Annotated in this window: 57 protein-coding genes, 1 other RNA gene and 1 pseudogene (2 of these 59 cut by a window edge); 15 read left to right on the forward strand and 44 right to left on the reverse strand. The window is 64.4% G+C overall.

From position 1 onward, the window contains the following. The 15 genes from hisI to EV669_RS08015 all read right to left on the reverse strand — a co-directional run. A protein-coding gene (gene hisI / locus EV669_RS14135) for a phosphoribosyl-AMP cyclohydrolase (protein ID WP_318271386.1) crosses the window boundary here: on the reverse strand, window positions 1-338 show its 5' portion. 55 nt of this gene lie to the left of the window's left edge; only the first 338 of its 393 coding nucleotides appear in the window; its start codon is at window positions 336-338; its stop codon lies beyond the left edge, outside the window. Between the two features lie 87 nt (window positions 339-425). Then, entirely contained in the window at window positions 426-1,193 is a 768-nt protein-coding gene (gene hisF, locus EV669_RS07950) for an imidazole glycerol phosphate synthase subunit HisF (RefSeq protein WP_054286254.1), read from the reverse strand. 56 nt (window positions 1,194-1,249) lie between these two features. Continuing rightward, window positions 1,250-1,993 (reverse strand): 1-(5-phosphoribosyl)-5-[(5-phosphoribosylamino)methylideneamino]imidazole-4-carboxamide isomerase, encoded by a 744-nt coding sequence (hisA, locus tag EV669_RS07955; protein WP_054286255.1) that lies wholly within the window; start codon window positions 1,991-1,993, stop codon window positions 1,250-1,252. Between the two features lie 22 nt (window positions 1,994-2,015). Then, a complete protein-coding gene (hisH, locus tag EV669_RS07960; protein ID WP_132098349.1) occupies window positions 2,016-2,657 on the reverse strand; it encodes an imidazole glycerol phosphate synthase subunit HisH in 642 nt (213 codons plus the stop codon). 7 nt (window positions 2,658-2,664) lie between these two features. Beyond that, the gene (locus EV669_RS07965) at window positions 2,665-2,937 is read right to left on the reverse strand and encodes a VOC family protein (RefSeq protein WP_132098350.1); all 273 of its coding nucleotides are present in this window, start codon (window positions 2,935-2,937) and stop codon (window positions 2,665-2,667) included. A gap of 120 nt (window positions 2,938-3,057) precedes the next feature. Next, window positions 3,058-3,732, reverse strand: coding sequence for an imidazoleglycerol-phosphate dehydratase HisB (hisB, locus tag EV669_RS07970; protein ID WP_404810859.1), 675 nt, complete (start codon window positions 3,730-3,732; stop codon window positions 3,058-3,060). Further along, window positions 3,657-4,727, reverse strand: coding sequence for a histidinol-phosphate transaminase (gene hisC / locus EV669_RS07975; protein WP_132098351.1), 1,071 nt, complete (start codon window positions 4,725-4,727; stop codon window positions 3,657-3,659). The genes hisB and hisC overlap by 76 nt, the downstream gene beginning before the upstream one ends. Before the next feature lie 125 nt (window positions 4,728-4,852). Then, window positions 4,853-6,154 (reverse strand): histidinol dehydrogenase, encoded by a 1,302-nt coding sequence (gene hisD, locus EV669_RS07980; protein WP_055433351.1) that lies wholly within the window; start codon window positions 6,152-6,154, stop codon window positions 4,853-4,855. A gap of 12 nt (window positions 6,155-6,166) precedes the next feature. After that, a complete protein-coding gene (gene hisG / locus EV669_RS07985) occupies window positions 6,167-6,808 on the reverse strand; it encodes an ATP phosphoribosyltransferase (protein WP_054286261.1) in 642 nt (213 codons plus the stop codon). 32 nt (window positions 6,809-6,840) lie between these two features. Then, on the reverse strand, window positions 6,841-7,593 hold the full coding sequence (locus tag EV669_RS07990; protein ID WP_132098352.1) for a flagellar brake protein: 753 nt from the start codon (window positions 7,591-7,593) through the stop codon (window positions 6,841-6,843). Between the two features lie 38 nt (window positions 7,594-7,631). Continuing rightward, window positions 7,632-8,225, reverse strand: coding sequence for an SCO family protein (locus EV669_RS07995; protein ID WP_235445561.1), 594 nt, complete (start codon window positions 8,223-8,225; stop codon window positions 7,632-7,634). Then, window positions 8,222-9,121, reverse strand: a complete 900-nt coding sequence (locus EV669_RS08000; protein WP_054286263.1) for a heme o synthase — start codon at window positions 9,119-9,121, stop codon at window positions 8,222-8,224. Before EV669_RS08000 ends, EV669_RS07995 begins: the two co-directional genes overlap by 4 nt. 25 nt (window positions 9,122-9,146) lie before the next feature. After that, on the reverse strand, window positions 9,147-10,148 hold the full coding sequence (locus tag EV669_RS08005) for a COX15/CtaA family protein (protein ID WP_132098353.1): 1,002 nt from the start codon (window positions 10,146-10,148) through the stop codon (window positions 9,147-9,149). A 20-nt stretch (window positions 10,149-10,168) separates the two neighbouring features. Further along, complete coding sequence (locus EV669_RS08010; protein WP_132098354.1) at window positions 10,169-10,723, reverse strand: hypothetical protein; 555 nt, start codon at window positions 10,721-10,723, stop codon at window positions 10,169-10,171. Further along, window positions 10,713-11,402, reverse strand: coding sequence for an SURF1 family protein (locus tag EV669_RS08015; protein WP_318271387.1), 690 nt, complete (start codon window positions 11,400-11,402; stop codon window positions 10,713-10,715). The genes EV669_RS08010 and EV669_RS08015 overlap by 11 nt, the downstream gene beginning before the upstream one ends. A 22-nt stretch (window positions 11,403-11,424) precedes the next feature. On the opposite strand from EV669_RS08015, the gene EV669_RS08020 reads away from it, so the two are divergent. Further along, complete coding sequence (locus EV669_RS08020; protein WP_054286266.1) at window positions 11,425-11,622, forward strand: twin transmembrane helix small protein; 198 nt, start codon at window positions 11,425-11,427, stop codon at window positions 11,620-11,622. Between the two features lie 4 nt (window positions 11,623-11,626). Here EV669_RS08020 and EV669_RS08025 read toward each other — a convergent pair whose 3' ends face one another. From EV669_RS08025 to bioD, 6 genes are all read right to left on the reverse strand, one after another. Next, a complete protein-coding gene (locus EV669_RS08025) occupies window positions 11,627-12,484 on the reverse strand; it encodes a cytochrome c oxidase subunit 3 (protein WP_132098355.1) in 858 nt (285 codons plus the stop codon). 31 nt (window positions 12,485-12,515) lie between these two features. Then, a complete protein-coding gene (locus tag EV669_RS08030) occupies window positions 12,516-12,719 on the reverse strand; it encodes a DUF2970 domain-containing protein (protein ID WP_054286268.1) in 204 nt (67 codons plus the stop codon). Further along, window positions 12,716-13,276, reverse strand: coding sequence for a cytochrome c oxidase assembly protein (locus EV669_RS08035; protein WP_318271372.1), 561 nt, complete (start codon window positions 13,274-13,276; stop codon window positions 12,716-12,718). The genes EV669_RS08030 and EV669_RS08035 overlap by 4 nt, the downstream gene beginning before the upstream one ends. 10 nt (window positions 13,277-13,286) lie before the next feature. Further along, a complete protein-coding gene (gene ctaD / locus EV669_RS08040; protein WP_132098356.1) occupies window positions 13,287-14,912 on the reverse strand; it encodes a cytochrome c oxidase subunit I in 1,626 nt (541 codons plus the stop codon). 10 nt (window positions 14,913-14,922) lie between these two features. Beyond that, on the reverse strand, window positions 14,923-16,041 hold the full coding sequence (coxB, locus tag EV669_RS08045) for a cytochrome c oxidase subunit II (protein ID WP_054286271.1): 1,119 nt from the start codon (window positions 16,039-16,041) through the stop codon (window positions 14,923-14,925). Window positions 16,042-16,323: 282 nt separating this feature from the next. Continuing rightward, window positions 16,324-16,950, reverse strand: coding sequence for a dethiobiotin synthase (gene bioD, locus EV669_RS08050; RefSeq protein WP_055433357.1), 627 nt, complete (start codon window positions 16,948-16,950; stop codon window positions 16,324-16,326). 137 nt (window positions 16,951-17,087) lie between these two features. Between bioD and EV669_RS08055 the strand changes: the two genes are divergently transcribed. Further along, window positions 17,088-17,474, forward strand: a complete 387-nt coding sequence (locus tag EV669_RS08055) for a hypothetical protein (RefSeq protein WP_054286273.1) — start codon at window positions 17,088-17,090, stop codon at window positions 17,472-17,474. A gap of 244 nt (window positions 17,475-17,718) precedes the next feature. Here EV669_RS08055 and EV669_RS08060 read toward each other — a convergent pair whose 3' ends face one another. Further along, a complete protein-coding gene (locus EV669_RS08060; protein ID WP_132098357.1) occupies window positions 17,719-19,515 on the reverse strand; it encodes a 2-isopropylmalate synthase in 1,797 nt (598 codons plus the stop codon). Window positions 19,516-20,600: 1,085 nt separating this feature from the next. Further along, the gene (gene pssA / locus EV669_RS08065; RefSeq protein ID WP_054286275.1) at window positions 20,601-21,359 is read right to left on the reverse strand and encodes a CDP-diacylglycerol--serine O-phosphatidyltransferase; all 759 of its coding nucleotides are present in this window, start codon (window positions 21,357-21,359) and stop codon (window positions 20,601-20,603) included. Between the two features lie 181 nt (window positions 21,360-21,540). On the opposite strand from pssA, the gene asd reads away from it, so the two are divergent. Next, window positions 21,541-22,380 (forward strand): archaetidylserine decarboxylase, encoded by an 840-nt coding sequence (gene asd / locus EV669_RS08070; protein ID WP_055433359.1) that lies wholly within the window; start codon window positions 21,541-21,543, stop codon window positions 22,378-22,380. 64 nt (window positions 22,381-22,444) lie between these two features. Here asd and ilvC read toward each other — a convergent pair whose 3' ends face one another. Genes ilvC through ilvB form a run of 3 tightly spaced genes read right to left on the reverse strand, consistent with a single transcriptional unit; the run spans window position 22,445 to window position 25,781 of the window. After that, window positions 22,445-23,461 carry a ketol-acid reductoisomerase gene (ilvC, locus tag EV669_RS08075; RefSeq protein ID WP_054286277.1) on the reverse strand — a complete coding sequence of 339 codons (1,017 nt, stop codon included), beginning with the start codon at window positions 23,459-23,461 and terminating at the stop codon, window positions 22,445-22,447. Between the two features lie 50 nt (window positions 23,462-23,511). Continuing rightward, window positions 23,512-24,003 (reverse strand): acetolactate synthase small subunit, encoded by a 492-nt coding sequence (gene ilvN, locus EV669_RS08080; RefSeq protein ID WP_132098358.1) that lies wholly within the window; start codon window positions 24,001-24,003, stop codon window positions 23,512-23,514. An 11-nt stretch (window positions 24,004-24,014) separates the two neighbouring features. Beyond that, window positions 24,015-25,781 carry a biosynthetic-type acetolactate synthase large subunit gene (ilvB, locus tag EV669_RS08085; RefSeq protein WP_132098359.1) on the reverse strand — a complete coding sequence of 589 codons (1,767 nt, stop codon included), beginning with the start codon at window positions 25,779-25,781 and terminating at the stop codon, window positions 24,015-24,017. 194 nt (window positions 25,782-25,975) lie between these two features. Between ilvB and EV669_RS08090 the strand changes: the two genes are divergently transcribed. From EV669_RS08090 to EV669_RS08110, 5 genes are all read left to right on the forward strand, one after another. Beyond that, a complete protein-coding gene (locus EV669_RS08090) occupies window positions 25,976-26,542 on the forward strand; it encodes an RNA polymerase sigma factor (RefSeq protein ID WP_054286280.1) in 567 nt (188 codons plus the stop codon). Further along, the gene (locus EV669_RS08095) at window positions 26,539-26,907 is read left to right on the forward strand and encodes a DUF3619 family protein (RefSeq protein ID WP_055433361.1); all 369 of its coding nucleotides are present in this window, start codon (window positions 26,539-26,541) and stop codon (window positions 26,905-26,907) included. The genes EV669_RS08090 and EV669_RS08095 overlap by 4 nt, the downstream gene beginning before the upstream one ends. Then, window positions 26,904-27,284 (forward strand): DUF3106 domain-containing protein, encoded by a 381-nt coding sequence (locus EV669_RS08100; protein ID WP_054286282.1) that lies wholly within the window; start codon window positions 26,904-26,906, stop codon window positions 27,282-27,284. The genes EV669_RS08095 and EV669_RS08100 overlap by 4 nt, the downstream gene beginning before the upstream one ends. Before the next feature lie 19 nt (window positions 27,285-27,303). After that, window positions 27,304-27,822, forward strand: a complete 519-nt coding sequence (locus tag EV669_RS08105; RefSeq protein WP_132098360.1) for an RDD family protein — start codon at window positions 27,304-27,306, stop codon at window positions 27,820-27,822. Window positions 27,823-27,899: 77 nt separating this feature from the next. Further along, complete coding sequence (locus tag EV669_RS08110) at window positions 27,900-28,397, forward strand: MarR family winged helix-turn-helix transcriptional regulator (RefSeq protein WP_054286284.1); 498 nt, start codon at window positions 27,900-27,902, stop codon at window positions 28,395-28,397. Between the two features lie 486 nt (window positions 28,398-28,883). On the opposite strand, the gene EV669_RS08115 is transcribed toward EV669_RS08110, so the two are convergent. Beyond that, window positions 28,884-29,519, reverse strand: coding sequence for a transglycosylase SLT domain-containing protein (locus tag EV669_RS08115; protein ID WP_132098361.1), 636 nt, complete (start codon window positions 29,517-29,519; stop codon window positions 28,884-28,886). Between the two features lie 2 nt (window positions 29,520-29,521). Then, window positions 29,522-31,228 carry a proline--tRNA ligase gene (locus EV669_RS08120; protein WP_132098362.1) on the reverse strand — a complete coding sequence of 569 codons (1,707 nt, stop codon included), beginning with the start codon at window positions 31,226-31,228 and terminating at the stop codon, window positions 29,522-29,524. 198 nt (window positions 31,229-31,426) lie between these two features. Here EV669_RS08120 and EV669_RS08125 point away from each other — a divergent pair, with 198 nt between their 5' ends. The 3 genes from EV669_RS08125 (at window position 31,427) to kup (ending at window position 36,014) form a co-directional block, all read left to right on the forward strand. Next, on the forward strand, window positions 31,427-33,322 hold the full coding sequence (locus tag EV669_RS08125) for an LTA synthase family protein (protein ID WP_318271376.1): 1,896 nt from the start codon (window positions 31,427-31,429) through the stop codon (window positions 33,320-33,322). Continuing rightward, window positions 33,319-34,023 carry a phosphatase PAP2 family protein gene (locus EV669_RS08130; protein ID WP_132098364.1) on the forward strand — a complete coding sequence of 235 codons (705 nt, stop codon included), beginning with the start codon at window positions 33,319-33,321 and terminating at the stop codon, window positions 34,021-34,023. Before EV669_RS08125 ends, EV669_RS08130 begins: the two co-directional genes overlap by 4 nt. A 119-nt stretch (window positions 34,024-34,142) precedes the next feature. Further along, complete coding sequence (gene kup, locus EV669_RS08135; RefSeq protein WP_054286288.1) at window positions 34,143-36,014, forward strand: low affinity potassium transporter Kup; 1,872 nt, start codon at window positions 34,143-34,145, stop codon at window positions 36,012-36,014. A 54-nt stretch (window positions 36,015-36,068) separates the two neighbouring features. Here kup and ampD read toward each other — a convergent pair whose 3' ends face one another. Both ampD and EV669_RS14235 read right to left on the reverse strand, forming a co-directional pair. Next, on the reverse strand, window positions 36,069-36,632 hold the full coding sequence (gene ampD / locus EV669_RS14230) for a 1,6-anhydro-N-acetylmuramyl-L-alanine amidase AmpD (RefSeq protein ID WP_318271388.1): 564 nt from the start codon (window positions 36,630-36,632) through the stop codon (window positions 36,069-36,071). A 45-nt stretch (window positions 36,633-36,677) separates the two neighbouring features. Next, a pseudogene (locus EV669_RS14235) lies at window positions 36,678-37,271 on the reverse strand (GNAT family N-acetyltransferase); the annotation flags it as partial. Between EV669_RS14235 and EV669_RS08145 the strand changes: the two are divergent. Both EV669_RS08145 and EV669_RS08150 read left to right on the forward strand, forming a co-directional pair. Then, complete coding sequence (locus tag EV669_RS08145; RefSeq protein ID WP_054286290.1) at window positions 37,270-37,800, forward strand: hemerythrin domain-containing protein; 531 nt, start codon at window positions 37,270-37,272, stop codon at window positions 37,798-37,800. The pseudogene EV669_RS14235 and the gene EV669_RS08145 overlap by 2 nt on opposite strands. A 70-nt stretch (window positions 37,801-37,870) precedes the next feature. Further along, complete coding sequence (locus EV669_RS08150; RefSeq protein WP_132098366.1) at window positions 37,871-38,890, forward strand: sodium:calcium antiporter; 1,020 nt, start codon at window positions 37,871-37,873, stop codon at window positions 38,888-38,890. A 73-nt stretch (window positions 38,891-38,963) separates the two neighbouring features. Here EV669_RS08150 and tal read toward each other — a convergent pair whose 3' ends face one another. The 3 genes from tal to phoB form a co-directional block, all read right to left on the reverse strand. Beyond that, on the reverse strand, window positions 38,964-40,022 hold the full coding sequence (gene tal / locus EV669_RS08155) for a transaldolase (protein WP_055433438.1): 1,059 nt from the start codon (window positions 40,020-40,022) through the stop codon (window positions 38,964-38,966). Between the two features lie 72 nt (window positions 40,023-40,094). After that, complete coding sequence (phoR, locus tag EV669_RS08160; protein ID WP_132098367.1) at window positions 40,095-41,399, reverse strand: phosphate regulon sensor histidine kinase PhoR; 1,305 nt, start codon at window positions 41,397-41,399, stop codon at window positions 40,095-40,097. Window positions 41,400-41,409: 10 nt separating this feature from the next. Then, window positions 41,410-42,099, reverse strand: coding sequence for a phosphate regulon transcriptional regulator PhoB (gene phoB, locus EV669_RS08165; RefSeq protein ID WP_054286293.1), 690 nt, complete (start codon window positions 42,097-42,099; stop codon window positions 41,410-41,412). A gap of 399 nt (window positions 42,100-42,498) precedes the next feature. Between phoB and EV669_RS08170 the strand changes: the two genes are divergently transcribed. Further along, the gene (locus EV669_RS08170; RefSeq protein ID WP_054286294.1) at window positions 42,499-42,963 is read left to right on the forward strand and encodes an Lrp/AsnC family transcriptional regulator; all 465 of its coding nucleotides are present in this window, start codon (window positions 42,499-42,501) and stop codon (window positions 42,961-42,963) included. Between the two features lie 6 nt (window positions 42,964-42,969). On the opposite strand, the gene yedA is transcribed toward EV669_RS08170, so the two are convergent. From yedA to rnpB, 11 genes are all read right to left on the reverse strand, one after another. Next, complete coding sequence (yedA, locus tag EV669_RS08175; protein ID WP_054286295.1) at window positions 42,970-43,833, reverse strand: drug/metabolite exporter YedA; 864 nt, start codon at window positions 43,831-43,833, stop codon at window positions 42,970-42,972. Window positions 43,834-43,961: 128 nt separating this feature from the next. Then, a complete protein-coding gene (gene tolQ, locus EV669_RS08180) occupies window positions 43,962-44,630 on the reverse strand; it encodes a protein TolQ (RefSeq protein ID WP_054286296.1) in 669 nt (222 codons plus the stop codon). 46 nt (window positions 44,631-44,676) lie between these two features. Beyond that, on the reverse strand, window positions 44,677-45,249 hold the full coding sequence (locus EV669_RS08185; protein ID WP_318271389.1) for an L-threonylcarbamoyladenylate synthase: 573 nt from the start codon (window positions 45,247-45,249) through the stop codon (window positions 44,677-44,679). Window positions 45,250-45,365: 116 nt separating this feature from the next. Continuing rightward, window positions 45,366-45,905: a FlgO family outer membrane protein gene (locus tag EV669_RS08190; RefSeq protein ID WP_054286297.1), complete on the reverse strand. Its 540-nt coding sequence runs from the start codon at window positions 45,903-45,905 to the stop codon at window positions 45,366-45,368. After that, window positions 45,902-46,417 (reverse strand): hypothetical protein, encoded by a 516-nt coding sequence (locus EV669_RS08195; protein ID WP_132098369.1) that lies wholly within the window; start codon window positions 46,415-46,417, stop codon window positions 45,902-45,904. Before EV669_RS08195 ends, EV669_RS08190 begins: the two co-directional genes overlap by 4 nt. A gap of 239 nt (window positions 46,418-46,656) precedes the next feature. Further along, window positions 46,657-47,934 (reverse strand): phosphoribosylamine--glycine ligase, encoded by a 1,278-nt coding sequence (gene purD, locus EV669_RS08200; RefSeq protein WP_132098370.1) that lies wholly within the window; start codon window positions 47,932-47,934, stop codon window positions 46,657-46,659. A 48-nt stretch (window positions 47,935-47,982) separates the two neighbouring features. Further along, window positions 47,983-48,840, reverse strand: a complete 858-nt coding sequence (locus EV669_RS08205) for a hypothetical protein (protein ID WP_132098371.1) — start codon at window positions 48,838-48,840, stop codon at window positions 47,983-47,985. A gap of 7 nt (window positions 48,841-48,847) precedes the next feature. After that, complete coding sequence (gene purH / locus EV669_RS08210) at window positions 48,848-50,425, reverse strand: bifunctional phosphoribosylaminoimidazolecarboxamide formyltransferase/IMP cyclohydrolase (protein ID WP_054286300.1); 1,578 nt, start codon at window positions 50,423-50,425, stop codon at window positions 48,848-48,850. A gap of 81 nt (window positions 50,426-50,506) precedes the next feature. Further along, window positions 50,507-50,743 (reverse strand): helix-turn-helix domain-containing protein, encoded by a 237-nt coding sequence (locus EV669_RS08215; RefSeq protein WP_054286301.1) that lies wholly within the window; start codon window positions 50,741-50,743, stop codon window positions 50,507-50,509. Window positions 50,744-50,790: 47 nt separating this feature from the next. Further along, on the reverse strand, window positions 50,791-51,801 hold the full coding sequence (dusB, locus tag EV669_RS08220; RefSeq protein ID WP_054286311.1) for a tRNA dihydrouridine synthase DusB: 1,011 nt from the start codon (window positions 51,799-51,801) through the stop codon (window positions 50,791-50,793). A 132-nt stretch (window positions 51,802-51,933) separates the two neighbouring features. Beyond that, an RNA gene (rnpB, locus tag EV669_RS08225) (RNase P RNA component class A) lies at window positions 51,934-52,340 on the reverse strand. A 101-nt stretch (window positions 52,341-52,441) separates the two neighbouring features. Between rnpB and EV669_RS08230 the strand changes: the two genes are divergently transcribed. After that, window positions 52,442-55,027, forward strand: partial view of a bifunctional diguanylate cyclase/phosphodiesterase gene (locus tag EV669_RS08230; protein WP_132098372.1) — the 5' portion only. It continues 576 nt past the right edge of the window; the window shows 2,586 of its 3,162 coding nt (coding positions 1-2,586); its start codon is at window positions 52,442-52,444; its stop codon lies off the right edge, out of view.

The raw sequence follows: 55,027 nt of genomic DNA on the forward strand, positions 1-55,027 counted from the left end.
CACACACCGCCGTTCAGCACACGGTAGAAGCAGCTTTCCCGACCGGTATGGCAGGCGATGCCGCCGGCCTGCTCGATCTGCATCACGATCACATCACCATCGCAATCGAGCCTGAGTTCTTTGACCGTCTGCAGATGGCCGGATTCCTCCCCCTTTTTCCACAGGCGATTGCGCGAGCGGCTCCAATAGTGGGCGATGCCGGTTTGGGCGGTCAGCAGCAGCGATTCACGGTTCATCCAGGCCACCATCAGCACGCGGCCGGAGGTGGCATCCTGGGCAATGGCCGTGACCAGGCCCTGCCCGTCCCATTTCACTTCATCAAGCCAGGAGGTGCTCATCATCTAGAAAGTTGAAGGTCCGGCCGGGCCGGACACGGGTTAACGTTCGGATAACGCATGGTGGGGGCAAAAGGCTGACGTCCCCTGCTACAGCCGTACCTCGATGCCGGCCGCACGCATCGCTTCCTTGGCCTGGCGCACGGTGTACTCGCCGAAGTGGAAAATGCTGGCGGCCAGCACCGCGTCGGCCTTACCCACCTGCACGCCCTCCACCAGGTGCTGCAGCGTACCCACGCCGCCGGAAGCAATCACCGGCACCGGCACCGCCTCGGAAACGGCGCGCGTCAGCGGCAGGTTGAAGCCGATCTTGGTACCGTCCCGGTCCATGCTGGTCAGCAGGATCTCTCCCGCGCCGTACTCGGCCATGCGTGCTGCCCACTCCACGGCATCAATGCCGGTGCGGTTGCGTCCGCCGTGGGTAAATACCTCCCAGCGGTCGTTGCTGTCGGTGACGGCCTTGGCGTCCACCGCCACCACGATGCATTGGTTGCCGAAGCGGTCGGCCGCTTCCTTGACGAGGTCCGGGTTGGTGACGGCCGCGGTGTTGATGCTGACCTTGTCCGCGCCAGCGTTGAGCAGCCGGCGCACATCGGCCACCTGGCGCACACCACCGCCCACGGTCAGCGGGATGAACACCTGATTGGCGACCGATTCGATCACGTGCAGGATCAGGTCGCGGTCGTCGGAGCTGGCGGTGATGTCGAGAAAGGTCAGTTCGTCGGCACCCTGCTCGTTGTAGCGGCGGGCGATCTCCACCGGGTCGCCGGCATCGCGCAGGCCGACAAAGTTGACGCCCTTGACCACGCGTCCAGCGGTAACGTCAAGACAGGGGATAATGCGTTTGGCCAGTGTCATGTTCAAAGCCGCAAGGGTTGGCCGAAGTGGTTCGGCCAACCTTGGAGTTGGGTTCATCAGGCGTCGGAGAGCTCGTCGGCCAAGGTCTGGGCGGCAGCAAAATCCAGGCTGCCCTCGTAGATGGCGCGACCGGTGATCGCCCCTTCTACGCCTTCACTCTCCACTTCGCACAGCTTCTTCACGTCGTCCAGATCGGTCAGTCCGCCCGAAGCAATCACCGGCACGGTGAGCGCCTGTGCCAGCTTGACGGTGGCTTCGATGTTGACACCGGTCATCATCCCGTCGCGGCCGATGTCGGTATAGATCACCGAATTGACGCCATAGTCCTCGAAGCGCTTGGCCAGGTCGATCACGTTATGGCCGGTGACCTTGGCCCAGCCGTCGATCGCCACCATGCCGTCCTTGGCGTCCAGTCCCACGATCACCTGCCCGGGGAAGGCATCGCAGGCATCGTGAAGGAAGCCCGGGTTCTTCACCGCGGCGGTGCCGATGATGACGTACTTGAGGCCCATGTCGAGGTACTGCTCGATGGTGTCCAGGTCGCGGATGCCGCCACCCAGCTGCACCGGCAGGTCATCGCCCACCTCAGCCAGGATGTCGCGGATGACGCCGAGGTTCTTCGGCTTGCCGGCAAAGGCACCGTTCAGGTCCACCAGATGCAGGCGGCGGGCGCCTTGGTCGCGCCAGTGGACGGCCACCTTGACCGGGTCTTCGGAAAAGACAGTGGCGTCTTCCATCACGCCCTGTTTCAGGCGTACGCATTGACCGTCCTTGAGGTCGATAGCGGGTATGAGCAGCATGGTGCGAAGCGTTCAGCAAAGGTTAGACACTGCCGTCCCAGGCCAGGAAGTTCTTCATCATCTGAAGTCCGGCCCGGTGGCTCTTCTCGGTGTGGAACTGGGTGGCGAAAATGTTGCCACGCCCGACGATACAGGAAAACCGTCCGGGGTACTCGCTTTCGGCCAACGTCAGCACCGGGTCGCCGGGCGCGAAGTGGTAGCTGTGCACGAAGTAGAAGCGCTCGCCGTCGTCGATGCCCGCGAACAAGGGGTGCGGACGGGTCTGAAACACACGGTTCCAGCCCATGTGGGGCACCTTCAGCCGTTCGCCGTCCGCATCGGTCAGACCGTCGCGAAAGCGCACCACCTCGCCCGGAAAGATACCCAGGCCCGGCGTGTCCCCTTCCTCGCTGTGGTCGAACAGCAACTGCGCGCCAACGCAGATGCCGAAGAAAGGCTTGGTGCGCGTGGTTTCACGCACCGCCTCTGCCAGACCGCAGGCGTGCAGCTCGCGCATGCAGTCGGGCATGGCGCCCTGCCCCGGAAACACCACCTTGTCCGCACGGACGATGGCTTCGGGGTCGCGCGACAGGAAGATCTCGGCGCCGTGCTCGTTGACGGCCTCCACCGACTTGAGCACCGAATGCAGGTTGCCCATGCCGTAATCGATGACAGCGACTTTCATGCTCTGCCTAGAGGGTCATGTTGGGAGGGTGGCAGAACTCGAGGGCAATGCCGCTCGAGTCCCGTAAAAAGACGGCGTAATAGCCCGCACTGTACGCCGGATACTCGGCGGGCGGGTCGGTCACGTCGGCCGAAAGCGGCAGGAGACGGGCACGTAGCGCATCCAGGGCGGCACGATCCGGCGCATTGAAGGCCCGATACTGCAAGCCCGGGACGCAGCGCTCCCCCGGACAGTCCGGCTGCGGGCTGGCCTTCAGGTACAGCTCGTAACGACCGGCCACATAGGCTCGGAAGTCGGCGCTGCGGCGGCATCACAGCGTCGCAGAAAGCCAGTCTGGCCGGCAGGTCACGTCCTGCCAGGCACAGGGGATTGAGACCGGGCTGCGCCGGGTCGACCCTGCTCATGCGGTCAGCGTGCCCTTGGTCGACGGCATCTGGTCGGCCATGCGCGGGTCCGTTTCCACCGCCATGCGCAGGGCGCGACCAAAGGCCTTGAACACTGTTTCGGCCTGGTGGTGGCTGTTGATACCGCGCAGGTTGTCGATGTGCAGCGTCACCATGGCGTGGTTGACGAAGCCATGGAAGAACTCGGAAAAGAGGTCGACATCAAACTGGCCGATGCTGGCCCGGGTGAAGTCGATGTTGTACACCAGCCCCGGCCGACCGGAGAGGTCGATCACCACGCGCGACAGCGCCTCATCCAGAGGCACGTAGGCATGGCCATAGCGGCGAATGCCCTTCTTGTCGCCGATGGCCCGGGCGAAGGCCTGCCCCAAGGTAATACCGATGTCTTCCACCGTGTGGTGGGCATCGATGTGCAGATCGCCCACCGCCTTCACGTCCAGGTCCACCAGCCCATGGCGGGCGATCTGGTCCATCATGTGGTCGAGGAAGGGCACTCCGGTTTCAAAGCGACCTACCCCGGAGCCGTCCAGGTTGATCGATACGGTGATCTGGGTCTCGAGCGTATTACGGGTAACGGTAGCGTGGCGCATGGTGGTCAGCAGAAATAGGTGGCAAGCGCCGCCAGGACGGCGTCGTTTTCGTGCGGCGCGCCCACAGTGAAGCGCAGGCAGTGGGTAAGGAGCGGGTGGGCGCCGTGCAGAGACTTGATCAGGATGCCCGACGCCTTCAGGTGCGCGAACAGGGCCGGGGCGTCCGGCACGCGACAAGTAACGAAGTTGGCCTCGGACGGAAATACGGTCACACCCGCAAATGCGGCGAGCGCTTCGGCCAACCGTGTCCGTTCCGCACACAGCGTGTGTGCCTGTGCGTCGAACACTTCACGGTGCGCCAGCGCGAAGCGGGCAGCCGCCAGCGTCAGGACGTTCACGTTGTAGGGCGGGCGCACCTTGTCGATCTCGCCGATCCAGGCCGGGGTGCCAGCCGCATACCCCAGCCGCAGTCCGGCAAGACCGATCTTGGACAGCGTGCGCATCACGATCAGATTCTCGTGCTGGCCGGCCAGGTTCATCAGGCTATCGGATGCAAAGGCCTGATAGGCCTCATCGACCACTACCAGACCGGGCGCCGCCTCCAGGATGCGCAATACTTCGTCACGCCCGAAACGGGGACCGGTGGGGTTGTTCGGGTAGGCGACGAATACCACCGCCGGCTGGTGCACAGCGATTGCCTCGAGGGTGGCCGGCAGGTCCAGCGTGAAGTCGGGCCGCAGCGGAACACCGACATACGTCAGCCCCGAGAAGAGCGCATTCATCCGGTACATCACGAACGAAGGCTCCAAGGCCAGGAGCGTGGCGCCAGGCTGGGCGAGTGCCTGGGTGATGAGGGTGATGATTTCGTCCGAGCCGTTGCCCAGCAGCAGCGCGGCCTCGGGGGGGATGTTGAAGGCTTCGCGCAGCGCTTCCTTCACGCCGCCACCAGCCGGATCCGGATAGCGGTTAATCGCCACTTCGGCCAACAGGTTGCCCAGTTCCGCACGCAACGGTTCGGGCAGGGAATAGGGATTTTCCATGGCGTCGAGCTTGATGAAGCCCGAGGCATCCGGAACATGGTAGGCATGAAGGGCCGCGATTTCGGGGCGGACCAGCGCGTTTGCGGAGCGTTTCATTGTCTTGGGGCCGGCAGGCCGTAAAACCGCCCGGGCACGAGCACCGGGCGGAGAAAAGGATCAGGCTTCATCGTACCCTGTCCGGCGCGCCGGGGCTAGCCGGGCACCGGCGGGCATTTGCGGGCTCAGCGCTCGGGCGCGTCCAGACGCAGCTCGGCGGCACGGGCATGCGCGGTCAGACCCTCACCATGGGCCAGCAGGCTGGCGATGCGGCCCAGCTTCTGCGCCCCGGCCTGCGACACACGGATCAGGCTGCTGCGCTTCTGGAAGTCGTACACGCCCAGCGGGCTGGCAAAGCGCGCGGTACGGCTGGTGGGCAGCACATGGTTGGGCCCGGCACAGTAGTCGCCCAGGCTCTCCGAGGTGAAGCGCCCCATGAAGATGGCGCCAGCGTGACGCAACTTGCCAAGCCATGCCTCGGGCTGTGCCACCGACAGCTCCAGGTGCTCGGGGGCGATGAAGTTGGCAATCTCGCACGCTTCGTCAAGGTCGCGCACTTCTATCAGTGCGCCACGGTTGCCAAGGCTCTGCTCGATGATCGCGCGGCGCGGCATGGTTGGCAGCAGCTTCTGGATGCTGGCCTCGACACGGGCAATGTAGTCGGCAGACGGACACAGCAGGATGGCCTGGGCGATCTCGTCGTGCTCGGCCTGGCTAAAGAGGTCCATCGCGATCCAGTCCGGATCGGTCTCGCCGTCGCAGATCACCAGAATCTCGGACGGGCCGGCCACCATGTCGATACCCACCACACCGAACACGCGGCGCTTGGCAGCGGCCACGTAGGCGTTGCCCGGTCCGGTGATCTTGTCCACCTGCGGCACGCTCTCGGTGCCGTAGGCCAGCGCGGCCACCGCCTGGGCACCGCCACAGGTGAATACCTTGTCCACGCCGGCGATGTAGGCCGCTGCCAGCACCAGGTCGTTCTGCTCGCCCCCCGGCGTGGGCACCACCATGATGATCTCGCCCACGCCCGCCACTTTGGCCGGCAGGGCATTCATCAGCACCGAACTCGGATAGGCGGCCTTGCCGCCGGGCACGTAGATGCCCACACGGTCCAGCGGGGTGACCTGCTGCCCCAGCAGGGTGCCGTCCTCGTCTTCATAATGCCAAGAGTGCGCAAGCTGCCTTTCGTGGTAATGCCGCACGCGCGCCGCTGCGGCCGCGAGCGCATCGCGCACCGCCCCCGGCAGACGGTCGTGCGCAGCCTGCAGGGCCTCGCGGCCCAGGGTGAGCTCGGCCATGGTCTGCACATTCATGCGGTCAAAACGGTTGGTGTATTCGATAACCGCCACATCGCCGCGTGCTTTCACAGCGTCACAGATGGCGGCCACCGCCGCGTCAACGGCCGGGTCCTGAGCGGTTTCGAAGGCCAGCAGCGCCTCGAGGCGTGCGGCAAATCCGGCTTCGGAGGAAACGAGTCTGAGCATTGCGATCCTGCCTTATGCCGGCACGGCCGAGGCGAAAGCCTCCAGCACCGGCTGGATGGTGGCGTACTTGAGTTTGAGGGCGGCCTGGTTGACCACGAGGCGCGAGCTGATATCCAGAATATGCTCGACCGCCACCAGATTGTTGGCGCGCAGGGTGCCTCCGGTGGAAACAAGGTCGACGATGGCATCGGCCAACCCCACCAGCGGCGCCAGCTCCATCGAGCCGTACAGCTTGATGATGTCCACGTGTACGCCCTTGGCGGCAAAGTGCTCACGGGCGATGCGAGGATACTTGGTGGCTACCTTGAGCCGGGCACCCTGCTTGACGGCAGCCTCATAGTCGAAGCCGTTCTCCACCGCCACCATCATCCTGCACTTGGCGATGTTGAGGTCCAAGGGCTGATAGAGGCCGGCACCCCCGTGTTCGATGAGCACGTCGCGCCCGGCGATGCCCAGGTCGGCTGCGCCGTACTGCACGTAGGTGGGCACGTCGGAAGCGCGCACAATCACCAACCGGACATCGGGCAGATTGGTGTCGATGATCAGCTTGCGCGAGGATTCGGGGTTTTCTGCCGGGGTGATGCCGGCGGCCGCCAGAAGCGGCAGCGTCTCTTCAAAAATGCGGCCCTTGGAGAGGGCAATCGTCAACGTCATGGTGTGGGTGTCGTGCGGATGGGGCAAAGACCTCAGCGTACCAGAGCTCGGCGTTCCCGTTCCAGATTTGCCACGAAACGCTGCAGCCGGTTCTCCATGGCGGTGGGCAGGGCCACGAAGGCGCAGCCGACGCGCAGGCGCTCCTGGCCGGAACGCAGGGTGTCGCGCAGGTGGTGCCGCACCTCGAGGGTGACATCCAGCGTGCCGAAGCTGCCCAGGTCGATGCGGCAGGCCTGATAGCAGGTACCCTTCTCGAAGCCGGCGCCGGTATGAGGCACCGTCAGGGCCACGCCGCCCAGGCTGATGTCGAACAGGGGGAAGGCTTGGCGGCCACCGGGAAAATCGCCGATCACGCACACTACCGGCGGGGCAGCGACGGTCTGGATGCGGAAGAATTCGCGCCGCTGCAGCTTGATCGCTTCGTCGGGCAGCGCGGTGGCGAAGGCCGGACGGCCTTCGAACTGGATGCGTCGGGCCGCCGGAGTACTGAATTGAGTCTTGACGCCGTCCGGAGCCGCCACGAACACATTGCGCTCGCTCAGCAGCAATTTCTGGTTGGCCGATTCGTCGGCACTGCAGTCAAAGACGAGCTGGTCGTCCTCCACCGACAAGAGTCGGCTGAGCAGAAAATCCTGTCCGCGGTTAGCAAAGACGGTGATCGCGTCGCCATGCTGCACGAGCGTGCGCAGGTGGTAAGCCACTTCCAGCCGGTTCTTCAGGGTGTACCGGGACAGGTCGAGATCGGGCCCGTTTTCTTCGGGCGGGGGCAGGGGCAGCTCAGTCACGGCAAGGCGCTCTTGGACGACGTCTCAAAGCACCGAGTTTAGCGCAACAGCTGATCAAGATCATGTGCCAGGTTGGCCGAACCCGCGCCGTAAGCTTCGTAGACGCGCAGCTGGCCTTCACGGTCGAAGAGGTAGGAGCCGGCGCTGTGGTCCATGGTGTAGCCGCCGCCTTCGGCGGGGACCTTCTGCGCCACCACCTTGAACTGCTCGGCGACACGGCGCACCTCGGCCTCGCTGCCGGTCAGCCCGATGAAGCGGGCATCGAAGCCGGGCACATATCCGGCCAGCACCGCGGGCGTATCGCGGGCCGGATCCACCGACACGAACAGTACCTGCACGTCCCGGGCGCGCTCGCCCAGCTTCTTCATGGCGCCGGCGTACTCCAGCATGGTGGTGGGGCAGACATCAGGACAATGGGTGTAGCCGAAGAAGAGGGCCACGACCTTGCCCTTGAAATCGGACAGGGCCACCTTCTTGCCGGTGTGGGCCGTCAGCGCAAAGCTGCCGCCGAAGTCGGCACCGCTGATGTCGGTGCCCTTCAGGTCGAGCGGAGCGGTATCCCGGGAGGTGCAGGCCACCGCCAGCGCCAGCAGCAGGCCGGCAAGGCAAAGACGCATCAGATGTTGGATCACGACAGGGGTATCCGCCAGTAATGGTCGACCAGAAGCGCCGCAAACAGCCAGGTGAGATACCAGATGGACCAGCCGAAGGTGCGGCGCGCGAGGGCGTCAGCATACGTTCGATGCAGAGAAGCGGCAAGCCAGACGAAGCGCGCGTTCAGCACCAAGGCGGCAGCGAAGTAGACCCAGCCGGTGGCGCCCAGCGCGAGCGGCAGCAGTGTGATGCCCGATAGCAGCAGAGTGTAGAGCAGGATGGACAGCGTGGTGAACCGCTCGCCGTGCGTAACCGGCAGCATCGGCAGGCCGGCGCGGGCATAGTCGTCGCGTCGATACAGCGCCAGCGCCCAGAAGTGCGGAGGGGTCCAAGTATAGATGATGAGGAAAAGCAGCATGGCCATGGCACTGACCTCGCCGGTGATCGCCGCCCAGCCCAAGAGCGGCGGCATGGCTCCGGAGGCCCCGCCGATCACGATGTTCTGGGGCGTGGAAGGTTTGAGCAGCAGGGTGTAGACGATGGCATAGCCCACGAAAGTGAAGAAGGTCAGCCAGGCCGTCAGTGCATTGACGAAGGCGAACAGCAGCCCCATGCCGGCTGAAAGCGCCACCAGCGCCACGATCAGGGTTTCGGCGGTACCGACCTCCCCGCGTGCGGTGGCCCGCCAGGCCGTCCGTCGCATGCGCGCATCGATAGTGCGCTCCACCAGGCAGTTGATCATGGCAGCAGCCCCGGCGGTCAGACCGATACCGGCCGTGGCAGCAACCAGCAGACCGGGGGCGGGCAACTCGGGCGTGGCCAGCGCCATGCCGATCACGGCGCAGAAGACGATCAGGGCCACCACCCGGGGCTTGGCCAGCTGAAACAGGGCCTTGAGGTGGGTGGCCGGCAGGCGGCGAACGAGTGTGGTCATGGTGGGCTCCGGAATGGGTGGGACATCAGGCCGCCTTTCGGCCAACCTTCCACAGCGCCAGCGGCTGGCGTACGCGCACGGGTACCAGCCGGCCGGCAAACAATACCGCGACCGACAGCAGCAGCAGCGCCCCGGCGTTGTGAGCCACGGCCACCGGCAAGGGTAGCTGCAGGACTACGTTGGCGATGCCCAAGCCCACCTGCAGGAGCCATGCCAGCCCCAACAGCACCAGCCTGCCTCGCAGACAGCGATCTCCCCATCCGGTCCAGAGGAGCCCCAGCACGGCGAGCGAAACCACGAGGGCGCCCACACGGTGCAGCCAGTGGATCGCCACAAGGTTGGCCGAAGCGAGCGGTGTGCCGTCGGGCCCTTCACCGAGGTCCCGCACCAGATGAAAGGCGTGATCGAACCGCATGTCCGGCGGCAGCCAGCTGCCGTTGCAGGTCGGAAAACCCTGACAGGCCAGCGCGGCATAATTGCTCGATACCCAGCCACCCAGCAGGATCTGTAGCGCCACCATGACCACCAGCGCCCAGGCGGCGCGGCGATAGGTGGCCGGCACCGGTTGCAGCGGCAACGTGCGGGACAGTGCTCCCCAAGCCAGAAGTGCGGCAACCGTCATCCCGCCCACCAGATGGGCGGAGACGACTGCAGGCTTGAGCAGCAGGGTCACCGTCCACATCCCGAGCAGCCCCTGCACCGCCACTACCAGCAGCAGCCCGGTGGCGGCTGCGCGGCCCCTACGCTGCCACCACGCCCGTACTGCAGCAATCAGGATCACCAGCCCGAGCGTGGCAGCCAGATAGCGGTGCACCATCTCCTTCCATGCCTTGTCCAAACTGACCGGACCGTCCGGATTCACCGCCTGCGCGGCACGGATGGCATCGGCCGCATGATGCGGGCTCAACCGACCGTAGCAGCCGGGCCAATCGGGACAGCCCAGTCCCGCATCGGAAAGCCGCACGTACGCCCCGAGCGGGACCACGATGCAGGCCAGAACCAGTGCCAGCAGCCACAGTCTTTTCATGCGCACTCCCGAGCCTGGCCCTAGCCAAGGCCGTTGTTGGTCTTGAGGATCTTGCCCACCTCCCGGATCACCCGCCCCGGTTCGGCCGCGTCCGGATAGAACATTACCGTGTTGCCCAAGGGGTCGATCAGGTAGAGGCCGGCCCCTACCCGGCTGGCCAGATGTGGCGCGGCGCGGACGGGCACTTCAGCGCGGGAGGGGGCTTCGCCCTGCGCAACTGCGCCGGCGACGAGGCGCAGCCGGACGAGCCGCTCCGCCGCCTCCCCTTGGGCCACCTGGATCTGGCGCTGGGTGAACAACCGTCGCTCACAGCGTGCATCGCAGGGCCCCGGTGCCTCGACGGTAGCCAGCACCCATTTGCCGCGCGGCCAGTCGGGCGCCTCGCTCCCCGGAAGGGGCCGCACCTCCAGAAGCTGGCCGTAACTTTTGCCACCTTCGGGAGGAAAGAACCGGTAACTGGCCCAGGCTGCCACCGCCGGCAGGGCACAGGCCAGCACGATCAGCCCCAGCTTGATCCGGCCGGCCCGGCGCGAAGACCGGGGCGCAACCGTGGTGGCGTAGAGTTCAGCATTCATCGGCAGAGCGTCTCCAGAAAATAAAGGCGGCCACCGTCAGCGCCAGCCCCATCAGCAGCCACTGCACCGCGTAGCCATAGTGCCGCGCAGGATCGAAGGGTGGGCGGACCGGAGAGGGCACCAGTGGGCGAACGGCGGTCGTCAGCACCACCAGACCCGGACGCAGTGGCCGCCCCAGCCTCTCGGCCAAGGCCTGCGCATCCAAGGCATCGATTTGTCCTTCGGCCGCACGGCGGGCGCCGTCCAGTAAAAAGCGCTGCGGCAACGGTACCCACTGGCCTTCCAGCGGGCCGGTCAGCGGGGGGAGGCGCCGGGCGGCGTCCTGAGCGGGCAGCCAGCCCCGGTCCACCACTACAGCCGTCCCGTCCGGCAGCAACCAAGGCTGCCACAGCCTCACCCCCGGGCGCCCGGCTTGCAGGGAGTTGTCCAGCCATAGGGGTGCCCCGGCCGGTCGCCCCATCAGTGCTACCGACCGGCCATCGGGCACAGCATGGGGGCCAAGACTGACCAGCGGCACGGCAGGCAGGGTGGCGGCGGCTTCGTAGGCCGACAGCAGCGCGCTGCGGCTTTCCCCGCGCTGCCATTGCCACACCGCCAAGGCGAAGGGCAGCAGGGCCAAGAGGAACAGTGCTGCTCCGGCGCGGCTGCGACGGGGTATTGGGCTACCATCAAGTGACATCACTGCAGAAAGGGCTCCCCGCATGAAACCGTTGATCCTCATCGTGTTGTGCGCCATCGTCGTGGCGCTCTTCTGGGCCCTGACCGGCCTGATGCGGCCACAGCGCCAGCCGGAACGCATGGTGCGTTCACTCACCGTGCGCATCGGCCTGTCGCTGGCGCTGTTCGCACTCTTGTGGCTGGGCGTCTGGGCAGGCTGGTGGCACCCGCACGCAGCCTAACCACTTACAGCCAGTAGACGAAGACGAACAGCATCAGCCATACCACGTCCACGAAGTGCCAGTACCAGGCCGCAGCCTCGAAGGCGAAGTGATGGCGTTCATCAAAATGCCCGCGGCGTACGCGCAGCCACACCACGGCGAGAATGAGGGTGCCCAAGAGCACGTGCAGGCCGTGAAAGCCGGTTAGCATGTAGAAGGTCATACCGTACGCCCCCGACGCCAGGGTCAGGTTGAGTTCGTGCAGCGCATGGCTGTACTCCCACATCTGCAGCGTGAGAAAAACCACGCCGAGTATCACGGTCAGCAGCAGGCCGTTGGACAGCACCCGCCGGTGGCCGCGCAGCATGCCCCAGTGCGCCCAAGTGACCGTGGCGCCCGAAGTCAGAAGGATGAGGGTGTTGATCGCCGGCAGGCCCCAGGCCTGCATCGCCTCGTACGTGGCCTGAATGCCGGGGCCGCTCACCAGAGGCCAGGAAGGCACGAACTCCGGGTACAGCAGCTTGTGCTGCATGTTGCCCAGTTCGGGTAGTGAGATCACCCTTACGTAGAACAGCGCCCCGAACAGTGCACCGAAGAACATCACCTCCGAAAAGATGAACCAGCCCATCCCCCAGCGGAACGACATGTCCTCCTGGGCGTGGTACAGCCCGCGCAGGCCTTCGCGGATCACATCCCCGAACCAACCGAACAGCATCCATACCAGCAGGGCTACTCCGGCGGCCAACACGAAGCTGCCGACAGGCATCTCGTTGATGGCGAAGGCGGCCCCCAAGCCCATGCAGAACAGGGCCAACGAGCCGATGATCGGCCAGTGCGACGGCTCTGGAACAAAGTAGTGTCGGCTTTCAACCGTGGTTTGCATCGTGCAGCTCCTTGCGTAAGGGGCCGGTGCTTCAGCTTCCGGCCACGTAGCGGACCAGAAGCACCAGCCCGGCAATCAGGAAGGCCACCACGCACAGCGCGGTCACGATGACCTGCGCCAGCGACAGGCGAACGTCGCGCTCGGCATCGCGCCCCCGGCGCACACCGAAGAAGGCAGCGAGAATGGTGCCCAGCGCGGAGAAGGGACGACGACGCGGGCGCTCCTGCACGCTCATCCCCCACTACCCGGCACGTCGAAGACGCTGTAGGCCAGCGTAATCGACTCCACTTCCTCCGGCAGCTTGCGGTCCACCACGAACACCACCGGGAAGCGCCGTGTCTCGCCAGGCGCGAACACCTGCTGGCGAAAGCAGAAGCAGTCGAGCTTCTTCACGTGCTCCCCGGCCGCGGCCGGCAGGTAGCGCGGCACCGCCTGACCCACCACGCGCCGGTTGCTGGCGTTGGTGATTTCGTACTCCACCCGGACGAACTCGCCCGGCCGGGCACTGAGCTGCCGCACCAGCGGCCGCACCTGCCAGGGGAGTCCGGCCTGCACGTTGGCATCGAACACCAGCGTCACCGGCCGGGCGGACGAAACCGGGCGCGCGGTATCTTCGGCCAAGGTGTCGGCCTGCACCACCTGGTTGATGCCGGTGACTTCGCAGATCACGCGGTAAAGCGGGATCAGCGCCCAAGCAAAGCCGAACATCATCACCACGATCACGCACAGTTTGAGCAGTAGTGCACGACGTGCGTCGGGCGGCATGGAAGGCGGCTGTGGTTGCAGAGCCATGCCTCCGTCCTCAGTGGTGTGTGCCGCCACGCACCGCGTGGATGACGCCGTTGTCGTCGGCATCAACCTCGGGGGCTTCGACAAAGCTGTGATAGGGGGCGGGCGTGGGGATGCGCCACTCCAGCGTCTGCGCGCCTTCCCAAGGATGCTCCACCGCGGGGGGTCCGCGTCGCAGGCTGATCAGCAGGTTGTAGAGCACGATCAGTTGGCCCAGTCCAAAGCAGAAGGCGCCGATGGTGGCCAGGCTGTTGAAGTCGGTGAACTGCAGGGCGTAATCGGGAATGCGGCGCGGCATACCGGCCAGCCCCAGGAAATGCATCGGGAAGAAGGTCACGTTGAACCACACCATCGACCACCAGAAGTGCAGCTTGCCCAGCCGTTCCGAATACATCCGACCGGTCATCTTGGGGAACCAGTAGTACACCGCCGAGAACAGCGAGAACAGTGCACCGGCCACCAGCACGTAGTGGAAATGCGCTACCACGTAGTACGTGTCCTGCAGCTGGGTGTCCACGGCCGCCACCGACAGGATGACGCCGGAGAGACCACCGATGGTGAAAAGACAGATGAAGCCGATGGCGAACAGCATCGGCGTCTCGAAGGTCAGGCTGCCCTGCCACATCGTGGCCACCCAGTTGAACACCTTCACACCCGTGGGTACGGCGATCAGCATGGTGGCGTACATGAAGAACAGCTGGGCGGTAGCCGGCATGCCGGTGGTGAACATGTGGTGTGCCCACACCATGAACGACAGAATGGCGATGCTGGCCGTGGCGTACACCATCGAGGTGTAACCGAACAGACGCTTGCGGCTGAAGGTGGGGATTACCTGGCTGATGATGCCGAAGGCCGGCAGCGCCATGATGTATACCTCGGGGTGGCCGAAAAACCAGAACACATGCTGGTACATCACGGGGTCCCCGCCGCCGGCGGCGTTGAAGAAGTGGGTGCCGAAATGGCGGTCTGTGAGCACCATCGTCACCGCGCCCGCCAGCACCGGCATCACCGCGATGATGAGATAGGCGGTGATCAGGCTGGCCCAGGCGAACATCGGCATCTTCATCAGTGTCAGGCCCGGTGCCCGCAGGTTGAGAACGGTAACGATGATGTTGATGGCGCCCATGATCGAGCTGACGCCCAGGATGTGGATGGCGAAAATGGTCATGTCCATCCCCATGCCCATCTGGGTGGAGAGCGGCGCATACATCGTCCAGCCGGAAGCTGCGGCACCGCCGGGCACGAAGAACGACAGCAGCAGCAGAAGGGCAGCCGGAGGCAGCAGCCAGAAGCTCCAGTTGTTCATGCGCGCGAAGGCCATGTCGGGCGCCCCGATCATCAGCGGCAACATCCAGTTGGCCAGGCCATTGAAGGCCGGCATGATGGCGCCGAAGATCATGATGAGGCCGTGCAGCGTCACCAGCTGGTTGAAGAGTTCAGGTTGCCAGAACTGCAGGCCGGGGCTGAAGAGCTCGAGGCGAATCGCCAGGGCCATCACCCCGCCGGTGAGGAACATGATGAAGCTGAACCACAGGTAGAGGCTGCCGATGTCCTTGTGGTTGGTGGCAAACAGCCAGCGGCCCAGCCCGGTAGGCTTGCCGGTGTGGGGCGCGTGCCCCGCGGTATCCGCAATCGCCATGTCGTCCTCCTCAGGCCTTGCCGCCGCGGGCGGCCTTGATGTCTTTGGGTTGCACCACGTCGCCGGTGTTGTTGCCGAACGCATTGCGCTCGTAGGTGATCACGGCCGCGATTTCGGTATCGTTCAGCACCTTGCCCCAGGCGGCCATGGCAGGATTGCGGCGGCTGCCGTTGATGACAATGTCCAGGTGGGCTGCGCGGTTCTTGGTAGCAATCGGCGAACCGGCCAAAGGCGGGAAGGTGCCGGGAATACCCTGGCCGTTCGGCTGATGACAGGCGGCACAGTTTTGCTGGTAAACCGTCTCGCCGCGCGCTACCAGATCCTTCAGCGTCCAAGTCTTGTTGGGGTCGTCAGCGCTGGCCGCCAGCGTCTTCTGCTTCTGCGCTACCCACTTCTCGTAGTCGGCCGGGCTGCGCGCATCCACAACGATCGGCATGAAAGCATGGTCGCGACCGCAGAGTTCCGCACACTGACCGCGATAGATGCCGGGCTTGTCCACTTTGAACCAGGCATCCCGGACGAAACCCGGAATGGCATCCTGCTTGACGCCGAGGGCGGGCACCCACCAAGCGTGGATCACGTCGTTCGCCGTCAGCAGCAGGCGGATGCGCTTGCCGGTGGGCACCACCAGGGGCTGATCTACCTCCAGCAAGTAGTGCTCGCCCTTGGTGCCGGTCTTGTAGATGGCATCGCGTGGCGTGCCCAGATTGCTCATGAAGCCCATGCCTGCATCAAGATAGTCATAGCGCCATTTCCACTGATAGCCGGTGATCTTGATGGTCATGTCCTCGCCGCGGGTCTGCTTCTGGTGCAGCACGGCACGCGTGGCCGGCCAAGCCATGCCGACGAGAATGAGCAAAGGGATAACCGTCCAGATCACTTCGACAGTGGTGTTCTCGTGAAAATGCTTGGCTTCGTGACCTGCAGATTTGCGATGCTTGACGATTGCGTAAAACATCGCCACCAGCACGCCGACAAAAATCGTGGTAGCAATGATGACCAGCAGGTTATGCAGGTCATAAATTTCATGGGCCACGCTGGTTACCGGTGTCTGTAGGCCAATACCGGGCGCCGCATGGGCAGCACCGGTCAACAGCCCTCCACCGATCATCGTTCGCCAGAAGGTCATGCCGTTCCCCTTTTGCTGTCTCAGTCTCGACGTGTGCGCCTTCGGTAGGCCCAGCGTTGCACATGAACCGGCCTTGGTCGCTGTATCGCGGTTGGCGCCGCCCCCTGAACTCCGGTTTCTTGGGTATAGCCAAGGAGTCAAGAAAAACAAGAGCCTGTCATGACGCAGCGCAAAAGCTGTCTGGCGACAATCGGCTATGCCGTGGGGGGGGCGACATGAAGATGGCAAAAAAGGAGCCTGAAACGGCAGTAACAGCCGGTTTTTTGCAAACCGGCCGCAAGGTCAGGGCTGGTAGGGCAACTCGAGCAGCAGGGGAGCGGGCAGATGTGCCTTCAGGGTGGCAAGATTTTCGGCATAAAACGGCTGGTCGGGCACCACGCGATTGGCCACCCAACCGGCAAAGGGCAGCCCGCTGTCCAGAATGGCGCGCGCCGTCAGCAGCGCATGGTTGATGGCGCCCAAACGCATCCCCACCACTAGAATCACCGGCAGCCCCAGGTGCCGGGCCAGATCAGCCATGAAGGTGGTGTCCGACAGTGGCGCTAGCCAGCCACCCGCCCCTTCCACCAGCACCACGTCCGCCTCTTCGGCCAAGCGGACGTAGCGGCTGGCGATCAGCGAGAAGTCGATCGCCACATTCGCCTCGCGCGCGGCGATGTGGGGCGATACCGGGGGCAAGAAACGATAGGGATTCATGGCATCGCGGTCCGTCTGACCGGTAGCGGCAATCAGCCGCTCCACGTCGTCATTCACCCAGCGTCCGTCAGCCAGCACTTCGCAACCCGAGGCCACCGGCTTCATCGCCGCCACACGCTTGCCCTGAGCCCGCCAGCGCTGCAACAGGCGCACCGCCGAGTACGTTTTACCGATCTCGGTATCAGTACCGGTAAGAAAATACCCAGAAGACATGAATTTCCTTTCTTTTTGCCAGGCAGCCCCGCCACCATGCTTTTGGCATGCGCAAGACACGCCCTCGGATGCATAACATGAAGGAGAGAATTATGAACGATGCAGAAATCGTAGGCTTGATGACCTGACTTGGTCTGATGACTCTGGTGATGCTTGCCGCCGCCATCCTCGTGCCGGCGATCTTCTATTACCTGACGCTGCACCAGACAATGAATGCCATCGAGGGCGGCAACCGACCCTTCCCCGGCGGGCTGATCTGGCTGGCGTTCGTGCCATTCTTGGGCACTATCTGGTACATGGTGTATGCGATTCTGCGCTCCAGCGCGCTGAAGAAGGCGTTCGCGCGACGCCAGCTTCCCGGAGACGCCGCCATGGGCATCACCGTGGCTACGGTGGTGCTGATCGCACTGTGCATGGGGCCTTACCTCAACCTGCTGTCGATCATTCCAGCCATCGTGCTGTGGATCATCCACTGCGTAAAGATGGCCAATTGCAAAAGGGTTCTGGCAATGTGCCGCGCCTGATGGTTGCCTAAGGCACTGTCGCACTAAACGACTGCGGGCGACCCCTTGTGAGGGTCGCCCGGGTTACCTTCCACGGGTTGTCGAAGGCTGGCATCTGGAAGGCCTTGTGGGCCGCGGGTTTCAATGGGAGATGCACTGAAACCTGAGTGGCTGGAGACGCGGCCGTGTTCGTCGGGACACAACGGGAAGGGAAAAAGCCCCGACGGGCGCTGCCGCCGTCGCACAGCCGAAACCGGTATCTGCGTTACACGTCCCCCTGCGCGCGCACGCGCTCCTGTTTGCTGGAAAGTTTGTTCAGTGCCGACAGGTAAGCCTTGGCACTGGCCACGATGATGTCGGTGTCGGCACCCTGACCATTGACGATGCGGCCATCGCGTGCCAGACGCACGGTTACCTCGCCCTGCGATTCTGTACCCTTGGTGATGGCATTCACCGAGTACAGCTCGAGTTCCGCACCGCTCTGGGCCACACTCTCGATCGCCTTGAAGGCTGCATCCACCGGGCCGGACCCACTCGACACCGCACGGCGCTCGGCACCATGATCACCAAACACGATTTCTGCCTGCGGCGGCTCGCCGGTCTCGGTATTCACGCGCAGCGACACGAAGCGGTAGGTTTCCTGCTCGTTGGCCACCATCTCGTCGGACACCAGCGCATGCAGGTCTTCGTCGAAGATCTCGCGCTTCTTGTCGGCCAGCTCCTTGAAACGGGCAAACGCGGCATTGAGCGCCTCCTCACTGTCGAGCACGATGCCCAGCTCGGTCAGCTTGGTCTTGAAGGCGTTGCGCCCGGAGAGCTTGCCCAGGGTAAGGCGATTGGTGCTCCAGCCCACGCTTTCGGCCGACATGATCTCGTAGGTTTCACGGTGCTTGAGCACGCCATCCTGATGGATGCCTGACTCGTGGGCAAAGGCATTGGCACCGACGATGGCCTTGTTCGGCTGCACCGGATAGCCGGTGATAGTAGACACCAGCTTGGAGGCCGGAACGATCTGGGTACTGTCCACGCGGGTATCCACCGCGAAAATGTCCTTACGGGTACGTACCGCCATCACGATCTCTTCCAGGGCAGCGTTGCCAGCCCGCTCGCCCAGACCGTTGAGGGTGCACTCTACCTGGCGCGCTCCACCCAGCACCGCAGCCAGGCTGTTGGCCACCGCCATGCCAAGGTCGTTGTGGCAGTGGGTGGACCACACCACGGTATCGCCCCCCGGCGTCTTGGCGATCAGCTCGCGGAAGAAAGCCTCGGTGATCTTGGGCACCGCGTAACCTACGGTATCGGGCACGTTGAGGGTGGTGGCACCCGCCTTGATCACCTCGCCGAAGATACGGGCAAGGAAATCGATATCCGAACGCAGCGCATCCTCGGCGGAAAACTCGACATCGTCCGTATATTCGCGGGCGATCCGCACAGCCTTCACCGCCGCCTCCACCACCTCATCCGGCGTCATGCGCAGTTTCTTCTCCATATGGATGGGGCTGGTGGCGATGAAGGTGTGGATGCGACCACGTGCGGCAGGACGGATGGCCTCGCCGGCGGCCCGGACATCCCGCTCGTTGGCACGCGCCAGGCTACAGACAGTGGATTCACGGATCACCTCGGCGATGGCGCGGATGGCCTCTGCATCGCCGGGGCTGGCGGCGGCGAAACCGGCTTCGATCACGTCCACACCCAGACGCTCCAGCTGGCGAGCGATGCGGATTTTCTCCTCCTTGGTCATCGATGCCCCCGGCGACTGCTCGCCGTCGCGCAAGGTGGTGTCAAAGATGTAAAGACGATCGCCCATGTCCGGTGTTCTCCCTTGTCCCTCAGCCGCTGTCCCGGCGCCTGTCAGGTAGTCGTTGAAATCGAAGCGCCGTCCTTGGCTGGCGGCCAGTTGCGCCAGCCGGTTCAGTTGCGCCAGCGGCAAGGTGCCGCGTTCTCTCCATTTGTAGATGGCGGCCCGACTGACCGACTCGTCCGGAAAGGCCCGGTTGAGGGCTTCGGCCAACCTGCCGGGGCCGCCAAAGTCGCTGATCAGTCGATCGATGTCCAATTGCATCCCGCATCTCCTTATTGTGTGAATTCAGACTAGGCTTTTGATGACAAACCGTCAAACAAAGGAGGAAAAATAACAATCACCCCCCACTCAGGTGTGTCTAAAATGCAAATATTGGACAAATTGTAAAATAAATAGAAGAGACCATCAAAATGTAACAGCCTAGGCTTATCACCTCAGCTGCCTTCAGCGGGCAGCAGACAGCTAGGCACCTCCACCAGATCAACGCCTAGGCAGTCAACTCCCTTTCGGGGAAAGCCAGCGCAAGGTTCAACACACCCGACCACCTGGCACATGCGTGCGGGAGCAGCTTCGGCCAACGTGCTAGGGTGTTGAGACCGACCGGACATATCGAGCGAGGACCCTCAGCCTTACGCCCGGACCCGCCTCCCAAGGCGCCTATATTCCTGGCAAGGGCGCCTCAGTTTATCCAGGCCCAAGACAAGCACTACGCCGGCAGCGGGCGCGGTCTGCGCCCTGCCCTCCATAGGGGAATGAGATTCGGCCACCTCAGCCGGTACTCAGCAGCATTAACGGCGGCAGCATCAAGCCGTCCACCCTATCGCACCGGGGACAACGACCATCCGCCCCGCATGCCGACAGCAAGCCATCTGTGTCTGCGAACGCGGCCCTGTCTTGCGGCCCGATGAGCACCCTGCACGGTTAGTAGTCCGGTATGGGGAAAGAATGGACGCGACACATCCGACGCCACGCCCTTGGCAATGGCAGTTTCTCGACACGACCAACAGTCATGAGGATGGTAACGGCAGGCTCCACAAGACAGACCGAACAGTGCCTTGCAGGCGGAGCCCGGCGACAGGGCCAGAAGGGGCGAAGCGCGCAGCGCTGATCAATGTCCGTAGAAGGGTGGAGACTACGACGGGAGGAGCGGCCCCAGGCAGACTGAGGTACTGGAGAGGCCTCTTCGCCCAGCATACGACGCCGCATGGCCTGCCTTCGGCCAACCAGGGGGCCCCATGCTTCCGGACTCACAAGACCGTACGCCAGTGGATGGGAAGACACTCGCCCATAACAGGTAGGGCTACACAGGACGCCATGAAAAAGCCCGGCGGTGCCGGGCCTTTCTCTTACGCGGCGGGGCGTGCAGGACGCAGCTTGCGCGCCAAAGCCATCAGGTAGCCGGAGAGCGCGTAGCAGACGAAAAAGCCGAACAGCACTAGCGGCGGCTTGGAGACCAGCAGCAGAATGCCCAGCACCACCAGCAACAGAGTGACGAATGGCACCTTGCGGCGCAGGTGCAGCTCCTTGAAGCTCCAGAAGCGCACATTGGTCACCATGGAGACCCCGGCGAACGCGGTGAACCCCAAGGCCACCCAAGGCAGAATGTCCAGGTCGTTGTAGCGGTATTCGTGGCAAATCCACACCAGCCCCGCCACCAGGGCCGCGGCCGCCGGACTGGGAATGCCGATGAACCACCGCTTGTCGGCGATGCCGATCATGGTATTGAAGCGCGCCAGACGCAGTGCTGCGCCCGCGCAATAGATGAAGGCCACCATCCACCCGAGCTTACCCAAGCCGTTGAGCATCCACTCATACGCCACCAGAGCCGGCGCCACACCAAAGCTCACCATGTCGGAAAGACTGTCGAACTCTGCCCCGAATGCGCTCTGGCTGTGGGTGAGCCGCGCAACGCGGCCGTCCATGCCATCCAGGATCATGGCGATGAAGATCGCCACCGCGGCATATTCAAAGTTCTTGTTCATGCCCTGCACAATGGCGTAGAAGCCAGCAAAGAGCGCCGCCAGCGTGAACAGATTGGGCAGCAGGTACACCCCTTGGCGGCGCAGTGTGCGCCGCTCAGGGCGGATCGGATCAAGAGTCTGCATCGTTGTTCTTCGCAATCAACAACGGCGCCGCAGCGCCGTGACGAATCCATAACCGGACTATTGTAGCGCGCTCGCCTCCAGCCGGCATGCCAAACCTTGCACCCTCCCAGGCCAGCGGCCCGTCCGGCGCAAGAGTGCGAATACGCTATAATTTCTCTTTTGACCGCAAGCAGGAGCCGCCTTGTCCGAGCGTCTTTTCGTTCTGCTGCAGCATGTGCTGCCCAAGCAGAAACTCACCCACCTCTTCGGTCTGGCCGCACGCCACCGCGGCGGCCCGATGACGCAGTGGATGATACGCCGCTTCATCACCCGCTATGGCGTGAAGATGGAAGAGGCCCTGTCCAGCGACACCAGCGCCTACACCACCTTCAACGACTTCTTCACCCGTGCCCTCAAGGAAGGCGCCCGCCCTCTGGCCGACACCCGCCTTGTTTCTCCGGTGGATGGCGCCATCAGCCAGTACGGCCCGATCGAGGACGGCCAGATCTTCCAAGCCAAGGGTAAATCGTACACAGCCACCGCCCTGCTGGCCGGCGATGCAGAACTGGCCCGCACCTTCCACCACGGTTTCTTCGCCACGCTGTACCTGAGCCCCAGCGACTACCACCGGGTGCACATGCCCTGTGATGGCCGGCTGCTGCGGATGAGCTATGTGCCTGGCACGCTGTACTCGGTCAACCCGGTTACCGCACGCGGCGTGGACAGCCTCTTCGCCCGCAACGAGCGGGTGGTGTGCCTATTCGATTCGGCCAACGGTCCCTTCGTACTGGTGCTAGTGGGGGCTACCATCGTCGGCAGCATGCAGACCGTTTGGCACGGTGTGGTCAACCCACCCCGCGGCGGCAGCATCCGGCACTGGGACTACAGCGACCGCAACATCACGCTGAAGAAGGGGGAGGAGATGGGCCGATTCCTGCTCGGCTCTACCGTGGTAATGCTTTTCCCGCCCGGCCCGCTGCAATTCAATGCCGACTGGGCACCGGGACGTCCTGTTCGCATGGGCGAACCGATGGCCGACTGAAGCGTAGCGTCAAAAGCAGAAAAGCCGGGGACCCCCGGCTTTTACATTTCCAACGCGTGCGCACTCAGTTCTTGGACTGGTCCACCAGCTTGTTCTTGGCAATCCACGGCATCATTGCACGCAGCTCGGCGCCTACCTTCTCGATCGGGTGATCGGCGGTCAGACGGCGGCGGGCGGTCATGCTCGGATAGTTGGTCTTGCCTTCCAGGATGAACATCTTGGCGTACTCGCCAGACTGAATGCGGTACAGCGCCTTTTTCATGGCTTCCTTGGTGGCAGCGGTTACCACCTCCGGGCCGGTCACGTATTCGCCATACTCCGCGTTGTTGGAGATGGAGTAATTCATGTTGGCGATACCACCTTCGTACATCAGGTCGACGATCAGTTTCAACTCGTGCAGGCACTCAAAGTAGGCCATTTCCGGCGCATAGCCGGCTTCGACCAAGGTTTCGAAACCGGCCTTCACCAGTTCCACCGCCCCACCGCACAGTACCGCCTGTTCACCGAAGAGGTCGGTCTCGGTCTCTTCGCGGAAGTTGGTCTCGATCACGCCGCCCTTGGTACCGCCATTGGCGGCAGCATAGGACAGCGCGATGTCGCGGGCGCGACCCGAACGGTCCTGATACACCGCGATCAGCGTCGGCACACCACCACCCTTCACGTACTCGGAGCGCACAGTGTGGCCCGGGCCCTTGGGAGCCACCATGATCACGTCCAGATCGGCACGCGGCACGATCTGGTTGTAATGCACGTTGAAACCATGCGCGAACGCCAGCGCGGCGCCTTCCTTGATGTTCGGTGCGATCTCGCTGCGGTACACGTCCGGCTGCGACTCGTCAGGCAGCAGGATCATCACTACGTCGGCGCCCTTCACGGCCTCGCCCACTTCCTGCACCACATGACCGGCAGCCTCGGCCTTTTTCCACGAAGCGCCATCCTTGCGCAGGCCCACCACCACGTTTACGCCGGAATCCTTGAGGTTCTGGGCATGGGCATGCCCTTGCGAGCCGTAACCCACGATGGTGACCTTTTTGTCCTTGATGATCGAAAGATCGGCGTCCTTGTCGTAGAAAACTTTCATTATGCTGTCCCCAGTTGCCGGCAGGCCCGTCCCGCCGGCATGTTGTTTGATCAGATTTTCAGAACCCGCTCACCGCGGCCAATGCCGGATGCGCCGGTACGGACCGTTTCCAGGATCACTGTACGGTCAATCGCCTCGATAAAGGCGTTGAGCTTGTCGCTCGTACCGGTCAGCTCGATGGTGTATGTCTTTTCCGTCACGTCGATGATGCGCCCACGGAAGATGTCAGCCATGCGCTTCATCTCTTCACGGTCCTTGCCGGTGGCCCGGACCTTGGTCAGCATCATTTCGCGTTCGATGTGTTCGGATTCGTTGAGGTCGATTACCTTGACCACCTCGATCAGCTTGTTGAGCTGCTTGGTGATCTGTTCGATTACGTCCTCCGAGCCATGCGTGACGATCGTCATACGCGACAGTGTCGGGTCTTCCGTGGTCGACACCGTCAAGGAATCGATGTTGTAGCCGCGCGCCGAAAACAGGCCCACCACGCGCGACAGGGCGCCCGCTTCGTTTTCCAGAAGAATCGAAAGAATGTGTCTCATACCGTCCCGCCTCAGCACATGTTGCCGTAGTCACGGTTGTTCTCGAAAGGTACCCCCTGCACCTTGTGCATATGGGGCGGCAGGTCCATCTGATCGAGGCCCTTGCCGTTCTGTACCATCGGGAACACGTTCTCGGACTGGTCGGTACGGAAGTCCATGAACACCAGACGCTCCTTGAGCGCCGGACTAAAGGCCTCGCGCAGCACGGGCTCGACGTCGGACGGTTTCTCGATCTTGAACCCCACATGACCGTAGGCTTCGGCAATCTTCACGAAATCGGGCAGCGAATCCATGTAGGACTCGGAATACCGGGTGCCGTAGAAGAACTCCTGCCACTGGCGCACCATGCCCAGGTAAAGGTTGTTGAGCGCCACCACCTTTACCGGCGTGTGGTACTGCTTGGCGGTCGACAGTTCCTGGATATTCATCTGGATCGAGCCTTCGCCGGTGATGCAGGCGACCTGCGCGTCCGGATTGGCCAACTGGGCGCCGATAGCCGCGGGCAGACCGAAGCCCATGGTACCCAGCCCCCCGGAATTGAGCCACTGCTTGGGCCGGTTGTACCGGTAGTACTGGGCCGCCCACATCTGGTGCTGACCCACGTCGGAGGTGACGATGGCGTTGCCACCGGTAATCTCGTACAGCTTCTGAACCACGTACTGCGGCTTGATCAGCGCATCGGACGGGGTATAGAGCAAACAGTCGTGCTTGCGCCAGCTCTCGATCGTCTCCCACCAGTCGGACAGGTGCTGCGGATTGGGGGCGGTACCTTGGTGGCGCAACAGATCGATCATTTCGCGCAGCACGTGCTTCACATCGCCCACGATGGGTACGTCCACCTTCACACGCTTGGCAATGGACGAAGGATCGACATCGATGTGGATGATCTTCTTCGGCTGGGACAGGAAGTGTTCGGGCACGCTCACCACGCGGTCATCGAACCGGGCACCCACGGCGACCAGTACGTCGCAGTATTGCATGGCCATGTTGGCCTCGTAGGTGCCGTGCATGCCCAGCATGCCGAGGAACTGCCGGTCGGTGCCAGGGTAGGCCCCCAGGCCCATCAGCGTATTGGTACAGGGCACGCCCAGCATGCGGACGAACTCGGTCACTTCGGCCGACGCATTGCCTTGCACCGCGCCGCCGCCGATGTACACATACGGCCGCTTGGCCTCAAGCAGCAGATTGACGGCTTTCTTGATCTGGCCAGGATGGCCACGCGTTACCGGCACATACGAACGGATGTGCACGCTCTCCGGATAGCGGAATTCGGCCAGGGCTTGGGTGACATCTTTGGGGATGTCCACCACCACCGGGCCGGGCCGGCCGGTCTTGGCGATGTAAAAGGCCTTCTTGATGGTGTCGGCCAGCTCGGCAACGTCCTTGACGAGGAAATTGTGCTTCACGCACGGCCGGGTGATCCCGACCATGTCCACCTCCTGGAAGGCATCCAGTCCGATCGCAGGGGTGGACACCTGCCCGGACAGGACGACCATCGGGATGGAGTCCATGTAGGCGGTGGCAATGCCGGTGACGGCATTGGTGGCGCCGGGACCGGAGGTGACAAGGGCAACGCCGACCTTGTCACTGGAGCGAGAGTAGGCATCGGCTGCATGCACCGCCGCCTGTTCGTGCCGCACCAGCACGTGCTTGAATGCATCCTGCCTGAAGATGGCATCATAAATTTCGAGAACCGCGCCGCCGGGGTAGCCGAATACGAATTCGACACCCTCCTCCTGCAGGCAGCGGACCACGATCTCGGCGCCCGATATCTGCATCTTTGCCTCTTGTAATGTTAGTTTCATCCCGTTGTGACGAACGACCTTAGCCTAACTTGGAAAGCACGGTCAAGCAGTTTTGTGCAGGTGCAAAAACCCTGAAAATTCAGGCAAAAAGCGGCTTGCGGACTGGCTGTTCCGCCTGTCCCGGCTCTGCTAATATCTCGGGTTGATGTTTAACCCGGTTACGTTTGATGGCCAGCCGAAAGGACTTGTCCGACTTTCTTGCGTCGGTAGAAAAACGTGCGTTCAAGCAGGCGGTCTATGCGGTGCAGAACGAAGCCTCCGCGCTCGACATTGTCCAGGACGCCATGCTCAAGCTCGCCGAGCGCTATCCGCACGCGCCCGCCCATGAGTTGCCCCTCCTCTTCCAGCGTATCCTTCAGAACACGATACGGGACTACTACCGCCGGCAGAAGGTGCGGCAGTTCTTCGTCACCCTCTGGTCGTCGTTGAGACCGGCGCAGGAGGAAGACGACAGCCCGGCTCCGCTGGAGATGCTGCAGGTCCCGGCCAATGAGGACAGCAGCAACCCCGAGCGCTGGCTGGCCCGCAAGGAAGTGGCCACACTGATCGAGGAAGCCATCCAGCTCTTGCCTTTGCGTCAACGGGAAGCCTTTCTGCTGCGTTACTGGGAAGGACTGGACGTTGCCGAAACTGCTCAGGCCATGGGCTGCTCCGAAGGCAGCGTGAAGACCCACTGCTCGCGCGCCACCCATACGCTCGCCGCCATCCTCGCCCAGAAGGGAGTGATGCTATGACCCCGCACCCTGAAGATAACCTGCCCCGCAGCATCCGCACCGCGCTCGACCACGAGGTGACGCGTCTGCCCGCTCATCACGCCTCCAAGCTGGCCGCCGCCCGGCAGCTGGCCCTGGCCCGCCTGACCGAACAGCAGGAGGCCCCTGCCGGCTGGCGTGAGCAGCTGGCCCTATGGGGTGTTCACCATACCCAGGCCCTGCGCCGTGGCACCGTGGCCCTGACGCTGGCAGCGGTAACCAGTATCGGCCTGTGGGCCGGGCTGTCGATGTCCGTAGAAGAGGAATCGGCCGACGTGGCGCTCCTTTCGCACGAGCTGCCGTTGGAAGCCTTCCTCGACCCCGGGCTCGGAGGACTGGACCGATGACGCTGCGCAGCCTGCTGGTCGCCCTCCTGCTGCTGGTTTCGGCCAACCTCTGGGCCGCCACGCCGCTGCCGTCGCCGCGCTGGGACCAGCTCTCAGCGGCTGAGCAGCAGGTACTGGCCCCACTGGGACACGAGTGGGACCGCTACTCGCCGCAGAAGAAGCAGCACCTGCTTCAGCTTGCCCACCAGTATCCTTCGCTAACACCCGCCCAGCAGGCCCGTATCCAGGCCCGTCTCAAGCCTTGGGCCGACCTGACCCAAGCCCAGCGCGAGCAGGCGCGGGCCAACTGGAAGAAGCTGCAGGCGATGCCCCCCGAAAAGCGCCAGCAGGCGCTGCAACGGCTGAAGGCCAAGCATGCGGCCTCGGGCGCGCATTGAGAGTGAGAGCGCTCCCCTTATGACCGAACTGGTAATTCCGGGCGTAGGCCGTCGCATGGCCAGCCTGTTCTACGAACTCCTTCTGCTGGTCGCGGTGCTCCTCGGAGGCAGCGCACTGCTCACCCCCCTCAAGGCCGTGCTGCCGCCGGGCATGCTGACCGAAACCCTGTTCCGGGTGCTGCTGGCGGCGGTGCTGTTCGCCTACCTGGGGCTTTCTTGGGTGAAATCGGGCCAGACGGTGGGCATGAAGACCTGGCGCCTCAAGCTGGTGGACCGCAACGGTATCCTGCTGCGCTGGCCGCATGCCCTGCTGCGTTATCTGGTGGCCTTGGCCTTGTTCGTGGGGGTGCCGGCCGTAGCTTATCTGGCCTGGGCACCGCTGATGTCCAGCCTGCCTAGGGCACTGGGTGCGGCGCTCGCCTGGTGGTTGCTGCCGATCGCCTCCGCCTTCATCGACCCGGAGCGGCTGTTCCTGCACGACCGGCTCGCCGGTACCCGCGTGGTCCTGCTTCCCCTGCGCCGGCCCAAAGCAGCCTGAAGCTTGATGGCGGCTGCAAGCGGCCCCGGACCGTGTTACGCTTTTCGCGCCCCCTAACGCCCCCGCCGAGTTCCTACATGGCTGCTTCACAAGACCAGATTGACCGCATCGTCGCCCTGTGGCGCGAAGTTCGTCCCGACCTCGACCCTTCCTCCACCGAAGTGGTCGGCCGTATCGCCCGCATGGAGTACTTCATCACCCGCCGGGTGCTGCAGGATCTTGCACGCCATCATCTCAATGTGGGGGAGTTTGACGTTCTGGCCGCACTGCGCCGGGGCGGTGAACCATACCAGCTCTCTCCCAACCAGTTGCAGGGGATGGTACTGATCTCCTCGGGGGCGCTGACCAACCGCATCAACCGGCTGGAAGAGGCCGGCCTAGTGCTGCGCTCCCCGGATCCTTACGACCGCCGCGGCGTGATCGTCACTCTGACCCCGAAGGGGCTGTCCGTGATCGAGGAGGCCGTGGGCAACCACCTGGCCGCCGAGCGCGAACTGATCGAGCCGCTCACCGAAGACGAACGCGCCACCTTGGCCGTGCTGCTGAAAAAGCTGCTGCTGGCCCAGGAAGACTGAGCCACGCCGCCAAGCGCGAGCGTGGGACACGGACGCAGCCCTGCGCTCGTGCCCCAGCAGGGCGTAACCCGTGCTGCCCAACGCGCCCTTGCTGTCCCCCGCTCTGTGCCGGTATCGATTGCCGCACTCTACGGTATACGTGTCCGCGCTGTGTGCCCCTTCTACGCACAGCCCCTTGCCTGCCCCTGTCGCTACCCCTGCATACGGGAAGGGTTGTCCCGCCGGGCTCTGCTGAGCCGCTCTGCTACGCTTGACACGCACAGCCCGATGCCGGCAAGGAAGCGTCTTACGCTTTGGCCACCCGGTGGCGGCGAACCACCGCAGAAATGCTGTCCCACGACAGAGACCGCAGGAAAGGAGAAAGGAGAAAACGGCCCGGGCGTACCGCGAGCAAGACGCCGAGCGCGGCAGCCATAGGGGAAGCTAGGCGCCTCATGAGTCAGGTCGGAGAGCAAGCCAAAACCCTAGGGCCCTGGCCGCCCAGCCTTACTGACGGATGGGAAGCAGTGTGCTGGCAAGACGCACTTCGGCCGGCGGCGCCCAGTCCCACTGACGCTTCCAGGCACCGATGACGAGGTTGGGGTATTCCGCACGCCCCAGGCTGCCGTTGTAGCGACCCAGCGCCCGGGACAGGTTGCCGTGCTCGATATCGAGGTAATGGCGCAGGATGGTGCAGCCATAGCGCAGGTTGGTGGAGAGATCGAACAGGTTGTGGTCGGCCGCACCGATGCTGCGCACCCAGAAGGGCATCACCTGCATCAGGCCGCGAGCACCGGCCGGGCTGATCGCATACTTGCGAAAGCCCGACTCCACCTGGATCAGGCCCAGCACCAGTTGCGGGTCCAGCCCAGCCCGCACCGCCTCGTACTGCACAGCGGTGAGCAGGCGGGTGCGGAACCACGCATCCGGAATGCGACGCTCGAGCCGGCGCGACATTTCGGCCAACCACAGCGGCCCTTCGGCGGGGTTGGCGAACACCAGCCGGGGCGCATTCACATCCGACAGGGAGCGCGACATCGCCGAGGCGACGCTGGCCGACAGCGCCTCCTCGCGCTGGGCACCGGCATGGGCAGGCCCGGCCACCAAGGCCAGGCACAGCAGCCATCGCCCAAGGAGGTTCATGTTCAGCGGCCCAGCCGTTCGAGCACGGCCGCGAGCACGCCTTCGGCGGGCAGGTCGGTGGCCTCGGCGTCGCGGCGGTATTGGTATTCCACCTTGCCTTCCTTGAGGCCGCGCTCGCCGATGGTGACGCGATGGGGTACGCCGATGAGCTCCCAGTCGGCGAACATCGCGCCTGGCCGCTCTCCACGGTCGTCCAGGATGACGTCGATGCCACGTTCGGCCAACCCTTGGTAGAGCGTGTCTGCCGTGGCACGCACCGCCTCGGAGCGGTCGTAGCCCACCGGGCAGATCACCACGCCGAACGGGGCGATTGCATCCGGCCAGATGATGCCGCGCGTGTCGTGGTTCTGTTCGATGGCTGCGCCGACGATGCGGGTCACGCCAATGCCGTAGCAGCCCATTTCCAGCGGCTTGGGCTTACCGTCCTCGTCCAGGAAGGTAGCGTTCATCGCGACAGAGTATTTGGTCCCCAGATAGAACACATGACCGACCTCGATGCCACGCTGGATCGCTAGCGCACCCTTGCCGCAGGGGCTGGGGTCGCCTTCCACCACATTGCGCAGATCGGCCACCTCCGGCTCGGCGCAGTCGCGCCCGAAATTGACGCCGGTGTAGTGGTGATCGTCCTCGTTGGCGCCCACCACCATGTCCGCCATCTTGGCGACGGTGCGGTCGGCGATGATGCGCCCCTTGAAGCCGACCGGCCCCAGCGAGCCTGGGTTGGCACCGAAGGCGGCGAGGATGGCAGCGGGGGAGGCAAAAGTCAGCGGCTTCTTGATGCCGGCGATCTTCTCGGCCTTCACCTCGTTGAGTTCGTGGTCTCCGCGCACCAGCATCAGCACCGGGGCCTCGTCCCCTTCCACCACCACAGCCTTCACCGTCTGCCGGATGTCCATCTTGAGGAAGCCCACCAGGTCGGCGATGGTCTTGACGCGGGGGGTGTGCACCTTCTGCATGGTTGCGCCCGGAGCCGGCCGCTCGCCTTCCGGCGCCAGCGCTTCGGCCAGCTCGATGTTGGCGGCGTAATCGGACTGCGGACAGTAGACGATGGCGTCCTCACCAGTGTCGGCGATCACCTGGAACTCGTGCGAGCGGTCACCGCCGATGGCGCCGGTATCGGCCGCCACCGCGCGGTAGGTCAGGCCCAGCCGGTCGAAGATGCGGCAGTAGGCACGGTACATGTTGTCGTAGCTCTTGCCCGCCGCCTCCATGTCACGGTCGAAGGAATAGGCATCCTTCATCACGAACTCGCGGCCACGCATCACGCCGAAGCGCGGACGGCGTTCGTCGCGGAACTTGGTCTGGATCTGGTAGAAGTTCTTCGGCAGGGCCCGGTAGCTTTTCAGCTCGTTGCGGGCGATGTCGGTGATCACTTCCTCGGAGGTGGGCTGGATCACGAAGTCGCGCTCGTGGCGATCCTTGAAGCGCAGCAGCTCCTCGCCCATCTTGTCCCAGCGTCCGGTTTCCTGCCACAGTCCGGCCGGCTGCACCACCGGCATCGTCAGTTCGATGGCGCCGGCGCGGTCCATTTCCTCGCGCACGATGGTCTCCACCTTGCGCAGCGTGCGCAGACCCATTGGCATCCAGGTATAGACGCCGGCAGCGACCTTGCGGATGAAGCCGGCACGCAGCATCAGCTTCTGGCTGACGATTTCCGCATCGGCGGGGGCCTCTTTCAGGGTGGAAATGAAGAACTGGGAAGCGCGCATGGGCAGAAGATCCTTGAAATCCGGTCACTTGGAGATGTCGCATTCTAGCCCGTTTGCCGGTTGGCGGAAAACCGCCGCACCGGGGCAGAGGCCACTTCCGGTCCGATGGCCGTCAACGGCCTTAAGGCAGCGTTAAGCAGACGGCAGGACGATGGCGGCCATACAACCCGCAGGTGCGAATGAGCTATGGCTCCCTCTATGCAACGTTATGCCTTCCTCGGCTGGCTGGTGCCCGTGTTTCTGGCGCTCTCCACCATGACCCGCATCGCGCTCGGCGTGTCGCTGGGCAACGCCATGCCTGGCCCCGGCGGTTGGCTGGAAGCGCTGGCGGTGGGGGTGGGGTATGACCTCGTGACCGCCGCCTACGTGGCCCTGCCGTATGTCCTGTGGCTGACGCTGTTTCCGATGCGTTGGCGGACTAACCGCACCTTTGCAACACTGGGGCTCGCGGTACGCTGGCTGACGCTGGCAGGATTGGTGTTCGTGGCGCTGGCCGAGTGGCTGTTCTGGCAGGAGTTCGGCAGCCGCTTCAACTTCATCGCGGTGGACTACCTGGTCTACACCCACGAGGTAATCGGCAACATCCGCGAATCGTACCCGGTGGGGCCGCTGCTGGCCGGTGTCGGTGCATTGGCCGCGCTGGGCGTCTGGGCTACCCGCCGCCTGCGGCTGGGGGTACTGTCCGACCGCTCGCGTCTGGGGGTGGTGGCCGGTTTCTCGGTGGTGACGCTGGCTAGCTGCGCGACCCTGAGCGGCGACAGCAAGGACCTTTCGGCCAACCATTACGTCAACGAGCTGTCTGGCAACGGCATCTACAGTTTCTTTGCTGCGTACCGCAACAACGAGCTCGATTACGCCCGCTTCTACCGCACGCTGCCGGCCGAGGCTGCCATGCGCCGCCTGCGCGCCCTGGTGGCCACGCCGGAGGCCAGCTTCGTGAGTAGCAACCCTTATGACCTGACACGCCGCATCCGCCATACCGGACCGGAAAAGCACCTGAACGTGGTCCTGATCTCGGTGGAGAGCCTGTCGTCCGACTTCATGGGTGTATTCGGAAACAAGCAGGGTCTGACACCCAACCTTGACCACATGGCGCAGGACGGTCTCTTCTTCAGCCGCATGTATGCCACGGGCACGCGCACTGTGCGGGGGCTGGAAGCCCTGTCGCTGGCAGCCCCGCCCACGCCCGGGCAGAGCATCGTGCGCCGCCCGGGTAACGAAGGGCTGTTCACCATGGCCACCGTGTTCAACGAGCGCGGCTATGAAAGCCGCTACCTCTACGGCGGCTACGGCTACTTCGACAATATGAATGCCTACTTTTCGGCCAACGGCTACACCGTGAAGGACCGCCTGGCAATCGACAGCAAGGACATCCACGCCGAGAACGTGTGGGGTGTGGCCGACGAAGACCTGTTCACACTGGGTCTGCGCGAGTTCGACAGTATCCATCAGTCCGGCAAGCCGTTCTTCGCCCATCTGATGACCACCAGCAACCATCGGCCGTTCACCTTCCCCACCGGCCGCGTCAACCGTCCCCAGGGGGACCGTGACGCCGCGGTGGCCTACACCGACTGGGCTATCGGCGACTTCGTGCGTCGCGCCCGCAGCCATCCCTGGTTTGCCGACACGGTGTTCGTGATCGTGGCCGACCATCAGGCCTCCAGTGCCGGCAAGACCGACCTGCCGGTCAACCGTTACCACATCCCGCTGATCGTCTGGTCGCCAGGCAATGTGGCACCGGCACGGGTGGACCGCCTGATGAGCCAGATCGACGTGGCCCCTACGCTCTTTGGCCTGCTGAACTTTTCCTACACCAGCCGCTTCATCGGCCAGGACGTGTTCGCACGCGCGCCCGAGCAGGACCGGGCCTTCATCTCCACCTATCAGGCGCTGGGCCTGCTGCGGCCCGACCGTCTGGCCATCCTGGAGCCCAAAGGGCACAGCGCCGTGCAGGCCGTGATCAACCTCGACACCGGCGAAGTGCGCAACGCCCCGTCCGCCGGCGACGAAGCCCTGCTGGAGGATGCGATCGCTTATTACCAGGGCGCCTCGCAAGCCTTCCGTCAGGGACTGATGAAGGCACCGGGCCGATGAGTCCTCGCCTGCGGCTGGTTTTGTGGCAAGGCATGCTGCTGGCCTTGTCTGCCGCGTTGCTGTACGGCCTCTTCCGTGATGGCCGTCTGGATGCGGCTGCGCTCGCCCCTTACTTTGATACGCGCCTGCAGCGCTTTCCGCTGCAGGACGCGGCCTGGCTGGACCGGTACAACCATCACCTGGCCAAGTACCTGTGCATTTTTCTGGCGCTGGCCGCTGGCGTGTACGGTACTTGGCGCCGCCAGCGGCAGTGGCTGTGGCTGGCCTTGGCCATGGCACTCTCCACGCTCGCCGTTTCCCTTCTCAAGGCCGCCAGCCAGCATTCCTGCCCTTGGGATCTGGTCGGTTACGGCGGGCAAGCACACCCATTCGGCCTCTTCGAGGCCGCTTCGGCCAACCCCGGACCCGGCCGCTGCTTTCCTGGCGGCCATGCCTCGGGCGGCTTCGCGCTGATGGCAGGTTTTTTCCTGCTCTGGCCGCACCGTCCGCTCGCGGCCGTCGCGGTACAGGCACTGGGCTTGCTGACTGGCATGGTCATGGGCTGGGGCCAGATGATGCGCGGCGCCCACTTCCTGTCGCACAACCTATGGAGTGCATGGGTGGTGTGGGCGGTCTGCGTGCTGCTTTACCTCGTGTGGCCGCCCCATGCCCCCGGTGTGGCGCAGCCCCGACACCTGCGCGCCAAGGCAGAGTCCGCCTAGAGCGCGGCTTTGCCTCCCACCGTGGGGAGGAGTAAGCTTCGCGCTCGTTGGCCGCGCCGGGCCCAAGCCCGTCCGGGCGCCACGCGCAGCCGAAGAACAACCCAATCAAGAAATTTCCCATGACCCAGGTTTCCGGAAAACAGGCGCTGGGCGGCATAACCCTTGCCGCGCTTGGCGTGGTCTACGGCGATATCGGCACCAGCCCGCTCTATACTCTCAAGGAGTGTTTCGGCGGCCATCTGGAGCTGCCCCTCACTTCGGCCAACGTGCTGGGCGTGCTGTCGCTGATCTTCTGGGAACTGATCCTGGTGGTGTCGCTGAAGTACCTCTCCTTTGTGCTGCGCGCCGACAACCACGGCGAAGGCGGCATCCTGACGTTGATGACCCTCGCGCGCCGGCATATCAACGGCAAGCGCGCGCTGCCCCTGATGATCCTGGGGCTGCTGGGCGGCGGCTTTTTCTATGGCGAGGTGGTGATCACGCCGGCGGTATCAGTGCTCTCCGCCATCGAGGGTCTGGAAGTGGTGACACCGGCCCTGGAACCCTATGTACTGCCGCTGGCGATCATCGTGCTGGCCGGGCTGTTCCTCATCCAGAAGCACGGCACAGCCAGCGTAGGCAAGCTGTTCGGGCCGGTGATGGTAGTGTGGTTTTTGACGCTGGGCGCGCTGGGGGTGGCCGAGATCGTGCGCAACCCATCGGTGCTGGCCGCGGTCAGCCCGATGCACGCCATCCAGTTCACTGCGCAGCATCCCTGGCTGACCTTCCTGACCCTCGGCTCGGTGGTGCTGGCCATCACCGGCGCCGAAGCGCTGTACGCCGACATGGGCCACTTCGGTCGCAAGCCAATCCGCCTGGCCTGGTTCTGGTTCGTGCTGCCGGCGCTGCTGCTGAATTACTTCGGCCAGGGCGCCCTGCTGCTCAACGAACCCGAGGCGGTGGAGAACCCCTTCTTCCATCTGGCGCCGGACTGGGCCGTATTCCCGCTGGTGATCCTGTCCACGCTGGCCACCGTCATCGCTTCGCAGGCGGTAATCTCGGGTGTGTTCTCGCTCACCCGCCAGGCCGTGCAGCTCGGCTACATGCCGCGAATGACCATCTGTCACACCTCGGACCGTGAGATCGGACAGATCTATGTGCCGATCGTGAACTGGATGCTGCTCATCGCCGTGATCGTGGTGGTGCTGACCTTCCAGAGCTCCACTAACCTGGCCGCCGCCTACGGCATCGCCGTCACGGGCACCATGGTCATCACCACCATCCTCTCCACCACCGTGGCCCGGCGCAACTGGCGCTGGCCGTCGGCGCTGGTGTTCCCGCTGATGGCCGCGATGCTGCTGATCGACGTACCGCTGTTCGCCTCCAATGCCCTCAAGCTCACCCATGGCGGCTGGCTGCCACTGCTGATCGGCCTGCTGATGTTCTTCCTGATGACGACCTGGAAGCGTGGCCGCGAACTGCTGATCGAGCGCCTGAACGAACAGGCCATCCCGCTGGAGGGTTTCGTCGAAGGGCTGGAAGCCTACCCTCCCACCCGCGTGGAAGGCACCGCCATCTTCCTCACCAGCACCCTCAAGGGCGTGCCGCACGCGCTGCTGCACAATCTCAAGCACAACAAGGTGCTGCACGAACGGGTGGTGATGATGACGATCCGCACCTTGGACGAGCCTTATGTGCCGGAGGAGAAGCGGGTGAAGATTTCGCGTCTGTCGCAGTCGTTCTGGCAGGTGGAAGCCTTCTACGGTTTCAAGGAGACACCGGATGCCCACCAGATCCTTGAGGCCTGCGCCCGGCAGGATCTGCCATTCGACCTGATGGACAGCTCGTTCTTCCTCTCCCGCGAAACGCTGATCTCCACCGACCGGCCAGGCATGGCACGCTGGCGCGAGAAGATCTACGTATGGATGAGCAAAAACGCACTGCGCGCCACCGACTTCTTCCAGATCCCCACCAACCGGGTGGTGGAGCTGGGGGCGCAGATCGAACTCTGATCCCTGACACTAGACCCAAAAACCCGCCGCAGCCGGCGGGTTTTTCATGGCCGGCTAGGCAGCAACAAACGGCAGTCCGGTGTCGTGTGCGGCCCGCTTCCAGTCGAAGAACGGACCCGGGTCGGTCTTGCGCCCAGGTGCCACGTGCTCGTGCCCGGTAATCGCCGCCAAGGGCAACGCCCGGCGCAGCAAGGTCCCCAGCCGTGCCAGCATGCAGTACTGGGCCTCGGTGAAGGGCTCGAAGTCGCACCCTTCCATCTCCACGCCCAGCGCAAAGTCGTTGCAGCGCTCGCGCCCGCCAAAACAAGACACGCCGGCATGCCAGGCCCGGCGCCGTACCGGCACACACTGCACCAGGGTACCGTCGCGCCGGATGAAGAAGTGCGAGGACACCCTCAGGTGCGAAATGGCGGCGAAGTAAGGATGGGCCTGCGGATCCAGCCGGTTGGTGAAGAGCCGTTCCACCGCATCCCCACCGTAGCGCGAGGGCGGCAGGCTGATGTTGTGGACGATCAGCAGCGTGGGCAGGCTGCCATCGGGGAAGTCGTCGCAGTTTGGAGATAGCAGGTGGCGGGCACCGCTGACCCAGCCATCACCGTCGAGCGCGAGCAGCGGCAGGTGCTGCCCCTGCCGGTCCCGGCGGTAGCACAGATGCACCAGTTCCAGGCCCTGGGGCAGCAGGTGGCGCCCGGTCTCGTGGAAGCCTGCGCGCCGGTAGACCGCCAGCGCCGCAAGGTTGGCCGAAGCAGTATCCACGGTGACCTCGTGGGCAGCGGCGACCAGATGATTGACGAGACGCCGCCCCCAACCCTCCCCTTGCCGGGCCGGATCGACCGCCAGCCGGGCGATATGAGGCCCGCGCGCGCCCACTTCAGCCAGCAGCAGGCCCGTCAGCACCCCCTCAGCGTCGAAGGCGCCCAAGAGCTGCCGGGTCTCGCGCGCCAGCGCCATGCTGTCCGCCCAGGGGCGCGGCAGCGGCTGGCCCAGCCAGCCCTCCTCCTGTCGGTGGGCAGCCTCGTGCAACGCCCAGACGGCCATAGCAGTGGCCGGCTCAGCAGGGCGCAGCGGTCGGATGGCAAACGGCAGGGACATGGCAACCTTCTCCTCACGGCAAGGCCGACACTGTAGCCCAAAAGCCGCACTGCGGTCGCCCCCTGCCCCATCCACCACAACTTGAGCATCGTCATGGTGACAAACCTCCGGGTTTTGGCAGACTGGCCGCTTACAAATCCCGACATCCGAAAGGAGAGCCCCCATGCTGACCCTGGACGCCCTGAACCGGCCCGGCCCGAGTTTCGACGAACCGCTGGAGATGCTGGTGGCCTGCCACGACAAGATCCGCCAGTTCTGCACCCAGCTGGAACGCCTGCCCACCTATATTGCCGAGCACGGCGTGAACGATGCGGTGCGAACCACCATCGACGGCGTGGTGCGCTATTTCGACCAGGCCGGCCCGGCCCATCACCTGGACGAGGAGGAGGAGCTCTTCCCGATCCTGCTGGCGCGGGTGCCGGATGCGGCGCCGAAGCTGGAGCAGCTCTCCGGCGAGCACGGTTACCTGCATTCGCGCTGGAACGCCATCCGTGACGAGTTGCTGGCCCTGAAGAATGGCGACATCTCCGCCATCAGCCGGATCGAGGTGGCCGAGTTCACCCGGCTCTACCGCGAGCATGCCGCCATTGAGGAGGCATGGATGATCCCGATCGCGGCCACTGTGCTCACCGACGAGGAGAAGCGCGCAGCCGGACACAGGATGGCCGCGCGGCGCCAGGCACCGCACGCCTGACCCGACCGGCATCCGTGCCGGCGTCATTCAGGAGGGCTACAATGCCCTCTTTGCTTTTCGTGGCTCTGACATGCTTTATACGTTCGGCGAACTCTTCCTGATGCTGGTGGTGATCCTGGTCGCTGCCGAAATCTTCACCAATGCGCTGGAACACTTGGGCCAGAAGCTCAACATTTCCGAGGGGGTCACCGGCTCGGTCTTTGCCGCCGTCGGCACGGCACTGCCCGAAACTCTGGTGCCGATCCTGGCCATCATGGGCGGTACCGCCAACGCCAGCGTCAACCATGAGATCGGTGTGGGCGCCATCCTCGGCGCCCCCCTGATGCTGGCCACGCTGTCCACCTCACTGATGGGCCTTTCAGTCCTGCGCGCACGCGGTCACACCGGGCATATCCGTCCGGAGCGCAGCGGCTTCCTGCGTGACATCAACTTCTTCCTGTGCGCGTATACCCTGTCGGCGCTGGCGATGTTCATCCCGCATGAAGGGGGTCTGGAAGCGCTGCGGGCAGTCATCAGCGGCGTGCTGGTACTGCTGTATTTCTTTTACATCCTGCTGACGCTGCGCGCGTCGTCGCACCTGGTGGACCAAGGCCATGCCACCGAGGCCGAGGGGGAAATGTTCCTGCAGAAACTGGGGCTGAAGGTCAGTCTGGCGACCATCCTGGTCCAGATCGCCATCGGTCTGGGCCTGCTGGTGGCGGGCGCCAAGGGCTTCATCCATGGGGTGGAGGACGCCTCACGCCTTCTGGGCATCACCCCGCTGCTGTTGTCGCTGATGATCATTCCGATCGCCACCGAACTGCCGGAGAAGATCAACTCCATCCTGTGGGTGCGTAAGGGCAAGGACACCCTCGCCTTCGGCAACATTACGGGCGCCATGGTGTTCCAGGGCACGCTGCTGCCCGCGATCGGTATTGCCCTTACCCCGTGGACCCTGCGCGCCGAAGTACTCGCCGGCCTCACCTTCACGCTGGCGGCCGCGCTGTGGCTACGCATCACCGTCACCCGCAAGGGCGGCATCCGGGTCTGGCACCTGATGGTGAACGGCGCGCTCTATGCCGGCTATCTGGTGCTGGCGCTCTCCCTCTAACGGCACTCTTCGGCCGGCCCAAAAAAGACAGGACGCCGCGGCGTCCTGTTGCGTTTCCCGGTAACGACCGGTCTCAGCCGGTCAGGGCCATCAGCTTGGCGAAGGCATCGTCGAACTGGCGCAGGCCGTCCTGCTGCAGCATCTCGCCCACTTCGGCCAAGTCCACTCCGGCTTCCCCGGCGGTACGGATGACGTTGCGCGCATCTTCCAGGCCGGACTCCAGCGTGGGGGCCGCGACGCCGTGGTCGCGGAACGCTGCCAGCGTGGCGTCCGGCACGGTATTGATGGTTTCGGGGCCGATGAGGCTCTCTACGTACAGCACGTCGGAGTAGTCCGGGTTCTTGGTGCCGGTGGAGGCCCACAGCAGGTACTGTGGCCGGGCACCGGCACGGCGCAGCTTGGCAAACCCCTCTCCATGAAAGCGCTCGCGATAGCGCGCATAGGCCAGCTTGGCCAGCGCCACCGCCACACGGCCCCGCACCGGGGGCGGTACTCGGCCATCCACCGCATTGTCGATGCGTGACAGGAAGAAGCTGGCCACCGCTTTGACATGCCCCACCGGCTCACCATCACCGTAACGGGCTGCCAGCCCTGCCAGGTAGGCGTCCCACACGTTATCCAGCTGGCGCAGGCTGAAGATGAGGGTGATGTTGACGTTGATGCCCTCGCGCGTCAGCGTGGCCAGCGCGCCGATACCGGCCGGCGTGGCGGGCACCTTGATCATCGCGTTGGGGCGCCCCACGGCCGCCCACAGCCGGCGGGCGGCCGCCACCGTACCAGCCTCGTCGTGGGCCAGGGCCGGCGATACTTCCAGGCTCACGTAGCCGTCGTCACCGTTGCTGGCCTGGTACTGCGGCGCCAGCAGGTCGCAGGCATCACGGATGTCGCGGATCACCAGCGATTCGTAAGTGTGTTCCGCATTCAGCGCACGCAGACGCAGGGCCGCCAAGTCATCGCGGTAGCGGGCGTCGGTGCGGATCGCCTTTTCGAAGATGCTGGGGTTGGAGGTGACACCGGCAATGCCGTCCTCCTCGAACAGACGGGTCAGTGCCCCCGAAGCGATGAGATCGCGGGAAAGATTGTCGAGCCAGATACGTTGGCCGAAGGCGCGGACAGCTTGAAGGCGATTCATGATCAGCAACGGATTCTTGTTGTTAGGGATACGGTCCATCCTACCGGCTGCCGCCCGGAGCGCCAAGGGTGGTCAGCGGCGCTCCGGATCGGCGCTTTCCTCGGGGCAGAACTGGACGCTGAAGGTACTGCCTCGGTCCGGTTCGCTCTGGATGTCCAGACGTGCGCGGTGACGGGCCAGCACGTGCTTGACGATGGCCAGCCCCAGCCCGGTGCCGCCGTTGCCACGCGAGCGGCCGCGGTCCACCCGGTAAAAGCGCTCCGTCAGGCGTGGCAGGTGCTCGCGCGGGATGCCGATGCCGGTATCCGACACCGAGAACACCAGCCGCTCGCCGTCCGCGCGCCAGCGTAGCGTGATGGTGCCGCCCTCTGGCGTGTAGCGCACCGCATTGGACACCAGGTTGCCAAACGCCGAGTGGAGCTCGCCGGGGTTGCCCCACAGCCAGCGGGGCGTATCCTTCTGCACAACGATGGTATGCCGCCCCTTGGAGAGACCCTCGGCCTCGACGCGCAGGGTTTCCATCAGCTCGTCCATGTCCACCTTCTCGGCCTGCAGCTTGGCGCTGTTCTCCAGCCGCGATAGCGTCAGCAGGTCCTCCACCAGGCTCTGCATGCGGCGCGACTGCTCCAGCATCATCGGCAGGAACTGCTGCAGTGTGGCGGCGTCAGCATCCGGCATTTCGGCAAAGGTTTCCAGAAAGCCACCGATCACTGTCAAGGGTGTGCGCAGCTCGTGCGAGACATTGGCTACGAAGTCGCGGTGCACCGTCTGGACGCGTTCGAACTGGGTGATATCGCGGGTGAGCAGCAACTTGCGCGTGGAGTCGAACGGCACCAGCTGCACCGACAGCACCGTCTCGCGCGGCTGGGCAAAGCGCAGCGTCAGCGGCTGGCTGTAGCTTTCCTCACGCATGTAGCTGTGAAAGGCAGGCTGGCGGATGAGGTTGAGGATCTGGTTGCCGATGTCCTGCTTGCGGTCGAGCCCGAGATGCTCCACGGCCATCGGGTTGAGCCATTCGATGCGGTCGTGTTCATCGAGCACCACCACTCCGTCGGGCATCGCCTCGCCGGCATTGATGAAGCGCTCCAGCGCACTGGTGAGCTTGCGCTTGCTCTGGTTCTGGCTGCGGACCTGCGCATACAGCGACATGAACACCACATGCCACGAGCCAAAGCCGTCCGGCACGCGCTCGGCCTGCGGATTGCGCAGCCAACGGAGCAACAGGGCCAAGTGATAAAGGTGAAAGGACAGCCACAACACCAGCCCGACGAGGACGCCCACAAGCGCCGTCACCGCACCCAGTGCCCCCCACAGGCCAAGGCCCAGGACGACAAGCGCCACCAGCCAAGCCAGCGTGCGCTGCAGGAATTCTTGCAAGTCCGCTCCTTCAGGGCTGTACGGAGAAGCGGTAGCCGGTGCCGCGTACCGTCTGGATCAGGCTGTCGTGGCCGGTGGCCTCGAGCGCGCTGCGCAAGCGACGGATATGCACATCCACCGTCCGCTCCTCCACGAACACATGGTCGCCCCACACCTGGTCCAGCAGTTGCGAGCGCGAGTGCACCCGCTCGGGGTGCGTCATGAAAAAGTGCAGCAGGCGAAACTCCGTGGGGCCCAGGTCCAGCGTCTGGCCATGACCCGCCACCCGGTGGGTCACCGGATCAAGCCGCAGACCCTGCACTTCCACCGCATCGTCGGTCATTTGCGGTGCCCGGCGGCGCAGTACCGCCTTGATGCGTGCGAGCAGTTCGCGCGGTGAGAAAGGCTTGGTGATGTAATCGTCGGCCCCGGTTTCCAGCCCGGTGATCTTGTCCTGCTCTTCCGAGCGCGCGGTCAGCATGATGATCGGCACATGCTTGGTGCGTTCGTCGGCCCGCAGCCGTTTGGCGATGTCCACGCCGGACGCGCCGGGCAGCATCCAGTCGAGCAGCACCAGATCCGGCAGTGCATTCTTCACCAGCACCATGGCCGCCTCGGCCGTGCTGGCGCGCAGCACATGATGCCCTGCCTGGGTCAGGTTGAACGCAATCAGTTCCTGGATCGCCGGCTCGTCTTCCACGAGCAGAATGTTAGCAGCCATTGTCGTCCACTATCGTTGAGGGAGTATGGCAAGGATAAAAAGGGGCGATTACAGAAATATGACATGTCGCACGGCTTTTGTAACACCCCGCGGTGCGCGGCCCGCAGACAAAAAAAAACGGGCCTGCCGGCGGGGCAGACCCGAAGGGTCGTCGTCAAAACTTGTTGGCCTGACTTAAGACCAGGGACAAAGAGATCACCAGGACAGTTCCAGAAGCCTCACAACGGGACGGACACCTCTGTAACGGCCGAAACCCACGGACAGTACGGCTTCGGCCAACCTTGATAGGACGGCATTGTACGGCGCAGCAACGGCCTTTTTAACCATGAAAACTTGGATTTCCGAGGTTTATGCCTTATTTTCTTCTTTTTTTTGAGGCCAGCACCTTCGAAAGCAAAGATGGACAAATTCGACCGAAAAATCCTTGCTGCCCTGCATGAAAATGCCCGGCTCAGCTACGCGGAACTGGCCCGGCGGGTGAACCTTTCGGCCCCTGCGGTAGCCGACCGCATCGAGAAGCTGGAGCGCGGCGGCGTGATCCGTGGCTACCATGCGCAGGTGGATCTGGCCCGCATCGGCTACCCCATCCAGTGCCTGATCGAACTGACCGTCAAGCATCTGGAGTATTTCAAGGTGCTGGAGGAAATGCAGGACACGCGCGAGATCGTGGAGTGCTATTCGATCACCGGCACCAGCGGGCTGATGCTCAAGGTGGCGGTGGCAACGATGGGCGACCTGCAGGCCCTGATCGCGCGTTTGATGCAGTTCGGCGACACCAAGACCTCGATCGTCATCGACATGCCAGTGCGCCCGCGCGTGCCGGGACTGGAGGACGACGACAGCGGGAGCGCCGGCGGGCGCTAGCGGGCTTCAGCGCTTCCATCCGATCAGCAGCACGCCGGCCACGATGACGGCCATCGCCCCCAGCTCGTGCACGCCGACATGCTCGCCCAGCAGCATCACCCCCAGGAGCACCGCGATCACCGGGTTGACGTAGGCATAGCTGGTGGCCGCCGCGGCACTGACCGTCTTGAGCAGGTGCAGGTAGGCGGTATAGGCAATGATGGAACCGAACACCACCAGATAGAGCAGTGCCGCCCAGCCATGCCAGGACGGCCAGGCCGCCAGCGTCTCACCCCGAGCCAGGCTGGCCAAGAGCAGGGCCAGCCCACCGGAGAGCATCATCACCGCGCTCGACATCAGCCCTTTGGGCTGGGTGAGGTGCTTGCTCCAGGCCGAGCCGAGCGCCCATCCTGCCGAGGCCAGTACCAGAATCAGGGCACCGCTCGGGCTGGCCTTGAGGTTGGCTCCCAGGTTGAGCAGGGCCATGCCTACCAGGCCGAGCACGATGCCACCCCATTCCGTCCAGCGCGCTGGTTGGCCGAAGAGACGCGCAAATAGTGTGGTGAACAACGGTACCGTGGCCACCACCAGTGCAGCCACGCCCGAAGACACGTCTTTTTCCGCCAGCGTCACCAGACCGTTGCCCACACCTGGCATCAGCACTCCCAGGATGGCCCCGCCCAGCACCTCGCGCATGGAGGGATTGGGCGTACTGCGCAACTTCAGGTAAAGGAAGAGCACCGTGCCGGCCATGAGGAAGCGGACGCCGGCCATCATGAAGGGCGGCCACTCCTCCACGCCCACGCGGATGGCAAAGTAGGTAGACCCCCAGATGACATAGAGGGCAAAGAAGGCCGCCAGCGTAACGGCGGAAAGGCGCTTGAAGGGCATGACAGGGTCCTGGATCGGCAAGCCTTCCAAGCTGCCCTGCCGCCTGCCAAAAAGCAAGCCGTGCCGGTGAAAGCACTGTTCGGCCAACGGAACAATGAGAAAGGCGCCCCACGGGGCGCCGGAGAGGCTCAGCGGCTGACCTGCCGCTGCAGGATGTTGGAGAACTCTTCCATGAACGTGTCGAAGCGGGTGGCCAGACGGTCCACATCGCTGGCAAAACGGTTGTACGCCACCACGGCCGGGATCGCCGCAAACAGGCCGATCGCCGTGGCCACCAGCGCCTCGGCAATCCCCGGCGCCACCGTGGAAAGCGTAGCCTGACCGGCATTGCCCAGCCCGATGAAGGCGTGCATGATGCCCCACACCGTGCCGAAAAGGCCGATATAGGGGCTGACGGAACCCACAGTGGCAAGAAAATCGTTGTGGCTGTCCAGCACTTCCAGTTCGCGCTGCGCCGCGGCACGCATGGCGCGGCGGGTCCCCTCCATCACGTCCGACAGTTCACCGGCCGACCGGCCGCGCAGTTTCTGAAACTCGGCAAAGCCCGCCCGGAACAGACGGCCGGTGCCCTTCATGTCGACATTGCGGTTGGCCTCGTCGTACAGGGTGTTAAGGTCGGAACCGCTCCAGAAGGTGCGTTCGAACTCGACGGTGTCGCGTTTGGCCGCGCGCAGCAGCACCACCTTCTGGAAGATCAGCGCCCAGGAAATCACCGACAGCAGGGCAAGACCGGCCATGACAAGCTGCACGACCAGGCTGGCGTTGAGAATCAGGCTGACAAAGGAAATCTGTTGCACCCGGTTGGTCCTCGGTAAAAGTAAAACACGCTTGGGGCCGGCTGCATCAGCGCAGCACGCGGCCGGTAGCAAAATCGATGATGGTGGAAGGCTTGCGCCGCTTGCCGATGCGCCCCGGCAACGTCAGTACCCGGTCGCCGAAGGTACGCCGGCAGCCACGGGCGGTACGCAGCGATTTCTGCCCGGCACGGTTGGCCGAAGTGGAAACCAGGGCCGAGCCCAGCGCCCGGCACAACCGCGCTGCCTCACCGTGGGCGGTCACCCGCACCGCCACCTTATGGTGCCGCCCGCGCAATAGGGGTGGTACACGGCGTGAAGCCGGCAGCAGAAAGGTGTAGGGACCGGGCCAGTGGCGCATAAGTTCGGCCTCGTCGGCGGCCGAGAGCGGCGCCACCAGCGGCCGGATACGCTCCAGGCTGTCGGCAATTACGATCAGCCCCTTGTGATTGGGCCGGGCCTTGATGGCCAGTACCCGGCGGATCGCACGCGGATCACGCGGATTGCAGCCCAGTCCGAAGCAGGATTCGGTGGAATACGCCAGTACGCCACCGGCCTTCAGCCGGGCGCGGGCGCGCCGCACCAGGGCGACGGCAGGCAAACGGGACAATGGTGGGTTCATGGGCGGAAAAGACGTCAGCATTCGACTCGGGGCCGCTGCACAAGCAGTGGGGCCAAGCCCGGGACGATACCCCAAGCCAGCGCCGCTGTCAGCCCCACCCCTGCATACCGCCCGGATCAGTAGCTGTAGCGGCTGCGTCCGCCAAGCAGGCTGCGGACATTGCTGTCGAGCGGCACTGCATAGTCATGGGCCGATAGCACCACGCTGCTGCTGGGCTCCACAGCCTTGAGGTTGAGGTAGACCTTGTCCGACGAGGCGGCATAGGTTCCCACGATCACCGCCTGGGCCTGATGCACCCGCGACACGTCGCGCACCTCGCGCGAGAGCATCAGCTCACCCTCGCTCGACTTCATGAAAAGATTCTCGCGCAGCTTGAGCTCGATGACCTGATAGCCCTTGTGCGTGAAGCGGGAGGCGATCTGCTCGGAGAACATCCGGCCCATCCGGGAGGACTCGCCCAGCGCATCCACATTGACGAGCGTGGCGACGATGAGGGGCCGGCTGGGCACCAGACGCAGCGGCTGCAGCAGGCAGTCGGCCGCATGGTAGTTGGTGCTGATGACGTCGAAGGTGCTGGCTTCTGGCGGCTTGCTGGTGGCGGCGCACCCCCCCAGAAGCACGCTGATGAGGAGCGCGGAAAAAAAGGAAGTCTTCATGGGCCCACCACCTGAATCGTTTTACCGTAGACGGGTGCAGCCGGCAGATACAGGGCCGCGTCTGCGCCTTCGATGTAGTAGAGGTCGCTGGTACGCGACAAATACCGTCCGCCCTGGGTAAGGGAAGTGTTGACGAGCACTTCGGTGCCGTCTTTCACCCCCTCGCCACTTCCGTTCCGCGGATACGCGGCTGTTTTCCCATGATAGGGCAGCACTTGGGTTTCAAGCCGTACCTCCATCAGGGCAGGCCCTTCGGAAACCGGTACGCCAAGCGCCAGCAAATGCGTTTTAAGCATGGACAGCAAGGCTCGGCTAAAGGGGGAAGAATTCTCTGCGCGAACTGTAACGGGCTGATCCGGTGCGACGGCGAGCCCTGCCTGAACATGGCGCGCCACCTTTTCGGCCAACCCATCCCAGTGTGGGTCCGGATCTGCAGGCTGCTGCATCGCCACAGGGGGCATCACCTTCAAAGGCGTCGCTTGATACGCACAGCCCGTCAGGGCAATGGCCATGCTGGCTGCCAAGGCAAGTTTCATGGTTTCCCTTACGCTTTGGGTGGAATGAAGTACGTAAGCCGCCTCCTGACACAGCCAATCAGGTCCATTCAAGAGGGCAGGAAACGGGCAGCAAGAAAAATGCCCGTGGCAAGATGCGTGCGGTGTCCTCACCCTGTTTGCCTAACCCCACTGCAGCCAGCAAAAAGCCGCCCTCGGTACGGGGCGGCTTTGTTTGCCTGGCGGCAGAGGCTGCATCAGCGGTTGCGATGGATGGCCTTGCTGCCGATGTCGCGGCGGAACTGCCGCCCTTCGAAGTGGATGCCGTCGGCCACGGCATAGGCACGGGCCTGGGCCATGCGCACACTGTCACCCAGCCCGACCACGCACAGTACGCGGCCGCCACTCGTCACCAGGCGGCCCTCGGCGTCCAATGCCGTGCCGGCATGGAAGACGACGGCATCGTCGCTGGCAGGCGGTATGTCACGGATCACATCGCCCTTGCGCGGCGCGTCCGGATAGCCGCCTGCCGCCAGTACTACGCCGAGCGCGACACGCCGGTCCCACTCGGCCTCCACCTTGTCCAGGGCACCATTGACGCCGGCCTCCAGCAGCACTGTGAAATCCGATTTCAGCCGCGCCATGATCGGCTGGGTCTCGGGGTCGCCAAAGCGGCAGTTGAACTCGATGGTGAAGGGGTTGCCATTGCGGTCGATCATCAGTCCGGCGTAGAGAAAGCCGGTGTACGGATGACCCTCCTGCTTCATGCCCTGCACTGTCGGCAGGATGATCTCGCGCATTACGCGGTTGTGCACTTCCGGTGTCACCACCGGTGCCGGGCTGTAGGCGCCCATGCCGCCGGTGTTGGGACCGCGGTCGTCGTCCAGCAGGCGCTTGTGGTCCTGGCTGGTGGCCATCGGCAGCACATGCTCGCCATCCACCATGACGATGAAGCTGGCTTCCTCGCCTTCGAGGAAGTCCTCGATCACCACGCGGCTGCCGGCGCTGCCCATCTTGTTGCCGACCAGCATGTCGTCGATGGCGGCGTGTGCCTCCTCCAGGGACATGGCCACCACCACGCCCTTGCCTGCAGCCAGACCATCGGCCTTGATGACAATGGGGGCGCCCTTGCCCTCCACGTAGGCGTGCGCGGCCGCCGCATCGGTAAAGGTCTCGTAGCCCGCCGTCGGGATGCCGTGGCGCTTCATGAACGCTTTGGCAAAATCCTTGGAGCTCTCCAGCTGGGCGCAGTACTGCGTAGGACCGAAGATGGCGAGCCCTTCGGCGCGGAAAGCATCGACGATGCCGGCGGCCAGAGGGGCCTCAGGCCCCACCACCGTCAGATGTACATCTTCCTGGCGCGCAAAGGCGATCAGTTCGTCGATGGCCGTGATCGGCACGGTGGTCAGGTGCGGGTCGAGCGCGGTACCGGCATTGCCGGGTGCGACGAAGACCTTGAACACACGCGGAGACTGGCTAATGCGCCAGGCCAGGGCATGTTCGCGACCGCCCGAGCCGATGACGAGGATGTTCATGATGAGGGGTTCCTTCTTTTCGCCCCGGTACGGCCGGGGCTGCATGTTCTAGAAAAGTTCGACCAGTTCTACCGGAATCGCATAGCGCCGGGCTGCGCCGGCCTCAAGCAGCAGATGACGCTTGAGCGGGCGGCCCTCGAGCACGCCCTGCCAGTGTACGTCCAGCGCATAGAGGGCCTGCCCCGGCTGCGGGCGGAGCACCCAGCGGGCGGTCAGGGCGGTAGGTGCGCAGGCGGCACCGCTACCGCAGCCGGCCCCTGCATTGTCCGCCTCTACTGCCAGGCGGCCCATCGGCACGATGTCGTCGGGCGTGGCCAGGAAGAAGTCCACATTGCGCTGGCTGTACCCCTGATGCGACCAGCCAGCGGTCAGCTGCCAGCCCCAGGCGGCTTCGCCCATCCGTATGGGTCGCACATCGGCCGCGGCCATGCCATGGGCACCGGAGGGCTGGGTATGCGTGGCCAAGAGCCGGTAACGGCCCTCCCGCAGTTCAAAGACGAGTAGCCGCACCAGGCCGGCTGCGGCAAAGCTGTCCATCGCGTCACCCTGCGCCGCCTCGGTATCGGCAAGCAGCGCCACCAAAGCCTGCTGCCGACCTTCTGGCCCAGCCGTGAAATACGGCACACCGAAGCGGCCGACGAAGCGGTCCGGCCCGCTGCCGGTGTCGGCCTGCAGGAGCCAGGTACCGGGGAGCGGCCCGGGCCGCATGCCCTGCTGCCGACGGTAATCGGCCAGGGCCGTCTCAAGCGTCTGGCGCTGAGCCGGCACGGACGCGGTCACTGCGGAAGCCTCAGGGTTGGCCGAAGGCAGCCGGACGGCCACGGCAGGGTGCGTCCACCACCAGCCCAGCGCAGCCCCCGAGGCTGCGAGGGTGGTCAGCCCGGCAACGACCGTCCCTTTCTTCACGCGCGACTCAATGGCGGAAGTGGCGTACGCCAGTCAGCACCATGGCGATGCCGTGCTCGTCGGCAGCGGCGAACACCTCTTCGTCACGCATGGAACCGCCCGGCTGGATGATGGCCTTGATGCCCTGCTCGGCGATCACGTCGATGCCGTCGCGGAACGGGAAGAAGGCATCGCTGGCGGCCACCGCACCCTGCAGGCTCAGCCCTGCATCCTGCGCCTTGCGAGCGGCGATGCGGGTGGAATCCACACGGCTCATCTGCCCGGCCCCGATGCCGGCGGTCTGACCGTTCCTGCAGAACACGATGGCGTTGGACTTCACGTACTTGGCCACGCGCCAGGCGAACAGCAGGTCGGCCATTTCCTGTTCGGTCGGGGCACGCTTGGTCACCACGCGCAGCTCTTCCAGGCCCACGTTGCGGATATCCGGGGTCTGCACCAGCACGCCGCCACCCACGCGCTTCAGCTCGAAGCGGTTGGCGCCGGCTTCCAGCGGGATCTCCAGCACGCGTACGTTCTTCTTGGCCGCGATCAGCGCCTTGGCTTCATCGGTGAACGCCGGTGCCAGCAGCACTTCCAGGAATTGACCGGTCACGGCTTCTACCGTTTCGGCATCCACTGGGCGGTTGAAGGCGATGATGCCGCCGAAGGCGCTGGTGGTGTCGGTCGCGAACGCCAGCTTGTAGGCGGTCAGGGTGTCGGCGGCCACGGCCACGCCGCAGGGGTTGGCGTGCTTGACGATGACGCAGGCCGGCTGGTCGAAGGTCTTCACCGCCTCCCAGGCTGCATCGGCATCGGCGATGTTGTTATAGGACAGTTCCTTGCCCTGCAGTTGACGGTAGTGAGCGATGGCCCCCGGGGCCGGATCCAGATCGCGGTAGAAGGCGGCCGCCTGGTGCGGGTTCTCGCCGTAGCGCATGTCCTGCACTTTCACGAACTGGGCATTGAGGCGGTTCGGGAAGGCAAAGCGTTCCGGCACGCCGCTGTCCACGCCTTCGGCCAGGCTGGTCAGGTAGTTGGAGATGGCACCGTCGTAGGCCGCGGTGTGGGTGAAGGCTTTCTTCGACAGGTTCAGGCGGGTGAGCTTGGACAGCTTGCCGGCGTTGGCCTGCATTTCTTCCACCAGCGCCGTGTAGTCTTCGGCGTCGGTCACGATGGCGACGTGCTGCCAGTTCTTGGCGGCGGAGCGCACCATGGTCGGGCCGCCGATATCGATATTCTCGATGGCGTCTTCCAGCGTGCAGTCTGCCTTGGCGATGGTGGCTTCGAACGGGTAAAGGTTGACGCACACCAGGTCGATGTTGCCGATACCGTGTTCCTGCATGGTGGCCACGTGTTCCGGCAGGTCGCGCCGGCCCAGGATGCCGCCGTGCACTTTCGGGTGCAGGGTCTTCACCCGGCCGTCCAGCATTTCCGGGAAGCCGGTGTAGTCGGAGACGTCGATCACCGGCACGCCAGCGTCACGCAGCAGCTTGGCGGTGCCGCCGGTGGAGAGGATCTCCACGCCGAAGCCAGCGAGGGCCCGGGCAAATTCGAGAATGCCGGTTTTGTCGGAAACGCTGATCAGCGCACGTTCGATTTTGGTCATGGTTCTCTACCGCGTTTGCGAAGCTTGGAGCTTCCTTTGGGACGAACAAAAAAACAGGCCGCTTCGGGCGGCCTGTTATCTTCATATCAAATCATACGACTTCATTTTTTTGCGCAGCGTGTTGCGGTTCAACCCCAGCAACTCCGCGGCCCGGGTCTGATTCCCCTCGGTGTAGGTGAGCACCACCTCGATCAGGGGCTTTTCGACACACGCGAGCACCATGTCGTAGATGGCGGCCGGCGTCTCCCCGTCCAGATCGCGGAAATACTGCTCCATGGCCAGGCGCACCGACTGCGCAATATGTTCGTTGTTATACATGGTGTCGTGTTCAATAGGTGTCGATCGGGCCGGCCGGTCAGCGTGCCTTACGCTGCCGGCGCCTCGCTCTCGTAGACCAGGCGGTCCGAAGCGGTGCCCAGCCGGTCGAAATAGTCGGCCACCGCAGCGCGCTGGCCTTCGGTGGTCTCCAGCCGGTACATCTCCTGCCGGAACGCGTTGGAGCCGGCAAGCCCCCGGGTGTACCAGGCGATGTGCTTACGGGCGATGCGGCAACCCGAGTACTCGCCATAGAACATATAAAGATCATCCAGGTGCGCCAGGAGGATGTCGCGGATCTCCACTACCTCCGGCGACGGCAGATGCTCACCCGTATCGAGGTAATGCTGAATCTCGCGAAAGATCCAAGGCCGCCCCTGGGCGGCGCGACCGATCATCACCGCATCAGCCCCGGTCTCACGCAGCACCCGCTGCGCCTTCTGGGGGCTGTCGATGTCGCCGTTGGCGATCACCGGGATCGACACGCTGGCCTTCACGGCACGGATAGTGTCGTACTCGGCCTCGCCGTTATACATATCTTCGCGGGTCCTGCCGTGCAGAGCGAGCGCGGCAATACCGGTTTCTTCGGCCAACCTTGCCACGCGCAGCGCGTTGCGGTGTTCGCGGCTCCAGCCGGTGCGGGTCTTTAGCGTGACCGGCACATCCACCGCCTTCACCACCGCTTCGAGAATGCGCGCCACCAGACTCTCGTCGCGCAACAGCGCGCTGCCGGCCGCCACGTTGCACACCTTTTTGGCTGGGCAGCCCATGTTGATGTCAATGATCTGCGCACCGTGCTCGACGTTGAGCCGGGCCGCCTCGGCCATCTGGGCGGGGTCGGACCCGGCAATCTGCACCGAGACCGGCTCCACCTCACCTTCGTGGTTGGCGCGACGCAGCGTCTTGGGCGTGGTCCACAGTGCCTTGTTGGCGGTGATCATCTCCGATACCGCCATACCCGCGCCCAGCTTCTTGCACAGCATGCGGAACGGCCGGTCGGTCACGCCCGCCATGGGCGCCACGATCAGGCGGTTTTTCAGGCTGTACGGACCGATTCGCATGGAATTCAGGGGCTTGGGTGTGGTGCAAGGGGCCGCCATTGTAATCGGTTTTTCATGGCGGGTAAAAAGATTTTGCCCATTTTTTGAGCAGCGTCCAGAGGGCGCGGCGGTGACCCCGCCGCGAAGGAGGAGGTGGGAAGCCGGACGATAAGCCGGGTTCTGTCGTTGAGCAGTCATTCCTCTAGGCCTGCCGTTACCGGCAGGCTCAAGCAGCCTACCCGGGTGCAGCGCGGGCCACGCCTGTGCACCCCTATTTGGCCTTGCTCCGGATGGGGTTTAGCCTGCCGTCCGTGTTGCCACGTCCGCGGTGCGCTCTTACCGAACCGGGTTGCCCCGGCCGCTCCCGGAGGAGTCCACCTTTTCACCCTTGCCTGTGCCGGTTCCCGGTACGCTTGCGCGCCCGGGGGCCATCGGCGGTTCAGCTCTCTGTTCCACTTTCCGTCGCCTTGCGGCGCCCGGCCGTTAGCCGGCATCCTGCCCTGCGGAGCCCGGACTTTCCTCCCCGCCCTGAAGGGCGCGGCGACTGCCTGTCCGGCTTCCCGCTGCGATTGTACCCGATTACGCGCCCGCTGCCGGAAGAATCCGGACGCGGCGACCGGGCTCTGGAATATACTGATGGCCTTGTCTTGCGGAAGTTGTCATGGAGCTCAACCAGGATCGCCTGTTCCGACTGCAGTTTGCCGGCACGCTGGCCATCGTGGTGCTTCTTGCCGTAACGCTGGCCAGTTACTTCATGTGGCAACACCGGGCCGACTTCCGCGATCAAGAGGCCCGGCTGGCAGCCGAACACGCCGCCGAGGCCCGACAGCACCTGCAGGCCTTTGGTGATCACGGCGCGCTGACAGTGGCGGGCATTGCCGCCCGCACCCGTCCGATGCTGGCCGCACAGCTGCGTCAGGAAGGCGATCAGGCCTACAGCCTGGCGCAATCCCTCTGGACCCGCGAGGCGGGCCGCAGACCGCCCAAAGAGGTGGCCGCGCTGATCGCCAGCACGCTGCGCCAGTTCCGCCGTGCCGACAGCACCCGTGTTTACTTTATCCTTGATGAGCAGGGCCGCAGCATCCTCACCCCCTCCACCCCTCAGCTGGAGGGCAGCGCGCTGCTGACCCACCCCGATCCACGCGTGCCGCTGGTCGTCCGTAATTTCCTCGCATCGACCCGCGCCCACCCCGGTGGGGGCGTGGTGGAGTACCGCTGGTTCATGCCTGCACAGCAGATGATGTGGCCCAAAATGGCCTATGTGCGGCATTTCGCACCGCTGGGCTGGGTGCTGGGCAGCAGCGAATTCCTGCACGATGCAGAAGCCGAGGTGCAGGCCCAGGCCACCGACATCCTGCGCCGCATGCGCTATCCCAACAGCGACCTGTTCCTGATCGACAACCAGGGCGTGGTACGGCTCTATCCGCCCCATCCGGAATACGAAGGTCGCCATTACATCGCCCTGCCCTCGGCCGTGCGGCACGACATCGTCAACTTCATCGCCCAGGGCAGCAACGGGCGCTTCTTCATCCAGGCGGCCAGTGCAGACAGCCCCACGATGATGGCGTACGTGCGGCATGTGGCGCCCTGGGGATGGACAGTGGTGGCACGCACGCCCTACGCCGCCAACGACATCGATGCGGCCGCCCACCGTGCGCTGCAGGCTCACACCAAGTCGCGCGTGCTGGCAACGGTGGTGCTCACCCTGCTTGCCCTGCTGTCGGCCGGGCTCTTCAGCTGGCTGCTGAGTCGGCGCGTGAGCACACTGATCGGCCGCTACCGTCACCGGCTGGACCGCAGCCACGCCATCCTGCACCAGCAGGCCGACGCCTTGATGCTGACCCGCTTCCTGATGGACAAGGCAGGCGAGGCCATCTGCCTGAGCGCGCCGGACGATACCCTGGCCTATCAGAACGAAGCCTCGCGCCGGCTGCTGGATACGCTGGGGCTGACGATGCCGGCCTACATGGCCCTGCTCTTCGGCACCCATCCCGATGGCGAGCACACCGTCGCGGTACTGGCGTGCGATGGCCGCACCCGCCATCTGGAAGTTACGCTGACCGGGCTGGAGTACGAGCACACCGCCTACCGCTGTGCCACGGTGCGCGACATCACCGAGCGCGTGCTGGCCGACCGGCAGAACCGACTGGCGGCACGGGTGTTCGAGGCCAGCAACGAAGCGATTCTGATCACCGACGCGTCCAACCGCATCCTGGCCGTCAACCGGGCCTTCTGCGACACCACCGGCTACACCGAAGAGGAGGTGCTGGGACAGACGCCCGCCTTGCTCGCCTCCGGCCGCCACGACGCAGCCTTTTACCGCAAGATGTGGGCCGCCCTGGGCGAGCGCGGCCAGTGGTCGGGCGAGATCTGGAACCAGCGCAAGGATGGTGACATCTTTCCCGAATGGCTCAACATCAGCGTGCTGAGCGACGAGGGCGGCCGGCCGATGCATTACATCGCGCTCTTCACCGATATTTCGGAGCGCAAGGCGCGGGAAGCGCAGCTGCAGCACATGGCCGAGTACGACATCCTCACCGACCTGCCCAACCGCGCCCTGATCGGCGACCGCCTGCAGCAGGCGATCCATGCGGCCGAGCACGCTGGCCAGCGGGTGGCGGTACTGTTCGTGGACCTGGACCATTTCAAGAACATCAACGACACCCTCGGCCACGCCTGTGGCGACATGTTGCTGCAGCAAGTAGGGCGGCGGCTTTCGGGTTCGGTACGGGCGATGGACACGGTTGGCCGAACCGGGGGCGACGAGTTCGTAGTGGTACTGCCGATGCTGAGCCAGGCCGAGGAGGCGGGGCAGGTGGCCGAGCGCATGCTGGAGGTGCTGCAAGCCCCCTTCACGCTGGGCACGCACACGCTGGTGATCACCCCCAGCATCGGCATCAGCCTGTACCCGGACGATGGCGGCACGATGGAAGCTCTACTGATGAATGCAGACTTGGCGATGTATCACGCCAAGGCCAGCGGCCGGAACACCTACAGTTTCTACGCCCAGCCGATGAACGCCCGCGTGTCCGAACGGCTGCTGCTGGAGAACCGCCTGCGCCAGGCGCTGGACCGCGGCGAGCTGGTGCTGGCCTACCAGCCTCAGTTCGCGCTCGACGGCGTGACGCTGACCGGCTGCGAGGCGCTGTTGCGCTGGACGGACCCGGAATACGGCCCCATCCCACCGGATCGTTTCATTCCGGTAGCGGAGGAGTCCGGGCTGATTGTGCCGATCGGGCGCTGGGTA

Origin of the sequence: Gulbenkiania mobilis, from assembly GCA_004346645.1 — a bacterium.
Taxonomy (GTDB): Bacteria; Pseudomonadota; Gammaproteobacteria; order Burkholderiales; family Chromobacteriaceae; genus Gulbenkiania; species Gulbenkiania mobilis.

Excerpts from the sequence above, each read along its gene's own strand:
- EV669_RS08000 (WP_054286263.1), bottom strand. The coding sequence starts at position 9,121 with ATGACCACACTCGTTCGCCGCCTGCCGGCCACCCACCTCAAGGCCCTG.
- EV669_RS08115 (WP_132098361.1), bottom strand. The coding sequence starts at position 29,519 with ATGAACCTCCTTGGGCGATGGCTGCTGTGCCTGGCCTTGGTGGCCGGG.
- EV669_RS08120 (WP_132098362.1), bottom strand. The coding sequence starts at position 31,228 with ATGCGCGCTTCCCAGTTCTTCATTTCCACCCTGAAAGAGGCCCCCGCC.
- EV669_RS08030 (WP_054286268.1), bottom strand. The coding sequence starts at position 12,719 with ATGAGCGTGCAGGAGCGCCCGCGTCGTCGTCCCTTCTCCGCGCTGGGC.
- kup (WP_054286288.1), top strand. The coding sequence starts at position 34,143 with ATGACCCAGGTTTCCGGAAAACAGGCGCTGGGCGGCATAACCCTTGCC.
- EV669_RS08145 (WP_054286290.1), top strand. The coding sequence starts at position 37,270 with ATGCTGACCCTGGACGCCCTGAACCGGCCCGGCCCGAGTTTCGACGAA.
- pssA (WP_054286275.1), bottom strand. The coding sequence starts at position 21,359 with ATGCAGACTCTTGATCCGATCCGCCCTGAGCGGCGCACACTGCGCCGC.
- hisA (WP_054286255.1), bottom strand. The coding sequence starts at position 1,993 with ATGCTGCTCATACCCGCTATCGACCTCAAGGACGGTCAATGCGTACGC.
- purH (WP_054286300.1), bottom strand. The coding sequence starts at position 50,425 with ATGACCAAAATCGAACGTGCGCTGATCAGCGTTTCCGACAAAACCGGC.
- EV669_RS08170 (WP_054286294.1), top strand. The coding sequence starts at position 42,499 with ATGGACAAATTCGACCGAAAAATCCTTGCTGCCCTGCATGAAAATGCC.
- ilvC (WP_054286277.1), bottom strand. The coding sequence starts at position 23,461 with ATGAAAGTTTTCTACGACAAGGACGCCGATCTTTCGATCATCAAGGAC.
- EV669_RS08055 (WP_054286273.1), top strand. The coding sequence starts at position 17,088 with ATGACTCTGGTGATGCTTGCCGCCGCCATCCTCGTGCCGGCGATCTTC.
- EV669_RS08125 (WP_318271376.1), top strand. The coding sequence starts at position 31,427 with ATGCAACGTTATGCCTTCCTCGGCTGGCTGGTGCCCGTGTTTCTGGCG.
- EV669_RS08020 (WP_054286266.1), top strand. The coding sequence starts at position 11,425 with ATGAAACCGTTGATCCTCATCGTGTTGTGCGCCATCGTCGTGGCGCTC.
- EV669_RS08060 (WP_132098357.1), bottom strand. The coding sequence starts at position 19,515 with ATGCAATTGGACATCGATCGACTGATCAGCGACTTTGGCGGCCCCGGC.
- hisD (WP_055433351.1), bottom strand. The coding sequence starts at position 6,154 with ATGCTCAGACTCGTTTCCTCCGAAGCCGGATTTGCCGCACGCCTCGAG.
- EV669_RS08190 (WP_054286297.1), bottom strand. The coding sequence starts at position 45,905 with ATGAAGACTTCCTTTTTTTCCGCGCTCCTCATCAGCGTGCTTCTGGGG.
- ilvN (WP_132098358.1), bottom strand. The coding sequence starts at position 24,003 with ATGAGACACATTCTTTCGATTCTTCTGGAAAACGAAGCGGGCGCCCTG.
- hisF (WP_054286254.1), bottom strand. The coding sequence starts at position 1,193 with ATGACACTGGCCAAACGCATTATCCCCTGTCTTGACGTTACCGCTGGA.
- dusB (WP_054286311.1), bottom strand. The coding sequence starts at position 51,801 with ATGCGAATCGGTCCGTACAGCCTGAAAAACCGCCTGATCGTGGCGCCC.
- EV669_RS08015 (WP_318271387.1), bottom strand. The coding sequence starts at position 11,402 with ATGTCACTTGATGGTAGCCCAATACCCCGTCGCAGCCGCGCCGGAGCA.
- bioD (WP_055433357.1), bottom strand. The coding sequence starts at position 16,950 with ATGTCTTCTGGGTATTTTCTTACCGGTACTGATACCGAGATCGGTAAA.
- EV669_RS08195 (WP_132098369.1), bottom strand. The coding sequence starts at position 46,417 with ATGGCCATTGCCCTGACGGGCTGTGCGTATCAAGCGACGCCTTTGAAG.
- tal (WP_055433438.1), bottom strand. The coding sequence starts at position 40,022 with ATGAATCGCCTTCAAGCTGTCCGCGCCTTCGGCCAACGTATCTGGCTC.
- hisG (WP_054286261.1), bottom strand. The coding sequence starts at position 6,808 with ATGACGTTGACGATTGCCCTCTCCAAGGGCCGCATTTTTGAAGAGACG.
- EV669_RS08100 (WP_054286282.1), top strand. The coding sequence starts at position 26,904 with ATGACGCTGCGCAGCCTGCTGGTCGCCCTCCTGCTGCTGGTTTCGGCC.
- EV669_RS08010 (WP_132098354.1), bottom strand. The coding sequence starts at position 10,723 with ATGAATGCTGAACTCTACGCCACCACGGTTGCGCCCCGGTCTTCGCGC.
- hisC (WP_132098351.1), bottom strand. The coding sequence starts at position 4,727 with ATGAAACGCTCCGCAAACGCGCTGGTCCGCCCCGAAATCGCGGCCCTT.
- EV669_RS08025 (WP_132098355.1), bottom strand. The coding sequence starts at position 12,484 with ATGCAAACCACGGTTGAAAGCCGACACTACTTTGTTCCAGAGCCGTCG.
- EV669_RS08005 (WP_132098353.1), bottom strand. The coding sequence starts at position 10,148 with ATGAAAAGACTGTGGCTGCTGGCACTGGTTCTGGCCTGCATCGTGGTC.
- EV669_RS08105 (WP_132098360.1), top strand. The coding sequence starts at position 27,304 with ATGACCGAACTGGTAATTCCGGGCGTAGGCCGTCGCATGGCCAGCCTG.
- EV669_RS08215 (WP_054286301.1), bottom strand. The coding sequence starts at position 50,743 with ATGTATAACAACGAACATATTGCGCAGTCGGTGCGCCTGGCCATGGAG.
- ctaD (WP_132098356.1), bottom strand. The coding sequence starts at position 14,912 with ATGGCGATTGCGGATACCGCGGGGCACGCGCCCCACACCGGCAAGCCT.
- EV669_RS08185 (WP_318271389.1), bottom strand. The coding sequence starts at position 45,249 with ATGAACCCACCATTGTCCCGTTTGCCTGCCGTCGCCCTGGTGCGGCGC.
- EV669_RS08035 (WP_318271372.1), bottom strand. The coding sequence starts at position 13,276 with ATGGCTCTGCAACCACAGCCGCCTTCCATGCCGCCCGACGCACGTCGT.
- ilvB (WP_132098359.1), bottom strand. The coding sequence starts at position 25,781 with ATGCAGATATCGGGCGCCGAGATCGTGGTCCGCTGCCTGCAGGAGGAG.
- EV669_RS08110 (WP_054286284.1), top strand. The coding sequence starts at position 27,900 with ATGGCTGCTTCACAAGACCAGATTGACCGCATCGTCGCCCTGTGGCGC.
- yedA (WP_054286295.1), bottom strand. The coding sequence starts at position 43,833 with ATGCCCTTCAAGCGCCTTTCCGCCGTTACGCTGGCGGCCTTCTTTGCC.
- hisH (WP_132098349.1), bottom strand. The coding sequence starts at position 2,657 with ATGAAAGTCGCTGTCATCGATTACGGCATGGGCAACCTGCATTCGGTG.
- EV669_RS08130 (WP_132098364.1), top strand. The coding sequence starts at position 33,319 with ATGAGTCCTCGCCTGCGGCTGGTTTTGTGGCAAGGCATGCTGCTGGCC.
- coxB (WP_054286271.1), bottom strand. The coding sequence starts at position 16,041 with ATGACCTTCTGGCGAACGATGATCGGTGGAGGGCTGTTGACCGGTGCT.
- purD (WP_132098370.1), bottom strand. The coding sequence starts at position 47,934 with ATGAACATCCTCGTCATCGGCTCGGGCGGTCGCGAACATGCCCTGGCC.
- EV669_RS08150 (WP_132098366.1), top strand. The coding sequence starts at position 37,871 with ATGCTTTATACGTTCGGCGAACTCTTCCTGATGCTGGTGGTGATCCTG.
- EV669_RS08090 (WP_054286280.1), top strand. The coding sequence starts at position 25,976 with ATGGCCAGCCGAAAGGACTTGTCCGACTTTCTTGCGTCGGTAGAAAAA.
- EV669_RS08095 (WP_055433361.1), top strand. The coding sequence starts at position 26,539 with ATGACCCCGCACCCTGAAGATAACCTGCCCCGCAGCATCCGCACCGCG.
- phoB (WP_054286293.1), bottom strand. The coding sequence starts at position 42,099 with ATGGCTGCTAACATTCTGCTCGTGGAAGACGAGCCGGCGATCCAGGAA.